At 73.2% G+C, this 55,873-nt stretch carries 52 protein-coding genes and 1 pseudogene (2 of these 53 only partly in view); 32 read left to right on the top strand and 21 right to left on the bottom strand.

What is annotated here, in order from left to right:
* Both ACIBK8_RS16870 and ACIBK8_RS16865 read left to right on the top strand, forming a co-directional pair.
* Positions 1-540, top strand: partial view of a lipase family protein gene (locus ACIBK8_RS16870; protein WP_399042582.1) — the 3' portion only. Its footprint begins 279 nt before the window's first position; the window shows 540 of its 819 coding nt (coding positions 280-819); its start codon lies beyond the left edge, outside the window; its stop codon occupies positions 538-540.
* Between the two features lie 330 nt (positions 541-870).
* On the top strand, positions 871-1,887 hold the full coding sequence (locus tag ACIBK8_RS16865) for a PP2C family protein-serine/threonine phosphatase (protein WP_399042606.1): 1,017 nt from the start codon (positions 871-873) through the stop codon (positions 1,885-1,887).
* Positions 1,888-1,963: 76 nt separating this feature from the next.
* Here the strand turns inward: ACIBK8_RS16865 and ACIBK8_RS16860 are convergent, their stop codons facing one another.
* Complete coding sequence (locus tag ACIBK8_RS16860; protein WP_399042581.1) at positions 1,964-3,133, bottom strand: YihY/virulence factor BrkB family protein; 1,170 nt, start codon at positions 3,131-3,133, stop codon at positions 1,964-1,966.
* An 18-nt stretch (positions 3,134-3,151) separates the two neighbouring features.
* Between ACIBK8_RS16860 and ACIBK8_RS16855 the strand changes: the two genes are divergently transcribed.
* Positions 3,152-4,795 (top strand): acyl-CoA dehydrogenase family protein, encoded by a 1,644-nt coding sequence (locus ACIBK8_RS16855; protein WP_399042580.1) that lies wholly within the window; start codon positions 3,152-3,154, stop codon positions 4,793-4,795.
* Positions 4,796-4,980: 185 nt separating this feature from the next.
* Here the strand turns inward: ACIBK8_RS16855 and ACIBK8_RS16850 are convergent, their stop codons facing one another.
* Positions 4,981-5,397 carry a hypothetical protein gene (locus ACIBK8_RS16850; protein ID WP_399042579.1) on the bottom strand — a complete coding sequence of 139 codons (417 nt, stop codon included), beginning with the start codon at positions 5,395-5,397 and terminating at the stop codon, positions 4,981-4,983.
* Positions 5,398-5,685: 288 nt separating this feature from the next.
* Here ACIBK8_RS16850 and ACIBK8_RS16845 point away from each other — a divergent pair, with 288 nt between their 5' ends.
* The 14 genes from ACIBK8_RS16845 to ACIBK8_RS16780 all read left to right on the top strand — a co-directional run bounded on the left by ACIBK8_RS16845 (position 5,686) and on the right by ACIBK8_RS16780 (position 18,551).
* Positions 5,686-6,960 carry a GAF domain-containing protein gene (locus ACIBK8_RS16845; RefSeq protein WP_399042578.1) on the top strand — a complete coding sequence of 425 codons (1,275 nt, stop codon included), beginning with the start codon at positions 5,686-5,688 and terminating at the stop codon, positions 6,958-6,960.
* 301 nt (positions 6,961-7,261) lie between these two features.
* A complete protein-coding gene (locus ACIBK8_RS16840; protein WP_399042576.1) occupies positions 7,262-7,993 on the top strand; it encodes a class F sortase in 732 nt (243 codons plus the stop codon).
* 12 nt (positions 7,994-8,005) lie between these two features.
* Positions 8,006-8,647 carry a GNAT family N-acetyltransferase gene (locus ACIBK8_RS16835; protein WP_399042575.1) on the top strand — a complete coding sequence of 214 codons (642 nt, stop codon included), beginning with the start codon at positions 8,006-8,008 and terminating at the stop codon, positions 8,645-8,647.
* A gap of 98 nt (positions 8,648-8,745) precedes the next feature.
* Positions 8,746-8,829: a putative leader peptide gene (locus tag ACIBK8_RS16830; RefSeq protein WP_393687393.1), complete on the top strand. Its 84-nt coding sequence runs from the start codon at positions 8,746-8,748 to the stop codon at positions 8,827-8,829.
* A gap of 215 nt (positions 8,830-9,044) precedes the next feature.
* Complete coding sequence (locus ACIBK8_RS16825) at positions 9,045-10,742, top strand: nitrite/sulfite reductase (protein WP_399042574.1); 1,698 nt, start codon at positions 9,045-9,047, stop codon at positions 10,740-10,742.
* Complete coding sequence (locus ACIBK8_RS16820) at positions 10,739-10,939, top strand: hypothetical protein (protein WP_399042572.1); 201 nt, start codon at positions 10,739-10,741, stop codon at positions 10,937-10,939. The genes ACIBK8_RS16825 and ACIBK8_RS16820 overlap by 4 nt, the downstream gene beginning before the upstream one ends.
* The gene (locus ACIBK8_RS16815) at positions 10,936-11,625 is read left to right on the top strand and encodes a phosphoadenylyl-sulfate reductase (protein WP_399042571.1); all 690 of its coding nucleotides are present in this window, start codon (positions 10,936-10,938) and stop codon (positions 11,623-11,625) included. The genes ACIBK8_RS16820 and ACIBK8_RS16815 overlap by 4 nt, the downstream gene beginning before the upstream one ends.
* Positions 11,626-11,675: 50 nt before the next feature.
* Positions 11,676-12,209 carry an adenylyl-sulfate kinase gene (cysC, locus tag ACIBK8_RS16810; protein ID WP_399042570.1) on the top strand — a complete coding sequence of 178 codons (534 nt, stop codon included), beginning with the start codon at positions 11,676-11,678 and terminating at the stop codon, positions 12,207-12,209.
* Positions 12,210-12,297: 88 nt separating this feature from the next.
* Positions 12,298-13,248, top strand: a complete 951-nt coding sequence (gene cysD / locus ACIBK8_RS16805) for a sulfate adenylyltransferase subunit CysD (protein WP_399042569.1) — start codon at positions 12,298-12,300, stop codon at positions 13,246-13,248.
* A 2-nt stretch (positions 13,249-13,250) separates the two neighbouring features.
* Positions 13,251-14,594 (top strand): sulfate adenylyltransferase subunit 1, encoded by a 1,344-nt coding sequence (locus ACIBK8_RS16800; RefSeq protein ID WP_399042568.1) that lies wholly within the window; start codon positions 13,251-13,253, stop codon positions 14,592-14,594.
* A gap of 211 nt (positions 14,595-14,805) precedes the next feature.
* The gene (locus tag ACIBK8_RS16795; RefSeq protein WP_399042567.1) at positions 14,806-15,915 is read left to right on the top strand and encodes an aliphatic sulfonate ABC transporter substrate-binding protein; all 1,110 of its coding nucleotides are present in this window, start codon (positions 14,806-14,808) and stop codon (positions 15,913-15,915) included.
* Between the two features lie 40 nt (positions 15,916-15,955).
* Entirely contained in the window at positions 15,956-16,786 is an 831-nt protein-coding gene (locus ACIBK8_RS16790) for an ABC transporter ATP-binding protein (protein WP_399042566.1), read from the top strand.
* Positions 16,773-17,774 (top strand): ABC transporter permease, encoded by a 1,002-nt coding sequence (locus ACIBK8_RS16785; RefSeq protein ID WP_399042565.1) that lies wholly within the window; start codon positions 16,773-16,775, stop codon positions 17,772-17,774. Before ACIBK8_RS16790 ends, ACIBK8_RS16785 begins: the two co-directional genes overlap by 14 nt.
* A gap of 3 nt (positions 17,775-17,777) precedes the next feature.
* The gene (locus ACIBK8_RS16780) at positions 17,778-18,551 is read left to right on the top strand and encodes a sirohydrochlorin chelatase (protein ID WP_399042564.1); all 774 of its coding nucleotides are present in this window, start codon (positions 17,778-17,780) and stop codon (positions 18,549-18,551) included.
* An 86-nt stretch (positions 18,552-18,637) separates the two neighbouring features.
* On the opposite strand, the gene ACIBK8_RS16775 is transcribed toward ACIBK8_RS16780, so the two are convergent.
* The 5 genes from ACIBK8_RS16775 to ACIBK8_RS16755 form a co-directional block, all read right to left on the bottom strand.
* Positions 18,638-19,747 (bottom strand): glycosyltransferase family 2 protein, encoded by a 1,110-nt coding sequence (locus ACIBK8_RS16775; protein WP_399042563.1) that lies wholly within the window; start codon positions 19,745-19,747, stop codon positions 18,638-18,640.
* Positions 19,748-20,018: 271 nt separating this feature from the next.
* Entirely contained in the window at positions 20,019-21,239 is a 1,221-nt protein-coding gene (locus ACIBK8_RS16770; RefSeq protein WP_399042562.1) for a S8 family peptidase, read from the bottom strand.
* A gap of 404 nt (positions 21,240-21,643) precedes the next feature.
* Complete coding sequence (locus ACIBK8_RS16765; protein WP_399042560.1) at positions 21,644-22,978, bottom strand: ABC transporter substrate-binding protein; 1,335 nt, start codon at positions 22,976-22,978, stop codon at positions 21,644-21,646.
* Positions 22,978-23,868, bottom strand: coding sequence for a carbohydrate ABC transporter permease (locus ACIBK8_RS16760; RefSeq protein WP_399042559.1), 891 nt, complete (start codon positions 23,866-23,868; stop codon positions 22,978-22,980). The genes ACIBK8_RS16765 and ACIBK8_RS16760 overlap by 1 nt, the downstream gene beginning before the upstream one ends.
* A complete protein-coding gene (locus ACIBK8_RS16755) occupies positions 23,865-24,806 on the bottom strand; it encodes a carbohydrate ABC transporter permease (RefSeq protein ID WP_399042558.1) in 942 nt (313 codons plus the stop codon). Before ACIBK8_RS16755 ends, ACIBK8_RS16760 begins: the two co-directional genes overlap by 4 nt.
* A 401-nt stretch (positions 24,807-25,207) precedes the next feature.
* On the opposite strand from ACIBK8_RS16755, the gene ACIBK8_RS16750 reads away from it, so the two are divergent.
* Positions 25,208-26,098 carry an aminoglycoside phosphotransferase family protein gene (locus ACIBK8_RS16750; protein WP_393687356.1) on the top strand — a complete coding sequence of 297 codons (891 nt, stop codon included), beginning with the start codon at positions 25,208-25,210 and terminating at the stop codon, positions 26,096-26,098.
* 75 nt (positions 26,099-26,173) lie between these two features.
* On the opposite strand, the gene ACIBK8_RS16745 is transcribed toward ACIBK8_RS16750, so the two are convergent.
* From ACIBK8_RS16745 to ACIBK8_RS16735, 3 genes are all read right to left on the bottom strand, one after another.
* Positions 26,174-26,632, bottom strand: coding sequence for an NUDIX domain-containing protein (locus tag ACIBK8_RS16745; RefSeq protein ID WP_399042557.1), 459 nt, complete (start codon positions 26,630-26,632; stop codon positions 26,174-26,176).
* A gap of 115 nt (positions 26,633-26,747) precedes the next feature.
* Positions 26,748-27,470 carry an exonuclease domain-containing protein gene (locus tag ACIBK8_RS16740; RefSeq protein WP_399042556.1) on the bottom strand — a complete coding sequence of 241 codons (723 nt, stop codon included), beginning with the start codon at positions 27,468-27,470 and terminating at the stop codon, positions 26,748-26,750.
* Positions 27,471-27,571: 101 nt separating this feature from the next.
* Positions 27,572-28,825, bottom strand: coding sequence for an SAV2148 family HEPN domain-containing protein (locus ACIBK8_RS16735; protein WP_399042555.1), 1,254 nt, complete (start codon positions 28,823-28,825; stop codon positions 27,572-27,574).
* Positions 28,826-29,449: 624 nt separating this feature from the next.
* On the opposite strand from ACIBK8_RS16735, the gene glgX reads away from it, so the two are divergent.
* Complete coding sequence (glgX, locus tag ACIBK8_RS16730) at positions 29,450-31,639, top strand: glycogen debranching protein GlgX (RefSeq protein WP_399042554.1); 2,190 nt, start codon at positions 29,450-29,452, stop codon at positions 31,637-31,639.
* Between the two features lie 265 nt (positions 31,640-31,904).
* The gene (gene otr(A), locus ACIBK8_RS16725; protein WP_399042553.1) at positions 31,905-33,899 is read left to right on the top strand and encodes a tetracycline resistance ribosomal protection protein Otr(A); all 1,995 of its coding nucleotides are present in this window, start codon (positions 31,905-31,907) and stop codon (positions 33,897-33,899) included.
* Positions 33,900-33,937: 38 nt separating this feature from the next.
* Here otr(A) and ACIBK8_RS16720 read toward each other — a convergent pair whose 3' ends face one another.
* Positions 33,938-34,483, bottom strand: a complete 546-nt coding sequence (locus ACIBK8_RS16720) for an FHA domain-containing protein (RefSeq protein WP_399042551.1) — start codon at positions 34,481-34,483, stop codon at positions 33,938-33,940.
* Between the two features lie 175 nt (positions 34,484-34,658).
* Here ACIBK8_RS16720 and ACIBK8_RS16715 point away from each other — a divergent pair, with 175 nt between their 5' ends.
* Positions 34,659-36,227: a PucR family transcriptional regulator gene (locus ACIBK8_RS16715; RefSeq protein ID WP_399042550.1), complete on the top strand. Its 1,569-nt coding sequence runs from the start codon at positions 34,659-34,661 to the stop codon at positions 36,225-36,227.
* A 55-nt stretch (positions 36,228-36,282) separates the two neighbouring features.
* Here ACIBK8_RS16715 and ACIBK8_RS16710 read toward each other — a convergent pair whose 3' ends face one another.
* Positions 36,283-36,690, bottom strand: coding sequence for a hypothetical protein (locus ACIBK8_RS16710; RefSeq protein WP_399042549.1), 408 nt, complete (start codon positions 36,688-36,690; stop codon positions 36,283-36,285).
* Between the two features lie 316 nt (positions 36,691-37,006).
* Between ACIBK8_RS16710 and ACIBK8_RS16705 the strand changes: the two genes are divergently transcribed.
* Together ACIBK8_RS16705 and ACIBK8_RS16700 are read left to right on the top strand one after the other, a co-directional pair.
* Positions 37,007-37,927: a metallophosphoesterase family protein gene (locus tag ACIBK8_RS16705; RefSeq protein ID WP_399042548.1), complete on the top strand. Its 921-nt coding sequence runs from the start codon at positions 37,007-37,009 to the stop codon at positions 37,925-37,927.
* Positions 37,924-38,583: a 4'-phosphopantetheinyl transferase gene (locus ACIBK8_RS16700; RefSeq protein ID WP_399042547.1), complete on the top strand. Its 660-nt coding sequence runs from the start codon at positions 37,924-37,926 to the stop codon at positions 38,581-38,583. Before ACIBK8_RS16705 ends, ACIBK8_RS16700 begins: the two co-directional genes overlap by 4 nt.
* A gap of 72 nt (positions 38,584-38,655) precedes the next feature.
* Here ACIBK8_RS16700 and msrB read toward each other — a convergent pair whose 3' ends face one another.
* The 4 genes from msrB to ACIBK8_RS16680 all read right to left on the bottom strand — a co-directional run bounded on the left by msrB (position 38,656) and on the right by ACIBK8_RS16680 (position 42,362).
* The gene (msrB, locus tag ACIBK8_RS16695) at positions 38,656-39,063 is read right to left on the bottom strand and encodes a peptide-methionine (R)-S-oxide reductase MsrB (protein ID WP_393687345.1); all 408 of its coding nucleotides are present in this window, start codon (positions 39,061-39,063) and stop codon (positions 38,656-38,658) included.
* Positions 39,064-39,079: 16 nt separating this feature from the next.
* Positions 39,080-40,477 carry a UDP-N-acetylmuramate--L-alanine ligase gene (murC, locus tag ACIBK8_RS16690; RefSeq protein WP_393687344.1) on the bottom strand — a complete coding sequence of 466 codons (1,398 nt, stop codon included), beginning with the start codon at positions 40,475-40,477 and terminating at the stop codon, positions 39,080-39,082.
* A 62-nt stretch (positions 40,478-40,539) separates the two neighbouring features.
* Entirely contained in the window at positions 40,540-41,178 is a 639-nt protein-coding gene (locus ACIBK8_RS16685; RefSeq protein WP_399042546.1) for a response regulator, read from the bottom strand.
* Positions 41,175-42,362, bottom strand: coding sequence for a sensor histidine kinase (locus ACIBK8_RS16680; protein WP_399042605.1), 1,188 nt, complete (start codon positions 42,360-42,362; stop codon positions 41,175-41,177). Before ACIBK8_RS16680 ends, ACIBK8_RS16685 begins: the two co-directional genes overlap by 4 nt.
* A gap of 240 nt (positions 42,363-42,602) precedes the next feature.
* On the opposite strand from ACIBK8_RS16680, the gene ACIBK8_RS16675 reads away from it, so the two are divergent.
* On the top strand, positions 42,603-43,673 hold the full coding sequence (locus tag ACIBK8_RS16675; protein ID WP_399042545.1) for an ABC transporter permease: 1,071 nt from the start codon (positions 42,603-42,605) through the stop codon (positions 43,671-43,673).
* Positions 43,670-44,347 carry an ABC transporter ATP-binding protein gene (locus ACIBK8_RS16670; protein ID WP_399042544.1) on the top strand — a complete coding sequence of 226 codons (678 nt, stop codon included), beginning with the start codon at positions 43,670-43,672 and terminating at the stop codon, positions 44,345-44,347. Before ACIBK8_RS16675 ends, ACIBK8_RS16670 begins: the two co-directional genes overlap by 4 nt.
* 20 nt (positions 44,348-44,367) lie before the next feature.
* Here the strand turns inward: ACIBK8_RS16670 and ACIBK8_RS16665 are convergent, their stop codons facing one another.
* Entirely contained in the window at positions 44,368-44,844 is a 477-nt protein-coding gene (locus tag ACIBK8_RS16665; protein ID WP_399042543.1) for an indole-3-glycerol phosphate synthase, read from the bottom strand.
* Positions 44,845-45,004: 160 nt separating this feature from the next.
* Positions 45,005-45,805 carry a dihydrofolate reductase family protein gene (locus tag ACIBK8_RS16660; RefSeq protein ID WP_399042542.1) on the bottom strand — a complete coding sequence of 267 codons (801 nt, stop codon included), beginning with the start codon at positions 45,803-45,805 and terminating at the stop codon, positions 45,005-45,007.
* Positions 45,806-45,924: 119 nt separating this feature from the next.
* Here ACIBK8_RS16660 and zapE point away from each other — a divergent pair, with 119 nt between their 5' ends.
* Together zapE and ACIBK8_RS16650 are read left to right on the top strand one after the other, a co-directional pair.
* On the top strand, positions 45,925-47,001 hold the full coding sequence (gene zapE / locus ACIBK8_RS16655) for a cell division protein ZapE (RefSeq protein WP_399042604.1): 1,077 nt from the start codon (positions 45,925-45,927) through the stop codon (positions 46,999-47,001).
* Positions 47,002-47,124: 123 nt separating this feature from the next.
* A complete protein-coding gene (locus ACIBK8_RS16650; protein ID WP_399042541.1) occupies positions 47,125-48,501 on the top strand; it encodes an alkaline phosphatase PhoX in 1,377 nt (458 codons plus the stop codon).
* 49 nt (positions 48,502-48,550) lie between these two features.
* Here ACIBK8_RS16650 and ACIBK8_RS16645 read toward each other — a convergent pair whose 3' ends face one another.
* The 3 genes from ACIBK8_RS16645 to ACIBK8_RS16635 form a co-directional block, all read right to left on the bottom strand.
* A complete protein-coding gene (locus ACIBK8_RS16645) occupies positions 48,551-48,766 on the bottom strand; it encodes a hypothetical protein (protein ID WP_399042603.1) in 216 nt (71 codons plus the stop codon).
* An 80-nt stretch (positions 48,767-48,846) separates the two neighbouring features.
* On the bottom strand, positions 48,847-49,515 hold the full coding sequence (locus ACIBK8_RS16640) for an ABC transporter (protein WP_399042540.1): 669 nt from the start codon (positions 49,513-49,515) through the stop codon (positions 48,847-48,849).
* Positions 49,512-50,492 carry an ATP-binding cassette domain-containing protein gene (locus tag ACIBK8_RS16635; RefSeq protein WP_399042539.1) on the bottom strand — a complete coding sequence of 327 codons (981 nt, stop codon included), beginning with the start codon at positions 50,490-50,492 and terminating at the stop codon, positions 49,512-49,514. The genes ACIBK8_RS16640 and ACIBK8_RS16635 overlap by 4 nt, the downstream gene beginning before the upstream one ends.
* 147 nt (positions 50,493-50,639) lie before the next feature.
* Between ACIBK8_RS16635 and ACIBK8_RS16630 the strand changes: the two genes are divergently transcribed.
* The 5 genes and pseudogenes from ACIBK8_RS16630 to ACIBK8_RS16610 all read left to right on the top strand — a co-directional run.
* Entirely contained in the window at positions 50,640-51,410 is a 771-nt protein-coding gene (locus ACIBK8_RS16630; protein ID WP_399042538.1) for an aminoacyl-tRNA hydrolase, read from the top strand.
* Positions 51,411-51,643: 233 nt separating this feature from the next.
* The gene (locus tag ACIBK8_RS16625; RefSeq protein ID WP_399042537.1) at positions 51,644-52,744 is read left to right on the top strand and encodes a serine hydrolase domain-containing protein; all 1,101 of its coding nucleotides are present in this window, start codon (positions 51,644-51,646) and stop codon (positions 52,742-52,744) included.
* A gap of 258 nt (positions 52,745-53,002) precedes the next feature.
* Positions 53,003-53,710, top strand: coding sequence for a LysE family translocator (locus ACIBK8_RS16620; RefSeq protein WP_399042536.1), 708 nt, complete (start codon positions 53,003-53,005; stop codon positions 53,708-53,710).
* Between the two features lie 156 nt (positions 53,711-53,866).
* Positions 53,867-55,211, top strand: a pseudogene (locus ACIBK8_RS16615) (DUF692 domain-containing protein).
* 5 nt (positions 55,212-55,216) lie between these two features.
* Positions 55,217-55,873, top strand: the 5' portion of a protein-coding gene (locus tag ACIBK8_RS16610; protein ID WP_399042535.1) for a TIGR04222 domain-containing membrane protein. Its footprint extends 402 nt past the window's final position; the window shows 657 of its 1,059 coding nt (coding positions 1-657); it begins with the start codon at positions 55,217-55,219; its stop codon lies off the right edge, out of view.

The following is a 55,873-nucleotide window of genomic DNA, read 5'->3' as shown; positions in this document are numbered from 1 at the left end:
ACCACCCCACCGTGGCCGGGCCCCGGCGGCACGGGGTTCCTGCACTACGGCTTCGCCGAGGCGCTGGACGCGGCGTGGTCCCACATCCTGGGCGCCGTGCAGGAGTTCCGTGACCACGCACAGACGGTGTGGTTCACGGGGCACAGCCTCGGCGGGGCGCTGGCGATGCTCGCGGGGGCACGGCTGCACTTCGAGGAGCCGCGCCTGACGGCCGACGGCGTCTACACCTTCGGCCAGCCGCGGACCTGCGACCGGCTGCTGGCCGGAGCGTTCGACAAGGCCTTCGACCGGCGCATGTACCGCTTCGTGAACAACAACGACATCGTCCCCCAACTGCCTCCCGAGCCGGTGTTCCACCACGTCAAGGCGCTGCGCTACATCGACTCCGACGGCGCGCTGCACGACACCGTGCCGGCGCTCGGCGGCCTCGTCGACCGCGCCCGCGGCCTCACAGCCGACGCGTTCGCACCGGCGTCCGACGGCGTGCGCGATCACCTGATGGACCGCTACATCGAGGCGCTGGAGAAGAACCGGAGCTGAACCGCGCGGGCGCCCGGCCGGTGCGCCCCCCACCACCGGCCGGGCGCGGACCGCGTCCCGCGCGCCCCGTCGGCCACCGGCGCCCCGGCCGGACCGGACCCGGGCCGTGGCCTGCTGCGATTCGGTAACGGGGGCGCATTCGAGGTAATTCCCCCACAGAAATGTTGCCTATGCTCAGGCTTCCGGGCCGCTTCCGGGCCGCTTCCGGGCAGCGCCGACGGCCCGCGCCCGCCCGCATCAGCCACCCGAACGACGGAGTACACCTTGGCCGTGGAGAACAGGAAGCAGCGCATCAGTTCCCGTGTGCTGTGCGCTCTCCCCTACGCGGTCATGGCCGTGGTCACCACGGTGGACGTGACCGCGGGTTCCGGTGTCGGCTTCCTGCCGCTGGTGTCGCTCGGGCCCGCCTTCGCCGGACTGGTCGGCGGCTGGCGGCGCACCGCCGTGGTGGGCCTGACCGCGCTCGTGCTCTGTCTCGGCCTGGGAATGTACGACGGCCTCTTCGACAACAGGCGCGGGCTGACCGCACTGCTCTCGGTCGCGGGGGTCACGGCCGCCGGGCTGGTCGCCGCGGTGATGCGGCAGCGCCGCGAGGCGGAGCTGGCCAGCGTCCGGTCGATCGCCGAGGTCGCCCAGCGGGTGCTGCTGCGGCCGGTGCCGCGCGGGGCCGGGCCGCTGCGGATCGCGGTGTCGTACACATCGGCGGTGGCGGAGGCGCGGATCGGCGGCGACCTGTACGAGGTGGTGAACGCGCCGGGCGGGGTGCGGGTCATCGTCGGGGACGTGCAGGGCAAGGGACTTGAGGCGGTGGAGAGCGCGGCGGTGGTGCTGGGCGCGTTCCGCGAGGCGGCGTACGACGAGGCGGATCTGATGGCCGTCGGCGAGCGGGTGGAGCGGGCGTTGAACCGGCACCTGAGCGGCGAACGGTTCGTGACCGCGGTGCTCGCCGAGATCGGCGAAGGGCCGCGCGCGACGCTGCTGAACTTCGGGCATCCGGCGCCGCTGGTGGTCCGCCCCACCGGCTCGGTCGGCTACGCCGAGCCGCCCGAGCGTGCCCTGCCGCTCGGCCTGTCCCTGCACGGCGCCGACGCGCCGCGGCCGTACGAGGTGCCGTTCGCCCCCGGCGACCAGCTGCTCTTCTACACCGACGGGGTCACCGAGGCGCGGGACGGCGCCGGCCGCTTCTATCCGCTCGACGAACGCGCCGATCTGCTCAAGGACCCCGATCCTGAGGCCGCGTTGCAGGCGGTGCGCGAGGACGTCGTCGAGCATGCCGAGGGGCCGCTGCACGACGACGCGGCGATGCTGCTGGTCCGCTTCCGGGAGCCGCACGGCGAGGAGCACTGAGGACCGCTTCCCGGGCGGCCGACGCGCCGCCGTGGGGTACCCGCTCGCGGGAACGGGCAGCGGGACGGGCCGTCGTTCAGCCGCGGTGTCCGCGTCGGCGGCGGAGCCTGGAGTGCAGGTCATCCGGCGGCAGGAAGCGGGCCCAGCGCTCGGGGTACTCCGCGGGCGGCGGCCCTTCGTCGTCATCGGCGCCGTCGTCCTCGTCGTCGTCCTCGTCGTCGTCACCGTCGTCATCGGCGGTGACGCCATCGGTGCCCGCGGCGCCGTCCGCAGCGGCCGGTGCCGTGGCCTGCGCCGCCAACCGCTCCTTCTCCGCCCGCGCCGCCGCCGTCGCCACCGAAGGCCACACCCGGTCCAGCGCGGCGTTCATCGCGGCGCCGACGAGCACCGCGAACGCGGACACCCCGATCCACAGGAGGACCGCGACCGGCGCGGCCAGCGACCCGTAGATGGTGGGCCCCTCCACCGTCGCGGTCAGGTAGATCCGCAGCAGCAGACTGCCGAGCACCCACATCGCGAGGGCGACCACCGCACCCGGAATGTCCTCGGGCCAGGGCGAACGCACCGGCACCGACGCGTGGTAGAGCGTGGTGAGGAAGGCGACCGACAGGATCAGCACCACCGGCCAGTACAGCGCCCTGATGACGTCCGCACCGGCCGGCAGCCAGCTCACCAGGGTGTCGGGCCCCACCACCATCAGCGGCAGCGCGACGGCGCCGACGACCAGCGCGGCCAGGTAGAGCACGAACGCCAGCAGCCTGGTCCTGACGATGCCGCGCCTGCCGTCGAGGCCGTACATGATCGTGATGGTGTCGACGAAGACGTTCAGCGCGCGGGAGCCCGACCACAGGGCGATGGCGAAGCCGAGCGAGATGACGTCGGGGCGGCGGCCGGTGAACACGTCGTCGAGGAGCGGGCGGGCGATCTCGTCCACGCCCTGCCCGGAGAGCACCGTGCCGGACGCGGTGAGGATGTTGTCCCGGATGCTGACGAGGGTGTCCTGGCCGATCCAGGGCTCCATGTAGCCGAGCAGCCCGATGAGTCCGAGCAGCAGCGGCGGCAGCGACAACAGGCAGAAGAACGCGGCCTCGGCGGCCAGACCTGTGACCCGGTACTCCATGCAGGAGTGCACGATGTCCTTGACGAGCAGCCAGCCGAGCCGGCGTTTGGAGACGTTGCGGTAGAGGACCCTGGCCCTGGTCAGACGGCCCGCGGGCCGCTCGGTCGGTTCGTTCTCCGGCTGCACCTCCTTACCGTATCCGGCATGGCAGCAACGACTCACACGGTCACCAACCAGCCCCCGCCGCTGACCGGGTACGACGTATTCGGCGCCGACCAGGCCCTCACCGAAGGCGTCGAGCGGTACGTCTCCCCCGCCCGTATCGACGAGGTGCGGCAGGAGCTGACCACCCTGGGAACGGCCGCGGGTTCCGCCCAGGCCCAGCGCTGGGGCGAGCAGGCCAACGCCTCGCCGCCCACCCTGCGCACCCACGACCGCTACGGCCACCGCATCGACGAGGTCGACTTCCACCCGGCCTGGCACCGGCTGCTCGGCCACGCCGTCACCGCTGGGCTCACCGACGCCTGGTCACGCCCCGACGGGCACGTCCGGCGCACCGCGGGCTTCCTCGTCTGGAGCCAGACCGACGCCGGCCACGGCTGCCCGCTGTCGATGACCCACGCCGCGGTGCCCGCCCTGCGCACCGACCCCGCCCTCGCGGCGGTCTGGGAACCGCTGCTGACCTCCCGGGTGTACGACCCGGAACTGCGGCCCGTCGCGGCGAAGCCGGGCGCGCTCGCCGGGATGGCGATGACGGAGAAGCAGGGCGGCAGCGACGTACGGTCGTGCACCACCCGCGCCGAACCGCTGGCCGCGCCGGGCGAGTACGTCCTGACCGGCCACAAGTGGTTCTGTTCGGCGCCGATGTCGGACGCGTTCCTGGTGCTGGCGCGGGCGCCGGGCGGGCTCACCTGCTTCCTGCTCCCGCGGGTGCTGCCGGACGGCAGCCGCAACACGTTCCGCATCCAGCGGCTCAAGGACAAGCTCGGCAACCGCTCCAACGCCTCGGCGGAGGTCGAGTTCGACGGGACGACCTGGGCGCAGCGGGTCGGCGACGAGGGCCGCGGCGTCGCGACGATCCTGGAAATGGTGACGGCGACCCGGCTGGACTGCGTCACCGGAGCGGCTTCCCTGATGCGTCAGGCGGTGGCGCAGGCGGTGCACCACACGACCCACCGGGCGGCGTTCGGCGGCCCGTTGGCCGATGCGCCGCTGATGCGCAATGTCCTGGCCGATCTGGCACTGGAGTCGGAGGCGGCGACGACGCTGGCGCTGCGGCTGGCCGCCGCGTACGACGGTGGCGGCGCTGCGGACCTCGACTTCCTGCGGCTCGCGGTGCCGGCCGCCAAGTACTGGGTGACCAAGCGGTGCACGCCGGTGGCGGTCGAGGCGCTGGAGTGCCTGGGCGGCAACGGCTACGTCGAGGATTCGGGCATGCCCAGGCTGCTGCGCGAGGCGCCGCTGCACTCGATCTGGGAGGGCTCGGGCAACATCCAGGCGCTGGACGTGCTGCGGGCGCTGCGCGCCGGGCCCGCGGCCCTGGACGCCTTCCTGACGGAGATCGGCACCACCCGCGGCGCCGACCACCGGCTCGACCGCGCGGTGCACGGCCTGCTCACCGAACTGGCCGACCTGGAGGCCATCGAGGCGCGGGCGCGGCGGCTGACGGAGCGGATGGCGCTGGTGTTGCAGGGCTCGCTGCTGGTGCGGTACGCGCCGCCCGAGGTCGCCGACGCGTTCTGCGCCACCCGGCTCGGCGGCGACGCGGGCGCGGCGTTCGGGACGCTGCCGCACACGCTCGGGACGGCCGCGATCGTGGACCGGGCCCGTCCGGTCACCGCGGACTGACGGCGGGCCGGGGCGGATCACCGGCGCGGCGACTCCCGTCCCTTCCGGCCGTCCGACGGCACGGACGGGACGGGGCCGCCGCCGCGCCGTTCAGGAGCGGTGCCGCGCCGACCCGGCACCGCTCCCGGTCTCAGGGTTCTGCGCCCGAACTCCGGCCAGGTGACCGGGAGTTCGGGCACGGGCTGTCAGGGAAGCCGCGGCGGCCCCTCGTCAGGACGTGCGCGCAGCGCCGCCTCGACCGCCACGACGACGTCGTCGTCCGGGGCGTCCGGCCGGAAGCCGACCAGCACCCCGCGCGCCTCGTAGTAGCGGATGACCCGGTAGGCGTCGTCCGTGCCGCAGCCGTCCCGCGCCCGCAGGTACACGACGAGATCCGCGCGGGCGAACACCGGGAGCAGCGGGCCGGCGCCTGCCACCCGGTCGAGCAACTCCGGTGCGCCGTCGAGTACATAGCCTTCGTCGGGCAGCCGCCGGTGATCGGCCAGGACGTCGGCCGCGGTGAGCCGCGGTAGTCCGTAGTGCGCCGCGAGCCGGGCGGCCCGCGCGGCGCGCTGCCCGTCGTCCGCTGCGATCACCACGACGCGCGGAGCCGTGGCCACCATGGTGAACTCTCCTCCCGCACCGTGCGGATGGGGCATCCGGCCGTTGTGATCACCGGGACGTCAGGGGGCGTGCCGCACCGCTCAGGACCGCCGGTGTTCCCGGCGGCGGCCGGCCCGGGTTCCCGGGGTGGCCGGGGCTTCGACGGCCGCCCGGAACACGTTCCCCGTGCACGTCATGGGCCACAACGGTTGCACTTCGTTGCAGTCGGGCGGTGCAATGGTGCATCCGTCCGGGCCGGGCGACGGCACCATGGCCGGACCCGGGGAGACGGCACAACGGAGAGCAGCGTGAACGACAGCCCGATCGGCAGCGCCATAAGGTCGGCCCAGGACATCCGCGCCACCGCACACCGCCTCGCCTCGGTCCGTGAGGCCGCGCTTTCGGGCGGCGCGGTGCCCGACGCGCCCCGGGCCGTCATCGGCGACTCCTGGCGCCGGGTGCTCGGCTCCGGCGTCGACCCGGATCACGACCGCCGCGAACGCCCGCTCTCGGTGGGCGAGTTGGAGCAGCGCAGGCAGAACTCGCGGCTGGCGGCGGTGCTTCCGGTGCTCAACGACGCGCTGCTGCCCGCCGCCGACGCGGCGCAGCAGATCATGGTGGTCACCGACGCCGAAGGACTGGTCCTGTGGCGGGAGGGCTGCGCGCCGATCCGCCGGATGGCCGACCGGCACGGCTTCGACAAGGGCGCCGCCTGGACGGAGGACGTCGTCGGCACCAACGCGATCGGCACCGCGCTGGTGGCCAGGCGCCCGATCCTGGTGCACAGCGCCGAACACTTCGTCCGCTCCCACCACCAGTGGACCTGCGCCGCCGCCCCGTTGCACGACCCGCGCGACGGGCGACTCCTTGGCACCGTCGACGTCAGCGGCCCCGCCCACACCTTCCACCCCACGACTCTGTCGCTGGTCTCCGCCGTGGCCGGGCTCGCCGAGGGTGAGCTGCGCTCCCGGCACCACGCGGCGGTCGAACGGCTGCGGTCGAGCGCGGCTCCCGTCCTCGCCCGGATCGGCGGCCCGGCCCTCGCCGTCGACCCGCACGGCTGGACCGCGGGTGCCGTCGGGATGCCGCCGCCCGACCGGGTGGCGCTGCCCAAGTCCCCGCAGGCCGGGCCGCTGTGGCTGCCCCGGTACGGCAGGTGCACGCTGGAGCCGCTGCCGGGCGGCTGGCTGATCCGCGTCGGCAAGGAGCAGGCCCCGGAGCCGAGCCGGGTGCTGCTCGACGTCAGTGGCCGCGACGGCGCCGCGATCACGGTCAGCGGACCGGCCGGCACCTGGACGCACGCACTGAGCCCGCGCCACGCCGAGCTGCTATTCCTGCTGGCCGCGCACCCCGAGGGGCGCAGCGCCGCCGAACTGGCCCAGGACCTGTTCGGCGACGGCGGCCGTACGGTCACCGTCCGCGCCGAGCTGTCCCGGCTGCGCCGCCACCTCCCCGGGGTGCTGGCGCACCGCCCGTACCGTTTCGCGGACGGCGTCGAACTGGAGCTGCGGACACCGCCGCTGTCCGTGCATCTGCTGCCCCATTCCTCGGCACCGGCGGTGGCGGCGGCCCGGCGGGGGTGAGGGGCGGGCGGTGTGCCGGGGGCGGGCGGCATGCCGTATCAGTACGTGGACAATCGTCCCGGGATGTGGTGGCCGGTGGAGGAGTGGTCCGTCCGGGATCCCGGGGTTCCGTCAACTCCCGCCCGCTGCCCGCCACTTGCCCGTGCGCGCCGGGGTGCTGATGCCGCTTCCCCCACGATGACGGTCGCCTCGCGGCCCGTGCGGCGGCGCGCCACCCGATCGGCCCGCAGGTCTCGCCGCGGCCGGCCGGCGTGCCTAGCGTGCCGACTGCGGGCCGTGCGCGCCCCGCGGGAGGAGAGCGATGAGCCCGCCAGGACACCCCCTGGGCCGCCCGGAGGCGCCGCGCCCCGACCCGCCGCCCGTGCGTCGTCCCCGGTGGGGCGTGATCGCGCTGATCGGGCTCACCGGCATCGCCATGCTGCGCGGCGGGCTGGCGGACGGCCCTCCGCAGCCGGGTTCCGCCGCCACGTCCCTGTCCCCCGCGGACCGTCCGCCCGGCGGCGCGGGGCCGCTGCCGCGCTCCGTCCCGTCGCGGGTGGTCATCCCCGGCCTGGGGGTGTCCGCGCCGGTCGTGCCGCTCGGGCTCGATGCGGACGGCTGGATCGAGGCGCCGCCGCCCGGCCACCCCGGTCTCACCGGCTGGTACCGGGGCGCGCCGACGCCGGGCGAGCGGGGCACCGCCGTCGTCGTCGGTCACGTCGACGACTTCAGCGGCCCCGCGGTCTTCTACCGCCTCGGCTCCCTGAAGAAGGGGAGCACCGTCCGGGTGGCCCGCAAGGACGGCAGGACCGCGGTCTTCGAGGTCTACGGCGTGCAGGTCTTCGGCAAGAAGGACTTCCCCGCGGCGCAGGTGTACGGGAGCCGGGGGCGGCCGGAGCTACGGGTGCTGACCTGCGGCGGCGGCTACTCCGCAGGCGCCGGGTACACGGGCAACGTCGTCGTCTTCGCGCGGCTGGCCAAGACCGTCCGGGGCGTACCGGGCGACGAGGGCGAGCGGGACCGGGCTGCCCTTCCGGCGCTCCGGGGCGCGTGATTGGCTGCCGCCATGAGCACCGTCACCGTCACCACCTGGCACCTCGAACAGACCGCGCCCACCGACCTGATACCCGCCGCGTGTCCACCGGCCGGACAGGGTGTCCGCATTGTGCGCGCCGCACGGCCGTCGCCCGAATTCAGCCGGTTCCTCTACTCGGCCGTGGGCGGCGACATCCTGTGGACCGACCGGCTGGGGTGGTCGTACGCGCAGTGGACGGAGTACCTGGCGCGGCCGGGTGTGGAGACGTGGGTGGCGTACGAGGACGGGACGCCGGCCGGTTTCATCGAGCTGGAGGGGCGGCCCGACGGTGTCACGGAGATCGCCTATTTCGGGTTGATCCCGGCCTTCCGGGGCCGCGGGATCGGCGGCCACCTCCTCTCGTACGGGACGGCGCGCGCGTGGGACCTGGCGGACCGGCGTACGGGCTGGGAGCCGGTGCGGCGGGTGTGGCTGCACACGTGCAGCAAGGACGGCCGGTACGCGATGAGCAACTACGAGCGGCGCGGCTTCCGGCTGTACGACACCGAGGTGACCGAGGAGCCGGTGGCGGCCACCCCCGGTCCGTGGCCGGGAGCCGGCGACACCGCGCCCGGCCAGGGGACGAAGGCCGTACCGGCCCCGCAGACCACGGGGGCGACGGCACGGGCGTAAACGTGACCGGCACCACACCGTCTCGTAATGCGGGACCGCGATGTCCACATAATGGATAATGGTGGACTGCCCCAAGAATGGCGTGACACGCTTCCGTCATGTCTCGAGCTGGAATTGCCTTGGTGAGCCGGCGGCACGTCGACCTCGGCCGCCTGTCCAGCGCCATCTGTTCGGCGCGCTGACGCTGCACCGACCTGGGGCCGAAGCCCCGGCAGCACCGTCGGCACCACCGCATCCCACGCCGTCCCCATCGCCGCGGACGCGCCGACACCCCTGACCTCGCACCTCACCCACGACGCGTCGCCACGCGTCGCCCTTCGGTGTGCCTGCACAGGTCGTCAGCGGGTGCATCCCGTCAAGCCCGCACACCCTGAGCCGCCCAGAAGGACGTACTCCCATGGCCGCCACACCGGATCGACCCGCAGCTGCCACGACCCGCCGCAAGGCCGGACGCCACCGCGGCGAGGGCCAGTGGGCCGTTGGTCACTTCACGCCGCTCAACGGCAACGAGCAGTTCAAGAAGGACGACGACGGTCTCAATGTGCGGACACGCATTGAGACGATCTACGCGAAGCGGGGATTCGACTCGATCGACCCCAACGACCTGCGTGGCCGGATGCGTTGGTGGGGTCTGTACACCCAGCGCAAGCCCGGGATCGACGGCGGCAAGACCGCCGTCCTGGAGCCGGAGGAGCTGGACGACGAGTTCTTCATGCTGCGGGTGCGCATCGACGGCGGCCGGCTGACCACCGATCAGCTGCGGGTGATCGGTGAGATCTCCCAGGAGTTCGCGCGCGGCACCGCCGACATCACCGACCGGCAGAACGTCCAGTTCCACTGGATCCGCATCGAGGACATGCCGGTGATCTGGCAGCGCCTGGAGGCGGTGGGCCTGTCCACCACCGAGGCGTGCGGCGACACCCCGCGCGCCATCCTCGGCTCGCCGGTCGCCGGCATCGCCGAAGACGAGATCATCGACGGCACCCCGGTCATCGAGGAGATCCACCGCCGGATCGTCGGCAACCCCGCCTTCTCCAACCTCCCGCGCAAGTTCAAGACCGCGGTCTCCGGTTCGCCGCTGCTGGACGTCGCGCACGAGATCAACGACATCTCGCTGGTCGGCGTGGTGCACCCGGAGCTGGGCCCCGGCTTCGACATCTGGGTCGGCGGCGGGCTCTCCACCAACCCGAAGCTCGGGGTGCGGCTGGGCGCCTGGGTCAGCGCCGAGGACGCCGCCGACGTCCACGAAGGCGTCATCTCGATCTTCCGCGACTACGGATACCGGCGGCTGCGCACCCGCGCCCGGCTGAAGTTCCTGGTCGCCGACTGGGGCCCGGAGAAGTTCCGGCAGGTGCTGGAGGACGAGTACCTCAAGCGCAAGCTGGCCGACGGGCCCGCCCCGGCGCAGCCCGAGCAGCAGTGGCGCGACCACGTCGGCGTGCACCGGCAGAACGACGGCCGCTACTACGTCGGCTTCGCCCCCCGCGTCGGCCGGGTGGACGGCGCGACCCTCACCAAGATCGCCGAACTGGCCGCAGGCCACGGCTCGGGCCGGGTGCGCACCACCACCGAGCAGAAGATGATCGTGCTGGACGTCGAGGAGGCGCAGGTCGAATCGCTGGTCTCCGGGCTCGAAGCGCTGGACCTGCGGGTCACCCCGTCCCCGTTCCGGCGCGGCACGATGGCCTGCACCGGCATCGAGTTCTGCAAGCTGGCGATCGTCGAGACCAAGGGCCGCGGCTCCTCGCTCATCGACGAACTGGAGCGCCGGCTGCCGGAGTTCGACGAGCCGCTCACCATCAACCTCAACGGCTGCCCCAACGCCTGCGCCCGTATCCAGGTCGCGGACATCGGTCTCAAGGGGCAGCTGGTGCTGGACAAGGACGGCAACCAGGTCGAGGGCTACCAGGTCCACCTGGGCGGCGCGCTGGGCCTGGAGGCCGGGTTCGGCCGCAAGGTGCGCGGCCTGAAGGTCACCGCCGACGAACTCCCCGACTACGTCGAGCGGCTGCTGACCGCCTTCCAGGAGCAGCGCGGCGACGGCGAGCGGTTCGCCCAGTGGGTGGCCCGCGCCGAAGAGGGTGCACTCAAGTGACCGAGCGCGCCGCCCCGTTCCACTGCCCGTACTGCGGCGACGAGGACCTGCGCCCCTCCGAGGTGGCCTCGGAGCGCGGTGCGGGCGCCGCGTGGGAGTGCCGCTCCTGCAACCGCGCCTTCCGGCTGAAGTTCCTCGGCCTGCTGTCCCAGGGCCTGTCCGCCGCGCCATCCCCGTCCGACGGAGGTACCTCGTGAGCGTCACGACCGATCTCCCGCAGCTCGCCGAGCGCGCGGGCCGCGAACTGGAAGAGGCTGCTCCGCTCGACATCCTGCGCTGGGCGGCCGAGACCTTCGGCCCGCGCTTCTGCGTCACCTCCTCCATGGAGGACGCGGTCGTCGCGCACCTCGCCTCGCGGGCCACTCCCGGCGTGGACGTGGTGTTCCTCGACACCGGCTACCACTTCCCCGAGACCATCGGGACGCGGGACGCGGTCGCCGCGGTGATGGACGTCCGCGTCCGCACCCTCACCCCGCGGCAGACGGTGGCCGAACAGGACGCCGAGTACGGGCCGAAGCTGCACGACCGCGACCCGGACCTGTGCTGCGCGCTGCGCAAGGTCAAGCCGCTCGAAGAGGGCCTGACCGGCTACGACGCCTGGGCGACCGGACTGCGCCGCGACGAGTCGCCGACCCGGGCCAACACCCCGGTCGTCGGCTGGGACGCCAGGCGGCAGAAGGTGAAGATCTCGCCGATCGCCCGCTGGACGCAGGCGGACGTGGACGCCTACGTCGCCGAGCACGGCGTGCTCACCAATCCCCTGCTGCTGGACGGCTACGCATCCGTCGGCTGCGCCCCCTGCACCCGCCGGGTCCTGGCGGGCGAGGACGCGCGGGCCGGGCGCTGGTCCGGCAGCAACAAGACCGAGTGCGGGCTGCACTGATGACCGACCGACCAACTGCGGGGAACGCAGCGGATGTTCAGGAGATACCGATGACCGGCGCCACCGTGTGGCTGACGGGACTGCCGAGCGCCGGCAAGACCACCATCGCCTACGCCCTGGCCGAGCGGCTGCGCGGCGAGGGCCGGCGGGTCGAGGTCCTGGACGGCGACGAGATCCGTACGTTCCTGTCGGCCGGCCTCGGTTTCAGCCGGGCCGACCGGCACACCAACGTCCAGCGCATCGGCTTCGTCTCCGAGCTGCTGGCCCGGCACGGCGTCACCGCCCTGGTGCCGGTGATCGCGCCGTACGCGGACTCGCGTGAGGCGGTCCGCAAGCGCCACCAGGCCGAGGGCAGCGCGTACCTGGAGGTGCACGTGGCCACGCCGGTCGAGGTGTGCTCCGAGCGGGACGTCAAGGGCCTCTACGCGAAGCAGGCGGCGGGCGAGATCTCCGGCCTGACCGGCGTCGACGACCCGTACGAGCAGCCCGAATCGCCGGACCTGCGCATCGAGTCGCACACCCAGACCGTGCAGGAGTCTGCCGCCGCGCTGTACGGGCTGCTCCGCGAGAGGGGACTGCTGTGAGCCAGTCACCTGCGACCGCCGTGCGGAGCGCGGCGCTGACCGCGGCCGTGCGCCACACCGGCACAGAAGCAAACGAAAGGGGCGCAGCGTGACCACCGCGACCGTTCTGAACGAGACCGGCGGCGGCTCCGGGGAGGGCAGCCCGTACGCGCTGTCGCACCTGGATGCCCTGGAGTCCGAGGCGGTGCACATCTTCCGCGAGGTGGCGGGCGAGTTCGAACGGCCGGTGATCCTCTTCTCCGGCGGCAAGGACTCCATCCTGATGCTGCACCTGGCGCTGAAGGCGTTCGCGCCCGCGCCGGTGCCCTTCGCCCTGCTGCACGTCGACACCGGCCACAACTTCCCCGAAGTCCTCGACTACCGCGACCGCGTCGTCGCCGAGCACGGACTGCGGCTGCACATCGCCGCCGTACAGGACTTCATCGACCGCGGCGAACTGCGCGAACGCCCCGACGGCCTGCGCAACCCGCTCCAGACCGTCCCGCTGCTCGACGGCATCGAACAGGGCCGCTTCGACGCGGTCTTCGGCGGTGGCCGCCGCGACGAGGAGAAGGCCCGCGCCAAGGAACGCGTCTTCTCCCTGCGCGACGAGTTCGGCGGCTGGGATCCCCGCCGCCAGCGCCCCGAACTCTGGCAGCTCTACAACGGCCGACACTCCCCCGGCGAACACGTCCGCGTCTTCCCTCTCTCCAACTGGACCGAACTCGACGTCTGGCAGTACATCGCCCGCGAGAAGATCGAACTGCCCGCCATCTACTACGCCCACGAGCGCGAGGTCTTCTCCCGCAACGGCATGTGGCTCACCCCCGGCGACTGGGGCGGCCTCAAGGACGGCGAAACCCTCCAGCGGCGCAAGGTCCGCTACCGCACCGTCGGCGACATGTCCTGCACCGGCGCCGTCGACTCCGACGCCGACACCATCGACGCCGTCATCACCGAGATCGCCGCCTCCCGCCTCACCGAACGCGGCGCCACCCGAGCCGACGACAAGATGTCCGAAGCCGCCATGGAAGACCGCAAGCGCGAGGGGTACTTCTAACCATGAGCAACACCACCACCGTGGACACCGGTGCCACCTCCCTGCTGCGTTTCGCCACCGCCGGATCCGTCGACGACGGCAAGTCGACGCTGGTCGGCCGCCTGCTGCACGACTCGAAGTCGGTCCTGACCGACCAGTTGGAGGCCGTGGAGCGCGCCTCGCTGGGCCGCGGCCAGGAAACGCCCGACCTGGCGCTGCTCACCGACGGCCTGCGCGCCGAACGCGAGCAGGGCATCACCATCGACGTCGCCTACCGCTACTTCGCCACCCCCCGCCGCCGCTTCATCCTCGCCGACACCCCCGGCCATGTGCAGTACACCCGCAACATGGTCACCGGCGCCTCCACCGCCGAACTCGCCGTGGTCCTCGTCGACGCCCGCAACGGCGTCGTCGAGCAGACCCGCCGCCACGCCGCCGTCGCCGCCCTCCTGCGCGTCCCGCACGTCGTCCTCGCCGTCAACAAAATGGACCTCGTCGACTACGCCGAACCCGCCTTCGCCGCCATCGCCGAGGAGTTCACCTCCTACGCGGCGTCCCTGGGCGTCCCGGAGATCACCGCGATCCCCATCTCGGCACTGGCCGGCGACAACGTCGTCACCCCCTCCGCCCACATGGACTGGTACGGCGGCCCGACCGTGCTGGAGCACCTGGAGACCGTGCCGGTCCACACCGACCCCTCGCACGACCCTGGCCGCTTCCCTGTCCAGTACGTCATCCGCCCGCAGACCGCGACCCACCCCGACTACCGCGGCTACGCGGGCCAGATCGCCTCCGGCGTCCTGCGCGTCGGCGACCGGGTCACCGTCCTCCCCTCCGGCCGCACCAGCACCATCGAGGCCCTCGACGTACTCGGCCGGGCCGTGGACACGGCCTGGGCACCGCAGTCGGTCACCGTCCAGCTCACCGACGACCTCGACATCTCACGCGGCGACCTGATCACCCCGACCGCCTCCGCACCGGCCACCTCACAGGACATCGAAGCGACGATCTGCCACGTCGCCGACCGCCCCCTGAAGGTGGGCCAGCGAGTGCTGCTCAAGCACACCACCCGCACCGTGAAGGCGCTCGTCAAGGACATCCCGTCGCGGCTGACCCTCGACGACCTGTCCCAGCACCCGGCCCCCGGCGAACTCACCGCCAACGACATCGGCCGCATCGTCGTCCGCACCGCCGAACCACTGGCCCTGGACGCCTACGCCCACTCCCGCCGCACCGGCTCCTTCCTGCTCATCGACCCCTCCGACGGCACGACACTGACCGCCGGCATGGCGGGCACCGCCTTCGCCGACGCGGCGGCGGAGACCGCGCCCGCCGCGGCGGCCGACGACGAGAGCTGGGACTTCTGACGATGACCCACCAGGACGTGTTCTCGACCTTCGCGAAGGAGGGGGGCCGCATCGGCAGCGGCGCCCTCGGCAGCGGGCAGGGCGGAGTCGGCCGATGTGTGCGCTGACGATGCATCACCTCATGTGCCCGAACCCGCCCTTCCGAAGATCTCCGCCGGGCGTGCCCTGAAGGGGCGCGTACTGACCCGGCCCTACGAGAGGAACACCTCCCGTGCCTGCCGTCCGACACCGCCTTCTGGCGACCGCCGCCACCGTCCCGCTGCTGCTCGGGGCGCTGAGCGCCTGCGGCTACGGCTCCGAGGCCAAGAAGGACTCCGCGGCCGATGTGACCGCCAAGGGCCCGAAGACCGACGGTCTCGACGACGTGAAGATCGGCTTCTTCGGTAACACCACCCACGCCACTCCGCTGGTCGGCCTGCAAAAGGGGATATTCCAGAAGGAGTTGGGCGGCACCAAGGTGCAGTCGTCCGTCTTCAACGCGGGCCCCGCCGAGATCGAGGCGCTCAACTCCGGCGCCATCGACATCGGCTGGATCGGCCCCTCCCCCGCGATCAACGGGTACACCAAGTCGCACGGCAAGAGCCTGAAGATCATCGGCGGTTCGGCCTCCGGCGGCGTCTCGCTGGTCGTCGACCCCAAGAAGATCAAGAGCCTGGACGACCTCAAGGGCAAGACGATCGCGACCCCGCAGCTGGGCAACACCCAGGACGTGGCGCTGCTCAACTACCTGGCCGAGAAGGGCTACCGGGTCGACCCCACCACCGGCAAGGGCGACGTCACCGTCCAGCGCACCGAGAACAAGGTGACGCCGACCGCCTTCCAGCAGGGCAGCATCGACGCCGCGTGGGTGCCGGAGCCGACCGCCGCCAAGCTCGTCAGCGTCGGGGGCAAGACCCTGCTGGATGAGAAGAAGCTGTGGAAGGACGGCAAGTTCGTCATCACGAACATGATCGTCTCGCAGAAGTTCCTCAAGGAGCACCCCAAGGCGGTGGAGGCCGTACTGCGGGCCTCCGTCAAGACCAACACCTGGATCCACGCGCACCCGGACGAGGCGCGGCAGGCGCTGAACGACAAGCTCTCCGACCCGCAGATCTCGGGCAAGGCACTGCCCGCCGACATCATCGCCCCGGCGTTCAAGAACACCGACGTCACCGATGACCCGCTGGCCGCCACGCTCCAGCAGGAGGCCGATCACGCCGTCAAGGCCGGCCTGCTGAAGAAGCCCGACCTCAAGGGCATCTACGACCTGCGGCTGCTGAACAAGGTCCTCAAGGCCGAGGGCAAGCCGGCCGTCGACGACGCCGGCCTCGGCAGCAAGTAGCCCCCGCTCCAGCACCGCAGACCCCCAGGAGGTGACACCGATGACGACCACCACCCTCACCAAGCAGCACCCGGCGGCCACGGATGCGGGCCCCATGGCTTCGTACGCCGCTCGCATCGACCATGTCTCGAAGTCGTTCGGCCGTCCCGGCGCGCAACAGCACGTACTGGACGACATCAGCATCGATGTCGCGCCCGGTGCCTTCGTCTGCCTCCTGGGGGCGTCCGGCTGCGGCAAGTCGACCCTGCTCAATCTCGTGGCAGGACTGGACGCGCCGTCGGCCGGTTCGATCGAGACGCCGGGCGGCCGGCCGGCGCTGATGTTCCAGGAACACGCCCTGTTCCCCTGGCTGACGGCAGGCCGCAACATCGAACTGGCGCTGCGGCTGCGCGGGGTGCCGCGCGCGGACCGCAGGGACGAGGCCGAGCGGCTGCTCGAACTCGTCCGGCTCAAGGGCGCGTACGGCAAGCGGATCCACGAACTGTCGGGCGGCATGCGCCAGCGGGTCGCGATGGCCCGCGCGCTCGCCCAGGACAGCCGGCTGCTGCTGATGGACGAGCCGTTCGCGGCGCTGGACGCCATCACCCGTGACGTGCTGCACGACGAACTGACCCGGATCTGGCGGGTGTCGAACGAGGGCGGCTCCACCACCGGCGGCCTGTCCGTCCTCTTCGTCACCCACAACGTCCGCGAAGCGGTACGGCTCGCCGAGCGGGTGGTGCTGCTGTCCTCGCGCCCCGGCCGGGTCGCCCGCGAATGGCAGGTCGACATCCCGCAGCCGCGCCGCATCGAGGACTCCGCCGTCGCGGACCTCTCCGTCGAGATCACCGAACAGCTGCGTGGGGAGATCCGCCGCCATGGCCAGCACTGAAACCAGGGCCCAGTCCGCCGACGGCACGCCCGCCGACGGCGCTCCCGGGGCCGCGGCATCCGGGCCCGCCACGGACGCCGGGACCGCGGCTGCCCCGGCCCCGCCCGCCGACGGGCAGGGCAAGGACACCTCGGCAGACCTCGCCGGTCTTGAGGCCGGGCTCGACGCCCTCGAATCCACGGTCGTCGACCGGCAGCCGTGGCTGCGTTCCCTCGCATCGAAAGCCTTCCCTCCGCTCATCGCGATCGTCATCGTGCTGGGGCTGTGGCAGCTCGCCTACCACTTCGAACTCAAGCCGCACTACCTGCTGCCGAGCCCGGTCGACGTCGGCAGGTCCCTCCAGGAGAAGTGGCTTGAGGGCACCCTGCTGAGCTTCGTGTGGACCAGCGTCTCGCGCGGCGCGCTCGGCTTCCTGGCATCGGTCGTCATCGGCACCGCACTCGGCCTGGTCGTCGCCCGGGTCAGGGCGGTACGCGCCGCCATCGGCCCGATCCTCAGCGGCCTGCAGTCGCTGCCATCGGTGGCCTGGGTGCCGGCCGCGATCATCTGGTTCGGGCTGAGCGACGCCACCATCTACGCGGTGGTGCTGCTCGGCGCCGTCCCGTCCATCGCCAACGGTCTGGTGGCCGGAGTCGACCAGATCTCTCCTCTCTACCTGCGGGCGGGCCGCACCCTCGGTGCGACGGGTCTCGCGGGGGTACGGCACGTCCTGCTGCCCGCCTCGCTGCCCGGCTACCTCGCCGGTCTGAAGCAGGGCTGGGCGTTCTCCTGGCGTTCCCTGATGGCCGCCGAACTCATCGTCAACGCACCCGATCTCGGCACCGGGCTCGGCCAACTCCTGGAGCAGGGCCGGGAGTTCCAGGACATGTCCTGGGTGCTGGCGGCGATCCTGCTGATCCTCATCGTCGGTATCGGCATCGAATTGCTGATCTTCGCCCCGATCGAGCGGCGGGTGCTGCGCAGCCGCGGGCTCCTCGTGAAGAGCTGACCCATGGACACACCGCCCACTCTCCTCGTCATCGCCCACGGCAGCCGCGACCCGCGGCACGCGGCGACCGTCTCCGCGCTCTGCGCGCGGGTACGGGCGCTGCGCCCCGGGCTGCGGGTCGAGGTCGGCTACCTCGACTTCAACGCGCCTGCCGTGCCCCGGGTGCTGGAGCGGCTGTCGGCCGAGGGTGTGCGGGACGTCGTGGCGTTGCCTCTCCTCCTCACCCGCGCCTTCCACGCGAAGTCCGATATCCCTGCGGTGTTGCGGGAGGCCACCTCACGGCTGCCGCAGCTGACCGTGCACCAGGCCGACGTGCTCGGCCCTTCCGCCCTCCTGACCGCCGCGCTGGAGCGGCGGTTGGAGGAAGCCGGGCTGCGGCCCGGCGACCGCCGCTCGACCGGGGTCGTCCTGGCCGCGGCGGGCTCCAGTGACCCGGAGGCGATCGCAGTGATCGCTGAAACCGCGCGGGAGTGGCGGCGCACCTCTGGTTGGTGTGCCGTGCGACCTGCGTTCGCCTCCGCATCTCTGCCCCGCACGGCGGACGCCGTGCGGGCCCTGCGGGCCGACGGCGCCGCCCGCGTCGCCGTCGCGCCGTACGTCATCGCCCCCGGCCGCCTCCCCGACCGCATCGCCCACGGTGCCCGGGAGGCAGGCGCCGACGTCCTGGCGCCGGTGCTCGGCCCGGCCCCCGAACTGGCCAGGCTCCTGCTCCGCCGTTACGACGAGGCGGCACCCGCCCCGGACGCCCTGCTGCGGCTGCCCGCGCTCATCGCCTGAACCGCACGGGGGCGTCCTCCCGGGCCGTACCGACGCGGCACGGCTGCCGTTGCCGTTCGGCGGCCGCCCGCTCCCCGGCATCCGCGTCACCCGGCCGCCCCCGCCAGGGCAGCGGCCCCGCCCCGTGCGGCGGCCCTGGGCGTGTCGGCCCTGCCCTTTTCGTAGACGGTCAGACCACGGGCCAGGTGGAGCGGCACCAGCAGCAGTTCCACGAGCAGGGCTTTCCAGGCGTAGACGAGGTTGACGGCCTTCGTCGCGTAGACGCAGGGGATGTTCACCAGCACGCCGGACAGCGGGAGTTTGCGGCGGCGGGCGGCGTAGACGAGCGGTGGCGCGGTCAGGAGGAGGTCCGCTCCTGCCCACCAGGCGAGGGTGACGGCGAGCGGCCGGTCCGTCGTCGCCGCGGCGACGAACGGCGCCGCCCACCACAGCGGCGCGGTGACGATCTCCAGCAGGGCGAGCAGCACCCAGACCGCCAGCAGTGGCTTGTGCCGGACGAGCCCGCCGAAGTGCAGCCGTACGTTCTGGCAGAACCCGGCCATCCAGCGCCAGACCTGCTTGCGCAGATAGGTCAGATCCTCGGGGTCGGCGGCCAGCGCCACCGCGTCGGCGACGTAGACCGCCCTGCGTCCCGCGATCTGCTGGGACCACGTGAAGTCCATGTCCTCGACGATGGTGCGTTCGGGGAAGCCACCGAACGCGGCGAGGTCGTCGCGGCGGAAGACGGAGCAGCAACCCGAGCACACCATGGGGCTGTTGGCGCGCGCCTGGATGGGGCGGTGCCAGTGAAAGCCGAAGAGATACTCGGTGGACCGGCCGCGTTCCCAGATCGTGCGGGTGTGGCGGGTGCGGACGGTGCCGGCGGCGACGGTGACGGCCGGGTCGTCGAAGGCGGGGACTACGGTCTCGATGTAGTCCGGTGCGAGGACGGTGTCCGCGTCGACGGCCAGGACGAGGTCCGTGGTGCAGTGCGGCAGCGCGAAGTTCTGTGCCTTGGCCTTGCTGCCGAGATTCCGCGGCGGGCGCAGGACGGTGACGCCGTGTGACGCGGCCACCTCTCCCGTGCGGTCCGTGGACGCGTCGTCCACCACGAGGACGCGGTCAGGCGGGACGGTTTGCCGCGCCAGCGATGCCAGCGTGGCGGGCAGTCCCTCCTCCTCGTTGTGAGCGGGAACGATGACGGTGATGGTGTGCATGCCGAACTCCCCCTGTGCTGCGGACCGAGCCGGCCACGAGCGTGGCCAGACCGATCAGGCCGTAGACGATGGTGCTGATGCCGATGAACGGCAGTCCTCCGTGCATGTCACCGACCGTAGCCGGATCGCGCGTTGACCGTTTCCGGAGGAACCCTCCTGTGGATAACTCCGGTGCGGCAGCGGATCGTCCTGGCACAGCACGGCGCCGGCCGCCGCGCCCCGTGGGGGCGAGCGCGGCGGCCGGCGTGTGGTGCTGAGGGGGTGGAGCCGATTACTCGACGACCTTCAGCAGCTTGTTGGGCGTGCCCTCACTCGGGTTCGAGATCTTGTCGGGCGTGGCGCCGTCGGTCAGGGCCTTGGCGACCTCGTCCGGCTTGGCGTCCTTGTGGGCACCCAGGTAGACCGCGGCGGCACCCACGACGTGCGGGGTGGCCATGGACGTACCGGAGATGGTGTTGGTCGCGTTGTCGTCGGTGTTCCAGTCCGACGTGATGTCGGAGCCGGGCGCGTAAAGGTCGACGATGCTGCCGAAGTTGGAGAAGTCCGACTGCTCGTCCTTGTTGGTGCTGGAGGCGACCGTGATGGCCTCCTTCACCCGCGCCGGGGAGCCCTGCGAGGCGTCGGCGGACTCGTTGCCCGCCGCGACGGCGAAGGTCACGCCGGAGGCGATGGCCTTCTGCACGGCCGCGTCGAGCGCCTCGTCGGCGCCGCCACCGAGCGACATGTTCGCCACCGAGGGGCCCTTGTGGTTCTTGGTCACCCAGTCGATACCGGCGACGACCTGCTCGGTGGTGCCGGAGCCCTGGTCGTCCAGCACGCGGACGGCCACGATCTTGGCCTTCTTGGCGACGCCGTGGGCCTTGCCGGCGATGGTCCCGGCGACGTGCGTGCCGTGGCCGTTGCCGTCGGTGGCGTCGTCGTCGTTGTCCACCGCGTCGAAGCCGGAGGAGGCGCGACCCTCGAAGTCCTTGTGGGTGGTGCGCACGCCGGTGTCGATGACGTAGGCGGTGGCGCCCTCACCCGCGCTGTCCGGGTAGGTGTACTTCTTGTCGCCCTCGGTGTCCGCCTGGTCGATGCGGTCCAGGCCCCACGACGGGGGGTTGTCCTGGGTGGCGTCGATGTGGAACTTCTTGTTCTGCACGACCTTGTCGACGGCCGGGTCGGCGGCGAGGCGCTTGGCCTCGTCGGCGCTCAGGCCGGTCGCCGAGAAGCCGTCGAGGGCCGCGGTGTAGTTCCGCTTGACCTTGCCGCCGTACTTGGAGGCGAGGTCCTTGTGCTCAGCGGCGCCGACCGAGGCGCTGCTGACCGACTTCTTGAGCATGACGATGTAGCTGCCGTTCACGGCACCCTTGGCCTCGGCGCCGTAGATCTTGCCTTCGGCGGCGGGCGAGGCACCGGCGGTGACCGCGGTGACGGCGGCGATACCAGTGGCGGCGACCGCGGCGGTTATTGCCGTGACGAGCCGCTTCTTGCTGGAACGCTTGTGAGCCATTGCGAGGGTTCTCCTCGTTCGTGGTGTGGGGGGAAAGCGTTGCGCAACAGCCCGGTTCGGCAGGAACATCCGCACCGGGCTGGTTCGAAACCATGTCGGATTGACGAGTTCAATTCAAGGCCAGCCGGGCCGTGTGAGATAAGCAACAACCCTGCATAAAGGCGAAAACGGACTGAAGTGGTCAATAAGGCGCGGGTAGTTGAATGTTCAGTGCCCAACTCCGTTTACGTTGCGGCAATACAAGGCAACGGAACGGGAATCCCCTCCCTCTGGCCCTTGTTGGTGTGACAAGCTCGCGCACCGCAAGATGTGTGCCGTTCGTATGGAAAGCATTCCCCGGGCCGTCGCCCCGTCACACCTGCACGGACCGGGCGCCGTTCATCCACCGCCAGCCGGCCCCCCGTTCACCGCTGATAGCGCGCCAGCACCCGGTTCCCGTCGTCGACCAGCCGCCCCCACAGGGTGTCCTCGTCGATCCCGCCGCTGAAGTACTCCTGGAGACCCGGCGTCGCGAGCTTGTCCTTCCACTCCGGGTAGCCGCGGACGGACTGCGCGGGGGCGGGGCGCAGCGAGCCGGCGAGCGCGGTGCCGGCCGCCCAGTCGTGACGGGAGACCCGCAGCGCCGGGTCCGCGAGGGCCTTCCGACCCGTCGGCAGCAGCCAGTCCCCCAGGGCCAGCCGCACCGTGTTCGACGGCCTGAGGAGGAAGTCGATGAAGGCCATCGCCTCCTTCTTGTGCGGACAGCGCTCGGCCACCGACAGGGTCTGCGGGCTGACGCCCTGGTCCGTCGTGCTGCCCCTGGGCGCGGGCAGCACCGTCCACGCGAAGCCGTCCGGCGCCTGCTGGGCGATCTGCTGACGGAACGAGAAGCCGAGCGGCACCATCGCGTAACGGCCGGCGAAGAAGCCGGGGAGGGTGTCCGCGCCGCCCATCCCGAGGGTGGAACGGGACGCGCTGCGGTCGACGTTCAGCTGGTCGTGGATGAGCCGGGGCACCACCCGGTCGGCGGCGTCGAACCGGATCTCCACCGTGCCGCCGGGGCGGCGGTGGAAGACCCGGCCCCCGGTGGACAGCGCGAGATTGAGGGTCACGGAGACCGGTTCCTTCAGCGGCCAGGCCACGCCGTAGGTGCCGCCGCGGGTCAGCCGCCTGGCCGCCGCCGCGAACTCGTCCCAGCTCCAGGGGTGCCGGGCGTCGGGAAGGCGCACCCCGGAGTGCCGCAGCAGGGCGCGGTTGGCGAGCAGCACCCGCGGCTCCTGGAGGAACGGGACGCCGTACACCCGCCCGTCGAAGGTGCCGGCGGCCCAGCTGTGCCGTGGGATGTCACGCCGGAGACGGTCGGGCAGCAGCGGCGTGAGGTCGGCGAGGTCGCCGCCGTAGGCGAAGTCCGCGAGGTCGTCGGACGCGTCGTGGATGATGTCGGGCGCCTCGCCGCCCTCGAAGGAGGTCAGCAACTGGTCGTGGACGGTCGGCCAGGCGCCCTGGACGTACTCCACACGGACGTCGGGGTGCCGGGCGTTCCAGTCCGCGACCAGCTGCTTGTTCGTCCTGACCGAGTCCTGCTGCCAGGCGAGCGACTGGAAGCGCAGGGTGATCCGGCCACCTCGCGCGGGCGGCGCCCCACCGGAACAGCCGGCCGCCAGAGCCCCGGCGGGCAGCGCGGCGGCGGCCGTGAGGAGCCCTCTGCGGCCGATGCCGGGCCGGGGTGCGGCGGCCACGGCGGGAAGCCGGCCGCGCATCAGCTCTTCACCGCCCCGGCGAGCATCCCGCCGGTGATCCGCCGCTGGATGGCGGCGAAGAGGACCAGACCGGGGAGGGTGGCGAGGAGCGCGGCGGCGGCGAGCGGGCCGAGGTCGGCGACGCCCTCGGCCCCGATGAAGTGGGTGAGCACCACGGGGAGGGTCTGTTTCCCGGGGGATTTGAGCAGGACCAGCGCGAAGAAGAACTCGTTCCACGCGGTGACGAAGGCGAACAGCGCCGTGGCGACGATGCCGGGGACGAGCAGCGGCGCGGTGACCGACACCAGCGTCCGGAGCCGCCCCGCGCCGTCCACGGCCGCCGCCTCCTCCAGTTCGGGTGGCACCGCCCGGACGTATCCGGTGAGCATCCACAGGGCGAACGGCAGCGACCACACGACGTAGACCAGGATCAGGCCGCCCAGGGAGTCCACCAGTTGGAGGTACTTGAGGATCAGGAACAACGGGATGATCACCAGCACCAGCGGGAACGTCTGGCTGATCACCACCCACCCCGTGGCCGCCCGGTAGAAACGGTTGCGGTAGCGCGCGAGCACGTACGCCATCGGAGTCGCGAGAACGATCGCGACCACCGCCGAAACCGCGGCGGCCAACAGGCTGTTGGCGGCTGCGGGCAGCAGCGGCTGCTCGTCGAAGGCCCGCCGGAAGTTCTCCAGCGTGGGCGCGTCCGGGATCCACGCCGGATGGGCGCGGGCCAGCTCGCGCGGCGGCTTGAAGGCGGTGGACACCAGCCACAGGAACGGGAAGGCCAGGAAGAGGAGATAGCCGAGGAGCGCTGTGTACTGGGCGGCCCGAGCGCCCCGGACGGCCCCGCCCGTCGCGCCCCGAGGGCGGCCCCGGGCCGCGTCACGCGCTCCCGCCGTCCGGCTCATGCCGCGTCCTCCCCCTTGAGCCGGCCCGCCAGATAGACGGCCAGCAGGACCGAGATCACCGCGACCATCGCGAGTCCCATCGCCGCGGCGTACCCGAACTGGCCGTAGCGGAACGCCTCTTCGTAGGCGAAGAGCATCGGCAGCCGGGTCCGGCCGCCGGGGCCGCCGTCGGTCAGGACGTAGACCAGCGCGAAGGAGTTGAAGTTCCAGATGAAGTTGAGGGCGGTGACCGCGAGCGCGACGGGGCGCAGGGCGGGCCAGGTGACCGTGCAAAACCGGCGCCAGGCGCCCGCGCCGTCCATCGCGGCGGCCTCGTGCAGCTCCTGGGGGACGTTCTGCAGCCCGGCCAGCAGGGAGACCGTGGTCTGCGGCATCCCGGCCCAGACGCCGACGACGATGACCGCGGGCAGCGCGGTGGCCAGCCCGCTCAGCCAGTCCCGGCCGCCGGTGGCGCCCAAGAGCCCGAGGCCGCGCAGCGTTTCGTTGAGGATCCCGGCGTCCGGGTGGTACACCAGCCGCCACATGATGCCCACGACCACCTCGGGCATCGCCCACGGGATGATCGCCAGCGCGCGGGCCAGCCAGCGCATCCGCAGGTCGAGGTTGAGCAGCAGCGCGAGGCCGAGCGCCAGGAAGAACTGCGGGACGGTGACGCCGACGGCCCACAGCAGCCCGATGCGGAACGACTCCCAGAACAGCGTGTCGTGGAGGAGGTCGGAGAAATTGAGCAGCCCGGTCCACCGGGCGGAGCGGGTACGGCCCGACTGCGCGTCGGTGAACGCCAGCCCGATGCCGTAGAGCAGCGGGCCGACGCTCAGTACCAGGATGGGGAGCAGCGCGGGCAGCACGAGGAACCACGCGCCGTGGTCCGCGCGCCGCGCGCCGGTGCGGTCTGCGCCCCTTCCGGTGGACCGCCGTGGCGCGGTCGCGAGGGTCACGGCGGGGGCTCCTCGGTGCGCGTCGCGGCCGGGTGCCACGGGAACGCCGGGCGCCGCCCCGGGCCCGCCGCGCGGTTCGTTCGGGCCGTCAGCGCTGCTGCCGTCACGGTTCCCCCTCCCGTTCCCCCGGTGGCCGCCGCCTGCCCGTTCGTACGGCGGCGCTCCTGCCCGTGTGCTGCTCGCTCGCGTACCGGGAGTCCCGGTGCGGTCCTGCGTACCGCGTCTCCCTTCGGCGGCGCGGCCGTCCGGAAGGGTTTCGGGGGCAGGCAGCCGCCGTCATCGTCGTGAGGGGCACACCCGCAGTCAAGCGTCCGGCCGGATTCCGTGAGGGATCTCCCCGCCTGGGTGGATTCCCGGACCTGCGAGACTGGTCACGATCACGCACCGCAGGAGGCAGCACGATGACCGAACCGAGCCCCGGCGCCTTCACCGAGGCGCGCGCCCGTGCCGTCCTGGCCGCCGCCGGGCGGCCGGAAGCCGCGGCGGACGCCCGGCTGCTCTCGCTCGGCGAGAACGCCGTCTTCGCGCTCGGCGACAGCGGCCCCGTCATCCGGGTGGGCCGCAGCGCCGAACTCCTGGAGCGCGCCGAGCGTGAACTCGCCGTGGCCCACTGGCTGGAGGACGCCGGGGTGCCGGCCGTCCGGGCCGCCGAGCCGGTGGCGCAGCTGTCCGACGGGCATCCCGTGACGTACTGGCGGCGGCTGCCCGATGCCGTCAGGCCCGCGGCCACCGGCGACCTGGCCGCCCTGCTGCGGGCGGTGCACGCCCTGCCGGAGCCGCCGTTCCCGCTGCCGCGCCGCGAACTCCTGGGCGGCGTCGAGCGCTGGCTCCGGCTGGCGGGCGACGCGGTCTCCCCGCAGGACGCGGAATATCTGCGGGGCCGCAGGGACGCGTTCGCCACGGCCGCCAGTGCGCTGGAGCCGCACCTGCCCCGCGGCCCCATCCACGGTGACGCGCTGACCCGCAACGTCCACGTCGGCCCCGACGGACCGGTCCTGGTCGACCTGGAAACCTTCTCCTCCGATCTGCGGGAGCACGACCTCGTCGTGATGGCGCTGAGCCGCGACCGCTACGGCCTGGCGGCCGACGCGTACGACACCTTCGTCTCGGTCTACGGCTGGGACGTGCGGGACTGGGAGGGCTGCGCGGTGCTGCGCGGCTCCCGGGAGACGGCGAGTTGTGCCTGGGTCTCCCAGCACGCGCCGGGCAACCCGGCCGCCCGTAAGGAGTTCACCCGCCGCATCGCCTCCCTGCGGGAGAAGGACGCGACCGTGCGGTGGTACCCCTTCTGATCCGGCGCGCGGCGGCGACGGGACGGCGGGCGGCGGCGACGGGACGGCGGGCGGTGGTGAACGCCCGGCGCCCGGCTACCGGTTGCCGCCGGTCGCGGTGGTCCAGAGCGGGTCGATGCGGCCCAGCCAGGTGTCCTGGGCGTCGGCCAGCGGCTGTTCCAGGGGGAGCGGCCTGAAGCGGCAGGCGAACGTCATCCCGGCGTCGTCTCCTTCGCCGCCGACCCGGTGTTCCCAGGCATCGGGGGCGTCAACCGGCGCTTGCAGGAAGAAGAACGTGGTCCTGCGCGGCTGTCCTGTGTCGGGGTGCGGTTTGTCCTCCACGGCGAGCTGCCGGATCACCGTGGCGGTCAGCAGCCCCGTCTCCTCGGCGACCTCCCGCAGGACGGCCTGCGCCAACTCCTCGCCCGGTGCGACGCCCCCCGCGGGGACCTGGGTACCGGCCTCCACCATGCCGACGTGGTCGAACACGAGAAGGGCGGGGACGGCGCGCTGCCGGATCACGTAGGCGGCGACGCGGATTCTGGGACGGGTCATCCCGGCATTTTCCGTCACCGGCGCCCTGCGGGGAGGGGCGGGACGGCGACCGGGAGGGATCCGGGATCCCGCCGCGCGGCGCCCACGGCCGTACCGCCGCTCCCCCGGGGCCGGTTCAGCCGTGCGTCCTCTGGTAGGGAATCAGCGGCCAGGCCGCCTCGACTATCGCCCGGGGATTGCCGGAGCGGCGCAGATACGCCTGGAAGTCGGCGGCCTGTTCGGCGGCTGCGGTCTCCTGGAGGGAGTGCAGCGCGCGGGGCGAGGGGCCCGCGACGGCGGGGTACTTCTCGCCGATCCGGCGGGCGACTCCGGCCGCCGCCGCGGCGTCCGCGCCCGCTTCGTGTGCGGCGTTCAGCGGGACGCCGTAGTGGCCGCAGAGTGCCTGGAGGGCGCGCTTGCCCTTGCGGAAGCGGTCGACGTGCTTGTCGAGGATCAGCGGGTCGATCACCGGCGCGGGGGTGTGCCCGAGGCGTTCGGTCAGGGTGCGCAGGCCGTGCCGGCGGCATTCGCGGTCCAGCAGCGAGAGGTCGTACCTGGCGTTCATCACCACCAGCGGGATGCCGGCGCGCAGCGCGTCCGCGAGGGATTCGGTGATCTCCTCTATGGCCGTCGCCGGAGGTGCGCCGTGCTCCTGGACGTACGCGGTCGACATGCCGTGAATGGCCGCCGCCTCGTCCGGTACCGGCACACCAGGGTCGAGCAGCCAGGTCTGCTGGGCCGCCGCCCGTCCGTCGCCCTCCAGCCGGATGAGCGCCGCCGTGACGATGCGGTCCCGCTCGACGTCGGTGCCTGTGGTCTCCAGATCGAAACTGACCAATACGTCCTGATGCCAGCTCATGGCGGCCTCCTTCGGTGGTGCGTCCCCCGTTGCTCGCACACTCTCGCATGCGGCACTGACAACCGGCCCGGCGCCCGCCGCCCGCGGACTGCCGCCGCCGGTCAGGAGACCGGCCGGGAGTCCGCCCACTCGCTCTCGAATTCCTCGCGGTAGGTCTCGAACAGCCCGGCCTCGCCGTCGCCGCCCTCCCGGGCCGCGGCCTGCCTGACCACCTCGCGTCCGCCGCCACGCAGCACGAGGACCGGGGACTCCATGCCGCGGCTCCTGCGGAGGTAGGTCTGGACGACGGCCAGGCCGTCGGGCCCGTCGCCGTCGACCAGGTAGGCGGTGAAGCGCGGGGTCTCGTCGAAGACCTGGATCTCGAAGGCGCCCGGGTCGCGCAGGCGGGCCCGTACCCGCCGCATGTGCAGGATGTTCATCTCGATGGAGCGGCTCATCTCGCCCTTCTTCAGCCCTATTTCGCGCTCGCGGCGGCGGACGGCGCTGCTGGCGGGGTTGAGGAAGAGCAGCCGGATGCGGCAGCCCGACTCGGCGAGCCTGACCAGGCGCCGGCCCGAGTAGTTCTGGACGAGGAGGTTCAGACCTATGCCCACCGCGTCGAGCCGGCGGGCGCCCCCGAAGAGGTCCTCGGCGGGCAGCTGGCGCTGGAGCCGCACCCGGTCGGCGTGCACCCCGACGACGTCGGCGTAGCGGTCGCCCACCAGGTCCTCGACGGCGTCGATGGGCAGCCGGCCCGAACTGCGGGTGCCGATTCCGGAGCCGAGTATGTCCAGCAGCCGGGCGGACGCACGCTCCGCCTGGGCGAGGACGGTCTCGGAGAGCGCGCGGTTGCGGGAGACGATGTTGCGGGCGACCTCCAGCTCGTCCAGCGCCAGCTCGACCTCGCGGCGGTCGTCGAAGTACGGCTCGAAGCAGGGCCAGTGCTGCACCATCAGCTCGCGCAGCTGCGGGAGGGTCAGGAAGCTGACGATGTTGTCGTCGGCCGGGTCGAGGAGGTAGCCCTTGCGGCGGCTGACCTCACGGACCGCCACCGCGCGCTGGACCCATTCCTGGCCTGCGGGCCCGGCCGCGGCGATCACCCACTCGTCGCCGTGCACCGGCTCGTAGATGGGGCGCAGCACCGCGGCGACGACGGCCCGCAGCCGCTGCTCGACGAGATTCAGCCAGATGTAGGCGCGACCGGCCCGCCGGGCGCGGGTGCGCACCTCGGTCCAGGCGTCGGCGCCCCAGTCCAGTTCCGCGCCGATCTCCAGGGGCCGCGCCAGGGACACCGCGCCGGGCGGTACGTCGACGGAGCCGCCCTCATGGCCCTCGTGACCCTCGTCACCAGGGGGCAACTCCAGCCCGCCGCTCACCTGCCACCGCCTTCCGAACCTCCGTGCCAACGATCAAGGCAGACTACTGCGGCACGGGGGGCGGTGCAGCAGGATGGGTCGAGTCGTCCACCAACTCCCCTTATTCTGACTGCCTCTTGTACCCGGCGAGCACGGCGGGCGTGAGCGGATTCATATCGGTTTCGCCCCGATGACGCCGTGGCACCGCCCCGGCAGCGCCGTGTGACGCCAGGCCGGGAGCCGCGCCGCCGGCCGGTACCGCCGCTGGTCGGCGCCGTGCGCGAGGTACCGGGAGCGCGTGTCCGGCCCACGCGATGGAGTGGTTTCGCGGCCTGCTGTTGACCCGGCCGGGGGGCGACGCCGGCCGTGCGCCGGTCTGTGATTGGCCGGAGGGGTACTGGCGGAATGTCCTCGTACGCGGTATGCGGTTCCACATCCGTCACAGGAGACGCACGCATCCTCCACGGGGCGGCCGGTACGCCGCGGGCGACGGCCCCATATGACGCCGCGTTTGCCCACCTTTCGGCGAAGATTGCGCGACATACCGCCTTCGAGCAGCACGGTGGGGAAGGATTCCGATGCGTTCCGCGGACGCGTGTCGCGGAGTGGCCGAAGTCCCCGACGAGAAGGTGGAAGAGACTACGCATGCAGGTCTGGCCGGGACAGACGTATCCGCTGGGTGCCACCTATGACGGCGCCGGCACCAACTTCGCGGTGTTCTCCGAGGCCGCGCAGCGCATCGAACTGTGCCTGCTGCACGACGACGGTTCGGAGACCGCCGTCGAACTGCGGGAGACCGACGCCTTCGTGCGGCACGCCTACCTCCCCGGGGTGATGCCGGGAGCGCGCTACGGCTTCCGGGTGCACGGCCCGTACGAGCCGTCCCGCGGGAACCGCTGCAACCCCGCGAAGCTGCTCCTGGACCCGTACGCGCGGGCGATGAGCGGCCGGACCGACTGGGACGAAGCGGTCTACGGCTACCACTTCGGGCAACCCGACACCCGCAACGACCTGGACTCGGCGCCGCACACCATGGCATCCGTGGTCGTCAACCCGTACTTCGACTGGGGCGACGACCGGCCGCCGCGCACCGCGTACCACGAGACGGTGCTGTACGAGGCGCACGTCAAGGGCCTGACGATGCGCCACCCCGATCTCCCGGACGAGCTGCGCGGCACCTACGCGGCGCTGGCGCACCCCGCGGTCATCGGCCACCTGACGGAGTTGGGGATCACGGCCCTGGAGCTGATGCCGGTGCACCAGTTCGTCCAGGACCACCGGTTGGTGGACGCCGGGCTCACCAATTACTGGGGCTACAACACCATCGGGTTCTTCGCCCCGCACAACACCTACGCCTCATCGGGGGACCGCGGGCAGCAGGTGCTGGAGTTCAAGACGGCGGTGCGGGCGCTGCACCGCGCCGGGATCGAGGTGATCCTCGACGTCGTCTACAACCACACGGCGGAGGGCAACCACCTGGGCCCGACGCTGTGCTTCCGGGGTCTGGACAACGCCTCGTACTACCGCCTCGCGGATGACCGGCGCCACTACACGGACACCACGGGCACCGGGAACTCCCTGCTGATGCGCAGCCCGCACGTCCTCCAGCTGGTGATGGACTCGCTGCGCTACTGGGTGCAGGAGATGCACGTCGACGGCTTCCGGTTCGACCTGGCGGCGACGCTGGCCCGGCAGTTCCACGAGGTGGACCGGCTGTCGTCCTTCTTCGACCTGGTGCAACAGGATCCGGTCGTCAGCCAGGTGAAGCTGATCGCGGAGCCGTGGGACGTCGGCGAGGGCGGCTACCAGGTCGGCAACTTCCCTCCGTTGTGGACGGAGTGGAACGGCAAGTACCGGGACACCGTGCGGGACCTGTGGCGGGGCGAGCCGCGCACACTGGCCGAGTTCGCCTCCCGGCTGACCGGCTCCTCCGACCTCTACCAGGGCGACGGCCGGCGGCCCATCGCCTCGGTGAACTTCGTGACCTGCCACGACGGGTTCACACTGCACGACCTGGTGGCGTACAACGACAAGCACAACGAGGACAACGGCGAGGACGGCCGGGACGGCGAGCGCTTCAACAGGTCCTGGAACTGCGGCGCCGAGGGCCCAACCGACGATCCCGGCATCCGCGCGCTGCGGGCCCGCCAGACGCGGAACTTCATCGCCACCCTGATGCTGTCGCAGGGCGTGCCGATGCTCAGCCACGGCGACGAGTTCGGGCGTACCCAGCGCGGCAACAACAACGCGTACTGCCAGGACAACGACGTGTCGTGGGTGCACTGGCCCGGTGGTGACGGCGGGGCGCGGGAGGACGGGGAGGCGTCGGATGCCGACGGTTCCTGCGATGCGGCGGAGGGCGGAGAGGACGACGGGAAGCGGGAGTTGGCGGCGTTCGTCCGGCAATTGGTGCGGCTGCGCCGCGACCACCCCGTCTTCCGGCGCCGGCGGTTCTTCCAGGGGCGCCCGGTGGAGGGCACCCGTGACGCGCTGTCCGACATCGCCTGGTTCACCGCGAGCGGCGCGGAGATGGGGCCGTGCGACTGGCAGTCGGCGCACGCCAAGTCCCTGACGGTGTTCCTCAACGGCAGCTCGGTCTCGGAGCCAGGACCCCGGGGCGAGCAGATCGTGGACGACTCGTTCCTGCTGATGTTCAACGCCCACGCGCACGAGAAGGAGTTCACGGTCCCCGTGCACCACGGGCGGCAGTGGCGGGTCGTGGTCGACACCGCCAGGCCCAGGACGGTCGCCGACGGGTCGGGCGCCCGGGTCAAGGCGGGCGACCGTCTGGCGCTCAGCGGCCGGAGCCTGCTGGTGTTGCAGCGCCCCACCTGACACGCGGCCGGCCGCCGCTCACGGGCGGGGCCGGTCCGCGCCGGCCGGCCTCCGGTACGGGACGGCTGTGGTGGCGCCGAGGGCGAGGACCAGGATCACGGCAGCCGCGCCGGGCGGCGGAAATCCGGTTGCGCCGTTCGCTGCCGACCGGCGAACATCGCGGTACCTGTCGTCTCGTCACACCTCGGGAGCATCGTCATGCGCGGATTCCTCGGAGCTTCTCAGCGCCCTGACCTGACGACAGTTTTCGAGGACCCGACCACTCATGCACCTCAGGAAGACCACCCCGTGCTCCGGTGACACCACACCCGCAGGCCCCTCCGGCCCCGTCCGCCACACCCTGAACATCGGGATTCTGGCGCACGTCGACGCGGGCAAGACCAGCCTCACCGAGCGGCTGCTCTTCGACACCGGCGTCCTGACGCGCCTCGGCAGCGTCGACGCGGGCGACACCCGTACCGACACCGGCGAGCTGGAGCGGCGGCGCGGCATCACCATCCGTGCGGCCGTCGCCTCCTTCACCGTCGGCGACGTCCGGATCAACCTCATCGACACCCCGGGGCACTCCGACTTCATCGCCGAGGTCGAACGCGCCCTCGGCGTACTCGACGGCGCCGTCCTGGTGCTGTCCGCCGTCGAGGGCGTACAGGCCGGCACCCGCGTCCTGATGCGGACCCTGCGGCGGCTGCGGCTGCCGACCCTGCTCTTCGTCAACAAGATCGACCGGGCGGGCGCGCGCGACACGGAGCTGCTCGCCGACATCCGCCGTGCCCTCGTCCCGGTCCCGGTCCCGATGGCCGCCGTCGAGGGCGCGGGGACGCCGCAGGCCCGGGTGACGGCCTGCGCCCCGGACGATCCGGCGGCCCGCGAACGCCTCGCCGAGACGGTCGCGGAGGCCGACGACGGGCTGCTGGCACGGGTCGTCGACGGCCCGCCGCCCGGCGTCCGGGAGGTACGGGCGGCGCTGGCCGCCAGGACCGCCGACGGCACGGTGCACCCGGTGTACTTCGGTTCGGCGCTCGGCGGCCAGGGCGTCGGCGCGCTCATCGACGGCATGGCCCGGCTGATCCCGCCGGCTCCGGTGGGCGGCACGGGCCTGCCGCACGGCACGGTGTTCGCCGTCACGCAGCCGCCGCACGGCGAACGGACCGCCCATGTGCGGCTCTACGACGGCGAGTTGCGGCCCCGCCAGCGGATCGCCCTGCACCGCACCGGCCCGGACGGCACCCGCACCACCCTGACCGGCCGGATCACCGCCCTCGACGTCGTCGGCGCACCGCCCGGCGCACGCGGCCCGCTCACCCCGGGCAACATCGCGGTGCTGCGCGGCCTGCCCGGGATCCGTACCGGCGATGTGCTGTGCCCCGCGGACACACCCGCTACCGGAGGCCAACGGGCCGACGTGGGACGGCTGTTCCCCGCCCCGACGCTGGAAACCCTGGTCAGGGCCCGCCGCCCGGCCGACGCCGCGGCGCTGCGCGGCGCGCTGCTGGCGCTGGCCGACCAGAACCCGCTGCTCCAGGTCCGCGCCGCCGACGGCGGGGCGACCTCGCTGCTGCTGCACGGCGAGGTGCAGAAGGAGATCATCGCCGCCACGCTCCACGACGAGCACGGCATCGCCGCCGACTTCACGCCGAGCCGGGTGGTGTGCACCGAACGTCCCACCGGGACCGGCGAGTCCTGCCACGAGATCGCCCGGCGCGACCACGACGGCCCCTGGGCCACCGTCGGCCTGCGGGTCGAGCCCGGCGCCCCCGGCTCCGGCCCCGTCTTCGCGTACGAGACCGAACTGGGCGCCCTGCCGCACGCCTTCCACCAGGCCGTCGAGGACAGCGTGCGGGACGGCCTGCGCCGCGGGCCGCACGGCTGGGCGGTGACCGACTGCCGGGTGGTGCTGACACGTTCGGGATTCGTCGGCCCGCTGAGCTGCGCCGGAGACTTCCGTACGGCCACCGCGCAGGTGCTGCGCAGCGCGCTGCGGCGGGCCGGCACCCGCGTCCACGAGCCGTATCACGCGTTCGACGCGGAGGTGCCGCCCGATGCGCTCGCGGCGGTCTGCGCGCGGCTGGCGGCGCAGGGCGCGGACATCCGCGAGACGTCCGGCGGCCGGGACCGCTGGCTGGTGTCCGGGGTCCTTCCGGCCCGCCGGGTCCGCGCCTGCGAGGAGTTGCTGCCGGGACTGACCCGGGGTGAGGGGCGGTGGACCTCGCACGCGTCGGGGGACCGGCCGCTGCCGGCCGGGGTGTCCCTGGACGGCTGAGCGGGGGCCCGCCCCGGAGGTGCCGTGGACGGCCCCGCTCAGCGCTCCGTCAGGACGTAATCCACATGTCCGAACGTGATGTGGTCGCCGGGCCCCACGGGCACCTCGCCCACCACCCGGCGGCCGTTGACGCAGGTGCCGTTGGTCGAGGCGAGGTCGCGGAGCATCCAGCCCTTGCCCTCGCTGCGCAGCTCGGCGTGGGACCGCGACACCGTCTCGTGGTTGAGCCGCAGGCCGACGCCCGGCGCCCGGCCGATCGTCAGCGGGATGGGCCCTGGCGGCGGGAGCATCAGCTTGGGCAGCCGCTCCGTGCGCCACGCCCGGCGGACCCTGATGTGGAAGGCCGACACCCGGCCCACCATCCGCAGCACCGCACCCTGGACCTTGCCGCGGCTCTCCAAGTCGGCCGTCGCCAGGGAGAGTTCGGAACACTCCTGGGCGGTGAGGACCAGTTCGAGCCGCCGCAGAAAGGTGTCCTGGGAGAGCCGCCCCTCCGCCGCGCCCTCCCGCAACAGGTGCAGCGCACGTTCCCGGTCCGCGTCCGACGGGCGCGCCGGCCGCGCGGGGAACTCGAGCGAAGTCATGCCGGTGATTCTCCGGGGCGCGCGAGCCGCTGTCCAGGCGATGTACCCCTCCCCGCACGGGTGCGCTGCCGTCCAGGCGCCGCGCCCGCGCCCGCCGGCCGCAGCCGCTTCGGCACCGCCGCTCCCCCGCTCGCCCGGCCGTCCACCCGGCGCCCCCGTGGTGGACACTACGTCCATGCCCCTGCGTATCTCCGACCTGCTGGCCAGGCCCGATCTCGCCCTGTCGGTCGCCTACGACGTCCCGGAGCCGCTGCGCGCGCGGCCGGTCGAGGCGGCGACCGTCTCGGATCTTCTGCAACCCGGCAAGTGGCTGCAGGGCGGCGAACTGCTGATGTTCGTCGGCCTGTTGCTGCCGATGGAGCCCGCCGCCTGCCGGGCGTACGTCCAGGACGTCGCCGACGGCGGCGCGGCCTGCCTGGCGCTGGGGCTCGGGCAGGGACTGCCGTACCAGGAGGCGCCAGGACCGCTGGTGGACGCCGCGCGCGCGGCCGGGCTGCCGCTGCTGACCGTGCCGGACGAGGTGCCGTTCATCGCGGTCACCAAAGCGGTCTTCGACGCACGGGCCCACGAGCAGCGCGAGATGCTGGCGCGGGCGTTCGCCACCCAGCGCCGGCTGACCGCGGCGGCGGCGGGCGACGGCCTGCGGCCGATGCTCCAGGAGTGGACGGAGGCGACCGGCGTGGGGGCCGCGGTGCTCGACCCGCTGGGCCGGCTGCTCGCCGCGGGCGGCGGCCCCGGCACGGGGACGGACGGGGCGCCGCCGGACGAGGCCCGCGACCTGATCGAGCGGGTCGCCGCCCGCGGGCTCCGCGGCAGCGCCGCCAGCACCGTCGCCGGGCGGCAGTTGGAGGTCCAGCCGCTCGGCGCCCGCACGCTGCGCGGACTGCTGCTGCTCACCGGCCGCCCGGACGCCGCGGCCCGTTCGGTGGTACCCGGCCTGGTCTCGCTGCTCTCGCTGGAGCTGGAGCGCCGTCATCTGCACGACGAGCCGGAACGGCGCCGCAGGTCGGCGCTGCTGTCCGAACTCCTGGCCGGCGAAGGTCCCGGCGCCGAGCGGGCCCGTGACCTGCTGGCGTCGGCGGGGCTCGCCGCCGACCGGGTACGGGGTGTCGTGGTCGAGGCGCCTGGCGGTCCCGACGACGGGGCGCGGGAGGCGGCGGCGCAGGAGATGGCCGCGGCGCTGGCGCTGGCGCTGCCCGGCGGCCTGGTCCGGGTGGCGGACGGGACGATCGAGGCGGTGGCGGGCGAGGAGTCGGGCATCCGTGAGGTGCTCGGCAGGTTCGCGCCGCACCGCCCGGCCGGTATCGGCCCCGCCACGGCGCCCGAGTCGGTCCGGGTGTCGCTGCGGCAGGCCGCGGGGCTGCTCGGTGTGAGCCGGGCGGCGGGCGAGCCGGCCGAGGCCCGGCAGAGCGAGACCAGCCGGCTGCTGCTCGATCTGGGCGACCGGCACACCCTGCTCGGCTACGCGGACAGCGTGCTGGGGCCGCTCGATCTGGCGGACAACGGCGGGGAGTTGCTGGCCACCCTGGCGGCCTGGCTGGAGACCGGCGGCGCCTGGGACGCCACCAGCCGGCGGCTCGGCGTCCACCGGCACACCGTCCGCAACCGTCTGGACAAGGCGATGGCCCTCACCGGGCGGCGGCTCGACGACGCCGACGACCGCTTCGACCTGTGGCTCGCCACCCGCATCCGCCGCGGCGGCACCCCACCCGCGGGCGGCGCCGTCTCCGACGCCTCGCAATGACGCCGCACCTGTACCGCCAGGACCGGGCCCGTACAGGTGCGGAGGGGGCGCTGTGCTACGGAGTGGTGCAGATCGCGAAGGCTCTCAGGAATTGAGTGGTGGTGTCGGTGTTCGTGCCCCGGACACTCCACTGCCCCGTGCTGGCGACGAACGAGTCGGTGAAGAACACCCTTTGGCCCTGCGTCACGCCGCCTCCTCCGGTGGGCACCGTGCCGGCCGGACAGGCCACGGAGGCCAGGAGGTTGCCCCCTGGCGGGATGTTTACCGCGGGTCCGAAGACCTGGGGGTGGGCGGCCTTCGGCGCCGCGTCGTGCTTCGGGGTCTGCTTGTCCGCGCCGCTGTCGTGTGCCACGTGCTTCGGGGTCTGCTTGTCCGGGCCGCTGTCGTGTGCCACGGCCGCCGTGGCCACGCCTGCGGCCAGAACCGCGACGGACAGCAGGACCGGGATACGAAGACGTCTCATCTCGACCTTCCAAGTGCCGTGATGGTGCTGGGAGTTGTGCATGCCCCCGGGGTCCGCACCGACCCGGCGTGTCACCCGTTCAGCGCAAGCGGAATCGATCCACCGCCACCCGAAAGGATTACCCCCTGTCCCGTAACCCCGCGTCCCGCCTCCGGCATCGGCGCGATGGGAGTTCCCTCGGCGAACGGGGGGTCGACTCCTGGTCCGGAAGAATTACCTGCCGGGGCACCCCGGCAGGCGAACCCGGCGACCCGCATGACACCATCACCCCGCCCGCCCCTTTCGTCGCCCCTCCCCCACCGTCTTTACTGCGAATGTGACTTACGAGACCCGAGCGACCGGCCCGCTGCCCACCGCCACCGACCGGCCCCGGCCCTCCCCTGCCGCCCGGGGCGGCAAACTGGTCGCCGTCAGCGACCTGCACGTCAGGTACACCGACAACCGCGACATCGTCGAACGGCTGGCCCCGGAGTCGGACGAGGACTGGCTGCTGGTCGCCGGGGACGTCGGCGAACACGTCGACGACATCCGCTGGGCGCTCACCCGGCTCAGCGAACGCTTCGCCAAGGTCGTCTGGGTGCCCGGCAACCACGAACTGTGGACGCCGAACAACGATCCGGTGCAGCTGCGTGGCGTGGCCCGCTACGAGCACCTGGTGGAGATCTGCCGCGAACTGGGTGTGGTAACCCCCGAAGACCCGTACCCGGTGTGGGAGGGCGAGGGCGGGCCCGCGGTCATCGCGCCGCTCTTCGTCCTCTACGACTACTCGTTCCGGCCCCCGGGCACGCACACCAAGGAAGCGGCGCTCGCCGTGGCCCACGAGGCCGGAGTGGTCTGCACCGACGAGTACTTCCTGCACCCGGACCCGTACCCCACCCGCGACGCCTGGTGCCGGGCGCGGCTGGCGGCCACCGAGGCCCGGCTCGCCGAGATCCCCGATGAGCTGCCGACCATCCTCGTCAACCACTTCCCGCTGGTACGCGAGCCGCTGCGACCGCTGCGGTACCCGGAGTTCTCCCTGTGGTGCGGCAGCGAGGCGACCGCCGACTGGCCGCGCCGCTTCCGTGCCGCGACCGTCGTCTACGGGCATCTGCACATCCCGCGGCTGCTGACCTGCGACGGCGTCCCGCACCAGGAGGTGTCGCTGGGCTACCCGCGGGAATGGCGCGGGCGGGCGAAGGAGCCGGGCCGCCCGGTGCAGATCCTGCCGCCGGTGACCGTGGGAGCGACGGCGTGATCGACAAGCTGCTGCCCCGGCCGATCGTGGTGTCCGAGGCGTTCGACGACCGTCCGCTGTCCGACATGTTCCCGGAGGAACGTGCGGCGGTGGCCCGCGCGGTCCCCGCCCGTCAGCGGGAGTTCGGCACCGTACGCGCCTGCGCCCGCGCCGCCCTCGCCGAGTTCGGCATCGCGCCCGCGCCCCTGCTGCCCGGCCCCGACCGGGCGCCGCGCTGGCCGGATGGGCTGGTCGGCGCGATGACCCACTGCACCGGCTACCGTGCCGCCGCGGTCGCCCGCACCTCGGACTTCGCCTCCGTCGGCCTGGACGCGGAGCCCCATCAGCCGGTCAGGGACGCCGGGGTGGTCGACCTCGTCACGCTCCCCGAGGAACGCGAGCAGCTGTCCCGGCTGCGTGCCGCGCAGCCCGACGTCCACTGGGACCGGCTGATCTTCAGCGCCAAGGAGAGCGTCTACAAGGCGTGGTACCCGCTGACCGGCCGCTGGCTGGACTTCGAGGAGGCCCATCTCACCCTCGACCCGACGGACGCCACCTTCACCGCCCGCCTTCTGGTGGAGGGGCCCGTGGTCGACGGCGTCCGGGTCAGCGCCTTCCAGGGCCGCTGGCTGGTGGCGTCGGGCCTGGTGGTCACGGCGATCACGGTGCCGCGCTGACGGTCCTTGCGGGTGTGCGTACGGGCGCCGGCGGAGTGGTCCACCGGCGCCCGTACACGCGGGCCGTGGGTCTCAGCCCTCGTCGGCCGCCAGCCGCAGCGAGATGGAGTTGATGCAGTACCGCTGGTCGGTGGGGGTGGCGTAGCCCTCGCCCGCGAAGACGTGGCCGAGGTGGGAGCCGCAGCGGGCGCAGCGGACCTCGGTGCGCAGCATGCCGTGCGAGCGGTCCTCGATGAGCTCCACGGCGTCGGTGTCCTTCGGGTCGTAGAAGGACGGCCAGCCGCAGTGGCTGGCGAACTTGGTGTCGGAGCGGAACAGTTCGGCGCCGCAGGCGCGGCAGGAGTAGACACCGGCGGTCTCGGTGTCGGTGTACTCACCGACGAAGGCGGGCTCGGTGCCGGCCTGGCGGAGCACCTGGTACTCCGCGGGGCTCAGCTCCGCGCGCCACTGCTCGTCGGGCTTGTCGATCTCGTACGGCATCTGGGGTCTCCTCAGCTCAGCTGCCCAGGCGGGACAGGATGGCGGGGCCGAGGTCGGTCACATCGCCCGCGCCCATGGTGAGAACAAGGTCACCGGGCTTGGCCATTCCTGCGATCACGTCCGGGACGGCGGCACGGTCGCTCTCGGCGGTGACGTCGGCGCCCGCCGCGCGGGCCGCTTCGATGATCAGGGCGCTGGTGATCCCGGGGATCGGGTCCTCGCGCGCCGGGTAGATGTCCAGGACCACGCAGGCGTCGGCGAGGGCCAGGGCCTGGCCCATTTCCGTGCCCAGCTCCTGGGTGCGGGAGAAGAGGTGGGGCTGGAAGACGACCAGGACGCGGCTGTCGTCGGTGGCGCCGCGGATGGCCTCCAGGTCGGCGGTCATCTCCGTGGGGTGGTGCGCGTAGGAGTCGATGACCTGGACGCCGGCCGCCTCGCCCTTGAGCTGGAGGCGGCGCTTGACGCCCGTGTAGGTGCCGAGCGCGGAGGCGAGGTTGTGCGGCGGCAGGCCCAGGGCGATGCCGGCGGCCAGCGCGGCGACGGCGTTGAGCGCGTAGTGCCTGCCGGGGACGGAGACGGTGAAGGTGAGGATCCGGCCGGTGGCGAGGGAGACGCTGACGTCGCTGGTCAGACCGCGTGGGTTGATCTTGAGGATGCGGACGTCGGCGTCCGGCGACTCGCCGTAGGTGACGACCTCGATGTCGTACCTGCCGGCGATCTTCTCGGTCAGCTCGCGGGCGCCGGGCTGGTCGGCGCAGACGACGAGGGTGCCGCCGGGCCGCACCCGGCCGATGAAGGTCTCGAACGACTCGTAGATCTCGTCCATCGAGGCGTAGTTGGCGTGGTGGTCGAGCTCGACGTTGAGGACGATGGCGACCTCGGGGGCGTACTTGTGGAAGCTGCGGTCGCTCTCGTCGGCCTCGGCCACGAAGATCTCGCCGCTGCCGTGCTCGGCGTTGGAGCCGGGTGCGTCGAGGTCGCCGCCGATGGCGTACGACGGCTTGAGGCCGAGCGAGGTCAGCGAGACGGCGAGCATGGACGTGGTCGTCGTCTTGCCGTGGGTGCCGGCGACGGCGATCGGGCGGCGGCCGTCCATCAGGGAGGCGAGCGCGTCGGAACGGTGCACCACCGGGATGCCGCGTTCACGGGCGGCGGCCAGCTCGGGGTTGTCGTCGCGGATCGCGGAGGAGACGACGACGCTGGTGGCGTCATCGGCCAGATGCCCTGCGGCGTGGCCGATGTGCACCGTGGCGCCCAGCTCGCGCAGGGCCTGGGCGGTCGCGGACTCCTTGGCGTCGCTGCCCGCCACCGCGGCGCCGCGCTGCGCGAGGATCTTGGCGATGCCCGACATGCCGGCTCCGCCGATGCCGATGAAGTGCGGCCGGTCCATCGAGGCTGGGATGGCGGATGCCATGGCTGGGTCTCCCTGATCGTCGCGAGCGGTCGTGCTGACGTTGATTCTCGCACCCCCCGCTGTCAGCGCCGGATCAGACCTTGCGCGGTGCCCGCCGCGACCGCCGAGGTACGGGAGTCGACGCCGAGCTTGGCGTAGATGTGCACGAGGTGGGACTTGACGGTCGCCTGGCTGAGGAAGAGCTTCTTGCTGAGCTGCGCGTTGGACAGGCCGTCGGCGACGAGTTGCAGGACCTCGGTCTCGCGGCGGGTCAGCGCGGTGGCGGGCGCCCGCATCCGGTCCATCAGCCGCAGCGCGATGGTCGGTGCCAGCGCCGATTTGCCCGCCGCCGCGGTGCGGACGGCAGCCGCCAGTTCCTCGGGCGGCGCGTCCTTGAGGAGGTAGCCGGTCGCTCCTGCCTCGATCGCCGCGAGGATGTCCGCGTCGGTGTCGTACGTGGTCAGGACCAGGACGCGGGGCGCGCCCTCGCGGGCGGTGATGGCGGCGGTGGCCTGGGAGCCGCGCATCTCGCCGCCGAACTGGAGGTCCATCAGGACCACGTCGACGCCGGGCCGCTCCGCGAGGGTGACGGCCTGTTCGGCGGTGGGGACGTCGGCGACGACCTCGAATCCCGGCTCGGTCTCCAGCACCGCGCGCAGCCCGGCCCGTACGACGGGGTGGTCGTCGGCGAGCAGCAGCCGGATCGGGGTGTCGTCCTTCACGGGGTGGCCTCGCTCTCCCTCGTCCCGGGGTGCGCCGGTGCGCCGGTCCGCTCCGGTACCGGCAGGGTGACGGCGACGGCGGTGCCCTCGCCGGGGGCGGACTCGACGGCGAGGGTGCCGTGCAGCGCGCGGGCGCGGGCGCGCATCGCGGCGAGGCCGAAACCGGCACCGGTGGCCGCGGCGGAGCCGGCCGGCGGGACGTCGCCCGGGGCGAAACCGGCGCCGTCGTCGACGACGTCCAGGGCCACCTCGGTCTCCATGTAGCTCAGTGTCAGCTCGGCGCGGCGGGCTCCGGCGTGCCGGACGGTGTTGGCGAGCGCCGACTGCGCGATGCGCAGCAGGGCGACCTCGTGCGGGGTCGGCAGCTCGGTGGGCACGCCGGAGACCTGGCAGTGCACGGCGAGCCCCGAGGCGCGCGCGGTGGTGGCGCACAGCCGCTCCAGCGCCGCGGGCAGCGACCCCGCCTCCAGGTCGGGCGGGCTCAGCTCGCGGACGAACCTGCGCGCCTCGGCGAGGTTGTCGACGGCGGTCGTACGGGCGTGCCTGACGTGTCCCAGGGCGGTGTCGGCCCGCTGGGGCAGGGCGCGTTCGGCGGCCCGCAGCAGCAGCTGAATGCTGGACAGGCCCTGCGCGAGGGTGTCGTGGATCTCCCTGGCCAGCCGCTCGCGCTCGGCGAGCACCCCGGCGGCGTGTTCGGCGGCGGCCAGGTCGCTGCGGGCCGCGGTCAGCTCCTCGATGAGCCGGCGACGCTGCTCGCTCTCCCGGTAGAGGGCCTGGTAGCCGAGGACGACGGCGACCGCGACGGCCGCGCCGAGCACCGGGCCGATGACCGTGCCGACGTTGAGGGTGTGGGTGTGCCGGGCGAATCCGGCGATGGCGACCGCGGTCGTCCCGGCGACGGCGGGCAGCGCCCAGCGCGGCGGCAGCAGGTGCAGCTGCACGAAGAAGAACGGGAAGGCCAGCCAGATGCCGTCCTGGGTGAGCGCGAGCAGCACCATCCACACGACGGCCACGGCACCCAGCCACAGCGCGGCGGCGCCGGATGACGGACGGACGCGGAGCAGCGCGGGCCCGGCGGCGTAGCAGGTGAACAGCACGACGGCCGTGGCGGTGACGGCGGCGGCGTGCGGGGCGTGCTCCGCCACCGCGCGGGCCGCGGCGAGCGCCAGCAGTGCGGCCACCATCAGGTGGAGGCAGCCGCGCAGCACGCGCAGGACGGGGGTGAGGGAAAGGTCGGTCACGGCCCCTCCAGATTAAGGGCCGCCTCCGGGGGCGGCATCAATCGAAAGGTGGAGCGACCGGGCCGCCTTTCGACTCCGGTGAAGCACTCCCCGGCGCGATGCCCGCGCCCCCTGCCCGGCGCGACGGTGGAGCCAGTCGCCGGGCACCGGGTCCGGACGCCGCGAGGAAGGAAGGCCGGACCTGTGTTCGTCGCCTGGAAAGACCTGAGATTCGCCAGGGGCCGGTTCGCCCTGATGGGGACCGTCATCGTGCTGATCACGGTGCTGGTCGGCCTGCTGTCGGGGCTGACCGCGGGCCTGGGCCGGGAGAACACCTCGGCGATCACCTCGCTGCCCGCCGACCACCTGGTGTTCTCCGCCCCGGCCGACGGCGGCACGGTGTCCTTCGCCGATTCCCGGCTGCCCGACAAGAGCGTGCGGGGCTGGTCGCAGGAGCCGGGTGTGGAGAGCGCCGAACCGCTGGGCATCGCCACCGCCAAGGCGGAGGCGGGCAGCAGGACGGCCGCGCTGTCGGCGTTCGCCGTCCGGCCCGGCTCGCGGCTCGCGCCGGAGGCGGGCAAGATCGCCGACGGCCGGGCGGTGCTGTCCCGGCAGGCCGCCGACGACCTGGGGGCGCGGGCCGGTGATGCGATCACCCTGGGCGGCCGGACGGTGCGGGTGGCGGCGGTGTCCGGCGCGGCGATGTACAGCCACACGCCGGTGATCTGGACGTCGCCCGGTGACCTGCGCGCGCTGCCCGGCGGCTCCGGCGGCGCGACCGTGCTGGCCCTGACCACCTCCGGGTCTCCCGATCTGGCCGCCGCCGACGAGAAGTTCGGCACCCGTACCGTCACCGCAGCCGCCGCGCTGGACGGCATCGGTTCCTACGCCGCGGAGAACGGCTCGCTCCAGCTGATGCGCGGCTTCCTGTTCGCGATATCGGCGCTGGTCATCGGGGCGTTCTTCACCGTCTGGACGATTCAGCGCAGCGGCGACGTGGCGGTGCTCAAGGCGCTGGGCGCCTCGACCGGCTATCTCCTGAAGGACGCGCTCGGCCAGGCCGTGGTCCTGCTGGTGCTCGGCACCGGCGTCGGCACCGCGCTCGCGGCCGGACTCGGCGCCGCGGTCGGCGGGACCGTGCCGTTCGTCCTGGATCCGTCGACCGTGCTGGTCCCCGCGCTGATCATGATCGCGCTCGGTGCCGTGGGCGCCGCGCTGTCCATCCGCCGCATCACGTCCGTTGACCCGCTGACCGCCCTGGGAAGTGTCCGATGAGCCTCGAACTGACCGACGTCACCCTCACCTACCCCGACGGCGGTGCCCGGCTGACCGCCCTGGACAAGGTGTCGCTCACGGTGCCGGCCGGCACGCTGACGGCCGTGATCGGCCCGTCGGGTTCCGGCAAGTCCAGCCTGCTGGCGGTGGCGGCGACGCTGATCACGCCGGACAGCGGCCGGGTGGTGATCGCGGGCCGGGACACCGCGGGGCTCGACCGCGGCGGCCTGACGGCGCTGCGCCGCACCACCATCGGGACCGTCTTCCAGCAGCCGAACCTGCTGCCGTCGCTGACCGCGGCCGAGCAGCTCCAGGTGATGGCACATCTGGACGGCCGCTCACCCCGTAAGGCCAGGGCGCGGGCGCTGGAGCTGCTGGCGTCCGTCGGCCTGGCCGATCAGGCGGGCAAGCGTCCGCACCAGCTGTCCGGCGGCCAGCGGCAGCGGATCAACATCGCGCGAGCGCTGATGAACGACCCCGCGGTGCTGCTGGTGGACGAGCCGACCAGCGCCCTGGACCACGAGCGCGGCGCCGCGGTCCTCGACCTGCTGACCACGCTCACCCACCGGCGCGCCACGGCGACGGTGCTGGTCACCCACGACCGCTCGCACCTGGACGCGGTGGACGCGGTCGCGGAGGTGACCGACGGGCGGCTCAGCGGGGCGCAGGGCTGAGCCACCCGGTAGGCCCCGGCTCAGCCCTCCGTGGCCTGGGCCGGGTCGTCGGGTGCGTGGGAGAACAGCTTGAGCACCGGTACGCCCACCTTGTGCCGGGCCCGCGAGGCCCAGTCGCGGTGGAAGAACTCCTCCACGAAGTGCGGGGTGGTCAGCACGATCACCTCGTCCGCGCCCGTCTCCTCGACCATGGACCGCAGCAGATCCAGCGGGTGGCGCTCGACGAGCTTGCCGGTGGCCTCGGCCCCGGCGTCCCGCAGCGCGGCGAGGGTGTGGGCCAGCGCCTGCTCGGCCGACGCCTCCGCCCGGCTGCCTTCCGGTTCCTCCCCCTCGCGTACGGCGTCGTCGAACTCGCCGAGTGCGACGTCGTCGATCGCCCGCAGCAGGATGTCCTGCGCTCCGCGCGGCTGCATGAGGACGACGAAGGAGACCTGATCGTCGCCGTGCAGGGTGGTCACGAAGTCCACATCGGCGGGCGTCAGAGGCTTCTCGATCATCAATACGCTCGTGATCACGACGGGCGCCCTTCTTCTCTTCTTCCGGGTCGCCGCATGGCACGGCACCCCACAGAAACCATCCTGCCCCGTCGCCACCGGGGCCTGTTGACATTCAGTTTGCCCAAAGGAAGCGAAGCGGAACGGGTAATTCCGCTGATTGTCAGCTTCGACGGTAGTGGGTGAACAAGAACCCGGCCTCTTCCAGTACGGACACCAGACCGAATCGCTCGGGCACCGGGACGGCGGGACCGCGCATGATCCGCGGCGCGTCTCCCACCGCCACGACCGGCGCCAGCGAGAGGCACATCTCGTCCAGCGCCCCGGCCGCCGCGAACTGCCCCAGCAGGGCCGGGCCACCCTCGGTGAGCAGCCGACGGTACCCCCTCCCGCCCAGCACACCTGCCACCCGGGCGGGATCGACGCCGAGCCCCTCGCCTGCGAACAGCACATCGGCCCCGGCCTCCTGTGCCGCCGCCACCTTGTCGGCGGGCGCCCCTGCCCCGGTCAGCACGACCGTCGGCACCAGCGGCGCGGTGAACAGCGGCAGGGTGAAGTCCAGGCCGAGCCCGGCGCTCACGATCACGATGGCGGGGGCCTGGGCCTGCCCCGCAGCCGCCCGCCGCGCGGCGAAAGCCTCCCGGGCGCGGGCCGGCCTGTACCCCTCCTGACGAACCGTTTCCGCGCCGACCACGACGGCATCGGCCAGCCCCCGCAGCACACCGAAGATCCGCATGTCGGCGGCCCCGGACAGCGGCTGCGAACGGCCGTCGTGATGAGCCGCGCCGTCCAGCGACGCCACCATGTTGGCGCGCAGCCACCCGGCACGTCCGGCCCGCACCGGATCGTCGGCCGCCGGATACGCGTAGGAGTCCGCCAGTTCGTCGAGCGTCCACTCGCGGTCGGCGGTCACGGCGTCCCCGGGCGGGACGGCCGGGTCGGGAAGCGGGTACAGGCGTCGCATAGGCGGCAGTGTGACATGCCTCGCCCTGCGCACCTGGCCACACCGCTCAGCGACTAAGCTGGAGCGTTGTGTCGTCTTCCCAGCACTCGTCGTCGTCCTCCTCCGCACCGTCCGCTCCGATAGCCGGGCCGCCGGGCAGCGGGAGCGCGGACGCCCCCGTCGCGCTGAGTTCCCGCGCCCCGCACGTCCCCGCGGACCGGCTCGTCGCCGAGATGGTGCCGCCGCCGCGCTTCCAGGGCGCCCGCTTCGACACGTACATCCCCGACACCAAGCAGCCGAGCCAGGCCGAGGCCGTCCAGGTGCTCGGCGCGTTCGCGGCGGGCATCGGCGGCTCAGCGGACGCCGGCGCCGCCAAGCGCCGCTGGTTCGCCAAGAAGCCGGCCGCGCCGAAGAGCCCCCGCGGCGTCTACCTCGACGGCGGCTACGGCGTCGGCAAGACACACCTGCTCGCCTCCCTGTGGCACGCCACCGACGCGCCGCCCGAGCGCAAGGCGTTCGGCACCTTCGTCGAGCTGACCAACCTCGTCGGCGCGCTCGGCTTCCAGCAGACCGTCCGCACCCTCGGCGAGCACCGCCTGCTGTGCATCGACGAGTTCGAGCTGGACGACCCGGGCGACACGGTGCTGGTCTCCAGCCTGCTGTCCCGGCTGGTGGAAGCCGGTGTGGCGCTCGCCGCCACCTCCAACACGCTGCCGGGCAAGCTCGGCGAGGGCCGGTTCGCCGCCGCCGACTTCCTGCGGGAGATCCAGGGCCTGAGCGCGCACTTCCGGCCGCTGCGCATCGACGGCGACGACTACCGCCACCGCGGTCTGCCCCAGGCCCCCGCCCCGTACGACGACGAGACCGTCACGCGCACCGCCCACCGCACCCCGGGCGCCTCGCTCGACGACTTCCCCTCCCTGCTCGACCACCTGTCCCAGGTGCACCCCAGCCGCTACGGCGCAATGTGCGACGGCATCCGGGCGGTCTGCCTCACCGACGTCCAGGCCGTGCCCGACCAGTCCACCGCGCTGCGCCTGGTGGTACTCGCCGACCGGCTCTACGACCGTGAGGTACCGGTCCTGACCTCGGGCAAGGCGTTCGACGAGCTGTTCAGCGACGAGATGCTGCGCGGCGGCTACCGCAAGAAGTACTTCCGCGCGATCTCCCGGCTGACGGCGCTGGCGCGCGACGCGGGCCCGCTGGTCACCCCGTAGCGGACGGCCGGCCGCCGCTTCGGGCACCCGGAGGCGGCGTCCGGCCCGGCTTGTTCCCGGCGGCCGGAGCGCGTGGTACACACATGCGCATCACGTCACCTGTCCGCCAGCAGGGAGTTGCCCATGTCCGCGACACGACGTCAGATCCTCGCCGGAACCGGTGCGCTGGGCGCCGGCATCGCCTTCACCGGGAGCTTCTCGGAGCTCTTCGCCGGAACCGCGACCGCCCACGGCATGGGCCGGCGCGGCTACGGGCCGCTGGTTCCCGACCCCGACGGCCTGCTCGACCTGCCCGAAGGCTTCCGCTACCGGGTGCTCTCGCGCGAGGGCGACCCGCTGGTCTCCGGTGAGGGCAAGGTGCCGAGCAACTGCGACGGCATGGCGGCGTTCCCCGGCCTCCCCGGCGCCCGCGGGCGCACCCACCTGGTGCGCAACCACGAGAACCGCACCGACTCCCGCTCCCCGGTGCCGACCGTCCCCGGCCTGACGTACGACCCGGGAGCCGAGGGCGGCTGTACCGCGCTGGAACTGGGCGCGGACAACTCCGTACGCTCCGAACGGGTCGCCATCGCCGGTACGTCCACCAACTGCGCGGGCGGCCACACCCCGTGGAACACCTGGCTGACCTGCGAAGAGACCGAGCACCTGGCCGGCGAGGAGAACTACACCAAGGACCACGGCTTCATCTTCGAGGTCGATCCCTACGATCCGCGCCGCACCGGCGCCGTGCCGCTGACCGCGATGGGCCGCTTCCAGCACGAGGCGATCGCGGTGGACCCGGGCACCGGCACGGTCTACGAGACCGAGGACGCCTTCGAGAAGCCGTTCGGGCTCTTCTACCGCTTCCTGCCCCGGAAGCCACGCGGCGGACGCGGTTCGCTGCGGGCCGGCGGCAGGCTCCAGGCGCTGCGGGTGCCCGGCGTCCCCGACCTGTCCACCGTCCAGCAGCCCGGCACCGTCCTCGACCACCTGACCTGGGTGGACGTCCCCGACCCGCTGGCCCGCCACACCCCCGTCCGCTTCCAGGACTTCGGGCCCGGCGGCATCACCCACGCCCAGAAGCTGGAGGGCTGCTACTGGGGCGGCAGCTGCGTCTACTTCGTCTCCAGCTTCGCGCACAGCGCGGAGGGCTCGGCCGCCGACCACTACGGCCAGGTGTGGAAGTACGAGCCGAAGCGGCGCCGGCTCACGCTGGTCGTCGTCTTCGGTCCCGACAGCGACCTCCAGCTCCCCGGTGAGTCCCCCGACAACATCTGCCTCGCGCCGAGCGGCGGCCTGATGGTGTGTGAGGACGGCGGCGGCGCCCAGCACGTCTTCGGGCTGACCCGGCGCGGCCGGGTGTACGCCATGGCCCGTGGCCGGCAGAACATCGGCACCCCGCAGAAGCCGGAGTGGGGCGAGTTCGCCGGCATCACCTTCTCCCCCGACTTCCGCAGCATGTACGTGAATTGCTACACACCAGGCACCACCTTCGCGGTCACCGGGCCCTGGTCGCACTGACCCGGCGGACGGCTGCCGGGCCGGACGGGCGCCGGACGGAGCGGGCGAGCTAGCCGGAGCAGGCCGAGCGCTCCGCCTCCTGCCATGCGCAGACCGGGCAGAGCACGATGCCGGGGCAGGTCTCGGGGTACTCGGTGGGCTCGCCGCACAGGACGCAGGCGGCGGGCGGCACCGGGGCGTGCGTCTCCTGCGCGGGGCCCGGGGCGCCGTCCGTCCCGGGCCCGCCGGTGCGTTCCGTACCGGCGGCGCCCGCTTCCGTGCTCATCGGTGCCGCACCGTCCGTCCGCCGCTCCCGCTCGTCCATACGGCCGAGCCTACGCTCCCGGTGCGGGCCGTGGTCCGGCGTCAGCCGCGGCGTGCGCTGAGGGCGCAGGTGGCCGTGACGGCGGCGGCAGCTATCAGGAAGGTGGCGGCCAGCGGCAGCCACGGGACGGTGATCGTGCCGTGCGCGGAGCCGGTGACCAGGCCGCTCACGGCGGCGTTGGCCGGGGACGCGCCCAGCACGAGCAGCAGCAGCGCGGCGGTCAGTCCGGCGGGTATCGCTGATGCGGTGCCGCGCAGCACCGGCCGGTTGCTCAGCACGCCGACGGCCGTGCCCAGCAGCACGCAGGCCAGGGCCGTCAGCAACCCGGCGAGGGTCGCGGGCAGGACGGGCACGGCCACCCGGTGGTCGGATGAGTGCGGGTCGGAGAGCAGGGCGACGAACGCCGTGCCGGCCAGGGCGAACAGCCAGGACGCGAAGGTGGCGGTCAGTACGGCGGCGAGGTGCACCCGGCCCGGCCCGGCCGCCGCGGCGGCGCAGTGCCGGGCGGCGGGCGGTTCGCCGGTGAGGCAGATCCGGGTCAGCCAGACCGTGAGGGGCAGCAGCGGGGCCGCGGCCCAGCCGTAGGCGTCGAGGATCGGGCCGCCGGTCTGCACGCCGATGGCCAGGAACGCGGCGTAGCAGATGGCCGGCGGCAGCCAGCGGTGCGAGCCGGTCAGCAGGGCCGCGTGATAGCGCAGGAGTGCGGTCATGGCAGGGGTGCTTCCTCGGGGTGGACGCTCCCGGCGCTGCCCGGCGGACCGCTTCGGATGCCGTCGGGAGGCGGCGGGGAGCTCGCGGGGTGGTCGGCAGGCGGAGCGCCTGCGGGGTGGTCGGCGGCCGTGACCGAGCGGATGTGCCAGGGCGGGCGCGCGGTGAGCAGCGCCCGCAGCAGGGCGTCGGAGTGGGCGGCGGCGACGGTCAGCCGGACCGTGCCGTCCGGGCCCGCCGCGGTGCGGGGTCTGCCGGGCAGCTCCGCACCGGGGATGCCGGGCGGTCCCGCGGGCCGCGCCGGACCGCCGTCGGCCTCGATGGTCACCTGTGGTCCCGTCGCGGGCCCGCCGTCCGGCGCGGGCCCTTCCGCCTCGGCCCGCAGTTCTCCGTCCACCACGCGGTAGCGGGCGTCGGCCGCGCCCGCCAGGCGGCGCGGGTCGTGGTCGACGAAGAGGACCGTGCCGCCGTCGGCCACGCGCTCGGCGACGGCGCGGTCGAGTACCTCGCGGGCGGCGGCGTCCAGGCCCGTCCACGCCTCGTCGAGCACCAGCAGTCCGGGGGCAGCGAGCAGCGCCTGGGCGACCGCGACCTTCTGGCTGGTGCCTTTCGACAGGTCGGCGAGCGGCGTCTTCGCATGCCCGGCGGCGCCGAACCGCTCCAGCCACTCGGCGGCGCCGCGGGCGGCTGCCGGACCGCTCAGCCCGTGTATCCGGCCGAGGTGGGTGAGGTAGCCGGCGGCGGTGAACGGCATCGCGACCGGGAAGCGTTCGGGCACGTACGCGGTGCGCGGGCGGCCGGTGATCCGCCCGGTGGTGGGCCGGTCGATGCCCGCGCACAGACGCAACAGGGTGGACTTCCCGCTGCCGTTGGTGCCCTCGACCCGCAGCAGCGCCTGCCCGGGAAGGTCGAGCCGTACGTCCCGCAGCACCCATGGGCCGCGTACGCCGTACCGCCTGCCGACTCCGTCCAGTCTCATGAGATCCCCCCGACATCCCGTCTCCCGCACCTGTCAACGCGGGCCGCCGCGGCGGGGTTCCCGCCGGCCGCGCCCCGTTTCCGTTCCCGTGCCGGCCCGTCGCACCGGCCCGCGGGCCCCGGTTCGGGCGGCTGGCAGACTGGGCGGGTGACCAGCACCGAGACCACAGGACCCGACCCCGCCGAGCCCACCGGATCCGCCGCGCCCGGCGGCGCCCCCGGCAGCAGCCCGTTCCGCCACGAGGAGACCGACCGGGACGCCGCGCCGCAGTTCGTCCTGCCGCTCGTCGTCCGTATCGAGCGGGCCGAACCCCCGGCGCGTACGGACGCGTTGGAGACGGCCGCGCGGGCGGTACTGGTGCTGCTGACCGACGAGCGGGCCACCGGCGAGGGCGACTGGGCCGCGGCGGTGCGGGACTGGCAGGACGCCAGGATCCGCAAGGTGGTGCGGCGGGCACGCGGCGCGGAGTGGCGTCGCGCGCAGGCGCTGCCCGGCATCACCGTCACCGGGGATCGCGCCGAGGTGCGGGTCCACCCTCCGGTGCCGCTGGACGGCTGGCCGAAGGACCTGGCCCGCCTCCAGGTCTCGGGCACCGATCTGGACGACCCGGAGCCGCCTGCCGCGCCGGCCGACGGGGTGCCGGTGCTGTGGTGCAATCCGGAGCTGGAGATGTCGGCGGGCAAGACCATGGCCCAGACCGGGCACGGCGCGCAGCTGGCCTGGTGGGAGCTGTCCGAGCCGGAGCGCGCCGCCTGGCGCGCGGCCGGTTTCCCCCTGGCCGTGCGGACCGCGTCGCCCGACGCCTGGGAAGAGCTGACCCGCAGCGGGCTGCCGACGGTCCGGGACGCCGGATTCACCGAGATCCGTCCGGGCTCGGCCACGGTCATCGCGGACCACCCCGCCCTGCGCGCACGGTGAGCCCCACCGTTTGTCGTGGAGGGCCCGTTGCTGCGCTGCTCTCCCGGCGGGGGCTAGCCCTACCTGGAGCGGGAGGGTAGCGGGATCGCTCCGGCGGCCACATCCGGAAAAGCTGGGTCCGGCACATACCGCTGGTTACCCAACGATTCCACAGGAGTTGGCACGTGCGTGAGCAGGCATGGCAGAGGCTTCGTTCTTCCAGGCGGCGGCAGCGGAACGGCCGGCGCGCAGCCGTGCCGGCCGTGGCTGCGGTGGCCGTCGGCGTCCTGACGGCGGTTGCCCTGGCGCCGCCCACGGCGTTCGCCGCCGCCGGGCCCGACACCGTCCAGCAGGGCCTGAACGCGCTGGTGCGCACCGACGGCCTGCCCGCCGCGCTGGCGAGCGTCAAGGACCGCGAAGGCCACACCCGCACCTACACCGCGGGGGTCGGTGACCTGGCCACCGGAGCGAAGGTGCCCGACGACGGGCAGGTGCGGATCGGCAGCAACACCAAGACGTTCACCGCGGTGGTCGTGCTCCAACTGGTCGCCGAGGGGAAGATCCGCCTCGACGCCCCGGTCGACACCTACCTGCCGGGCCTCGTCCGCGGGAAGGGCATCGACGGACGCCGCATCACCGTCCGCCATCTCCTCCAGCACACCAGCGGACTCCCCAACTACACCGACTACGACCTCCAGCCACGGCACTACGAACCCCGTGAGCTCCTCGACATCGCCCTCCGGCACAAGGCCCACTTCGCCCCCGGGAAGAAGTGGGAGTACAGCAACACGAATTACGTGCTGGCCGGGCTGATCGTCCAGAAGGTCACCCGCCGCCCCGTCGCCGAGGAGATGGACCGGCGCATCATCCAGCGCATCGGGCTGCGCCACACCTACTTCCCCGCCCCCGGTGACGCGACCGTCCGAGAGCCCCACCCCAAGGGCTACACCCGGGATTCGGCAACCGCGCCGCTGCGCGACGTCACGGAGATGGACCCCTCCTGGGGCTGGACGGCAGGCCAGCTGATCTCCACCAACTCCGACCTCAACAGGTTCTTCACCGCGCTGCTGGCCGGCCGTCTCCTCCCGGCGGCCCAGCTCGCCCAGATGCGCACCACCGTCCCCGCCGAAGGGACCTTCGGCCCCGGCGCCCGCTACGGACTGGGCCTCGTGAGCATGCCACTGTCGTGCGGCGGTGTCTCCTGGGGGCACGGCGGCAGCATCCCGGGATACGAGACCCGGGGCGGCGTCACCGACGACGGTCGCGCCGCCAACGTCGCGGTGACCCTCCAGCCGCTCGGCGAGGCCGCCATGGAGCACGTCGGGAAGGTCGTGGACACGGCTCTGTGCCGCTGAACCACGCCCGGCCGTCTTCACACCGGCAATGGCCGGATTGACCCATGTGGGAACCAGACCGGTGAAAAGCGGGACGGAGCACAGGCGCGTCCACCACAAAGGGCGTCGCCATGCTCCGTTTCGCAGGCCGGTGGCGAGGGCCGAGGCTTCTTTCCTGCCGTTCGTTCTCTCCGTTGTCACCGGACGGAGCGGACGCGGGTGTGGGCGGACACGGGGCCCGTGGAAAGGCCGCGGCGCCCGGCCCGTACCGTACGGCTCATGCTGACCTCTCTCCTCGGCTTCACGGTGGTGGCCGGACTGCTGACGATCTCGCCCGGCCCCGACTTCGCCGTGGTGCTGCGGACGGCGCTCGGTTCCGGGCGGCGCGCCGCGCTGTGCAGTGCGCTGGGCATCGCCGCCGGCTGCTTCGTCTGGGGTCTTGCCGGTGCGGTCGGCCTGACGGCGATGCTGTCCGCGTCCCAGCTGGCGTACGACGTCCTGCGGGCGGCCGGTGCGCTGTACCTGATGTGGCTGGGCTTCCGGGCGCTGCGCGGCGCCCGGCGGATGCGGCGGGCCCCGGGGACGGCGCGGCGGACCGCCGGTACCGGGCGGCCCGGTACGGCGGCGGCCCATGGGGACGACGGCCAGGGAGCGGAGCGGGACGGCGCGGCCGGGCCCCCGGAGACACCGCGGCGCGCGTTCCGTACCGGGCTGCTCACGAATGTGCTCAACCCCAAGGTCGGGGTGGTCTACATGTCGCTGCTGCCGCAGTTCATCCCGCACGGCGCCCCGGTCGTGACGACGACCCTGCTGCTGGTGGCCGTGCACGCGGCGCTGGGTGTCCTGTGGCTGGGCGCCGTCGCGCTGGCCGTCCACCGGGCGCGCGCCGTGCTCCAGCGTCCCCGGGTGCGGCAGCGGCTGGATCAGGCCACCGGCGGTGTGCTGCTCGCACTGGGGGCGGCCGTCGGGTGGGAAGCCGCACGCTGAGCCTGCGGCCACGGGGCGCCGGTGACCAGGCCCCTCGCCGCGCGGCATCGCCGCACGTAGAAGCTCAAATTCAGCTCTGAAACCCGCGCCCACAGGATTCGGCGCGGCGTACCGGGGCGAGGAATACCGCACAGCACGGAGCGGGGAGGGGGACGTATGGAGCGCCTCGGTACGGGGATCGGATGGCGGCCGGAAATCGCCGCGGACATCGCGGGGCTGCCCGGGGTGGACTGGGTGGAGGTGGTGGCCGAGAACCTCTGTCCCGGTCATCTGCCGCCCGCCCTTGAGGAGTTGCGCGGCCGGGGCATGACGGTCGTGCCGCACGGTGTCTCGCTGGGGCTCGGCGGCGCCGAACGCCCCGACCCCGGCCGGCTGTCGGCGCTCGCCGAGCGCGCGGTGGCCCTGGACGCGCCGCTGGTCACCGAGCACATCGCGTTCGTCCGCGCGGGCGGGCCGCCCACCGGCTCGCCGCCGCTGGAGGCGGGGCACCTGCTGCCGGTGCCCCGCACCCGGGACGCCCTCGACGTGCTGTGCGAGAACGTCCGGATCGCCCAGGACGCGCTGCCGGTGCCGCTGGCCCTGGAGAACATCGCGGCGCTGGTCAACTGGCCGGGCGAGGAGATGACGGAGGGCCAGTTCCTCACCGGGCTCGTCGAACGCACCGGCGTGCGCCTGCTGATCGACGTCGCCAACCTGCACACCAACCACGTCAACCGGGGCGAGGACCCGGCGGTGGCGCTGGACGGGATGCCGCTGGACGCCCTCGCGTATGTGCACGTCGCGGGCGGGGTGGAGCGCGACGGCGTGTGGCACGACAGTCACGCGCACCCGGTGACCCGGCCGGTGCTCGACGTACTGGCCGCGCTCTGCGCCAGGACCACGCCGCCCGGTGTGCTGCTGGAGCGCGACGAGGACTTCCCCGAGGCCGGGGAGCTGGCCGGCGAACTCGGGGCGATACGCGCCGTCGTGGAGGAGGCCCGTGGTGCCGAAGCGGCCTGAGACGGCGAACGGGCCCGGCGCGGGGCAGGGCGGGACGGCGCCGGAGCCCCCCGCGACGACGGGCATCACGGAGATGTCCGGCACCGACGCCGCCCGGCAGCGGCTCGCGCTGGCGCAGACGGCGCTGCTGTCGGCCCTGGTGGCCGGGGCGCCGGTCCCGGATGGCTTCGACCACGAGCGGCTGCGGGTGCAGAGCCGGGCGCTGTCGGCCAAGCGGGCTTCTGTGGTCGCGAAGGTCGCACCGGAGCTGCCCGGCATCCTCGGTGCCGGCTACCGGCCCGCGTTCCTCGCGTACGCGCAGGGCCGCCCGCTGACCGGCGGCCACCGGCAGGACGCGCTCGACTTCGCCGCCCATCTGCTGGCCCAGGAGCGGCCGTCCGACGCCGCGGCACGGCAGCGGCTGACCCGGTGGTGGCAGGACCGCGCGGGGCCGAGGCCGCCCCGCTCCGGCCCGATGTCCCGATTCGTGCGGGCCGTACGGCTCGCCTTCCAGCGGAGGTGACCGCGGTGTCCTACACCGCCTGGGTGTATCTGGCGACGGGCCTTTCCTCGCTGATACTCGTCGTCGGCACGCTCGTCGCGCGCCGGCCGAAGCAGAAGATCCGGCTCGTCGACGCGCCGACCCACGACGTGGCGGAGATCGCGTTCCTCAACGGCGGTCCTGCACGGGTGGTGGACACCGCCGTCGCCGCCCTGCACGAGGACGGCAGGCTGGCGGTCGGCGGGCCCGGCGTGGTGACCGTACGCGAGGCGACGGCCAGGAACGCCGTCGAGGCGGCCGTGCTGGACGCGATCGCCACCACCCCCGGCGGCTCGCTGGTCGCGGTACGGGCACGGGCGATGGCGAGCCCCGCCGTCCAGGAGATCGGCGACCGGCTGGCGGACCGCGGGCTGCTGCGGCACCCGAAACGCGGCCGGGGCTGGCGGCTGTGGGCCCGGCTCCAGGCGTCCGCGTGCGTGGTGCTGCTCCTGGTCACCGTGGTGCTGACGCTGGCCGGCGACTTCGGGGACAACGATCACGGGATCCCCACCGTCGTCGTCATCATCCCCGCGGCGATCGTCGGGATTCTCATCGGCGCGCTCTGCGGGTCCTCGCCCCGGCGGCTCACCGCGCCCGGCGCCCTCGCCCTGCGCGCCGCGCGGGCCACCTACACCGCTCGGGCC

Source organism: Streptomyces sp. NPDC050161 (assembly GCF_044460025.1).
In the GTDB taxonomy this organism is placed as follows: Bacteria; Actinomycetota; Actinomycetes; order Streptomycetales; family Streptomycetaceae; genus Streptomyces.
Note: the sequence above shows the minus strand (reverse complement) of the source record. Positions and strands in the feature narration are given on the sequence as shown.

What these genes read in the sequence shown, in the direction of transcription:
- ACIBK8_RS16830 (WP_393687393.1), top strand. Translation starts at nt 8,746, where the DNA reads ATGTCTCGAGCTGGAATTGCCTTGGTGAGCCGGCGGCACGTCGACCTC.
- cysC (WP_399042570.1), top strand. Translation starts at nt 11,676, where the DNA reads ATGACCGGCGCCACCGTGTGGCTGACGGGACTGCCGAGCGCCGGCAAG.
- ACIBK8_RS16740 (WP_399042556.1), bottom strand. Translation starts at nt 27,470, where the DNA reads ATGAGCTGGCATCAGGACGTATTGGTCAGTTTCGATCTGGAGACCACA.
- ACIBK8_RS16640 (WP_399042540.1), bottom strand. Translation starts at nt 49,515, where the DNA reads ATGACCGCACTCCTGCGCTATCACGCGGCCCTGCTGACCGGCTCGCAC.
- ACIBK8_RS16710 (WP_399042549.1), bottom strand. Translation starts at nt 36,690, where the DNA reads ATGAGACGTCTTCGTATCCCGGTCCTGCTGTCCGTCGCGGTTCTGGCC.
- ACIBK8_RS16680 (WP_399042605.1), bottom strand. Translation starts at nt 42,362, where the DNA reads ATGGTGGCCGCACTGCTGGCGCTCGCCGCGGCCCGCGCGGTGGCGGAG.
- ACIBK8_RS16765 (WP_399042560.1), bottom strand. Translation starts at nt 22,978, where the DNA reads ATGCGCGGCCGGCTTCCCGCCGTGGCCGCCGCACCCCGGCCCGGCATC.
- ACIBK8_RS16720 (WP_399042551.1), bottom strand. Translation starts at nt 34,483, where the DNA reads ATGACTTCGCTCGAGTTCCCCGCGCGGCCGGCGCGCCCGTCGGACGCG.
- ACIBK8_RS16620 (WP_399042536.1), top strand. Translation starts at nt 53,003, where the DNA reads ATGCTGACCTCTCTCCTCGGCTTCACGGTGGTGGCCGGACTGCTGACG.
- ACIBK8_RS16835 (WP_399042575.1), top strand. Translation starts at nt 8,006, where the DNA reads ATGAGCACCGTCACCGTCACCACCTGGCACCTCGAACAGACCGCGCCC.
- ACIBK8_RS16660 (WP_399042542.1), bottom strand. Translation starts at nt 45,805, where the DNA reads ATGCGACGCCTGTACCCGCTTCCCGACCCGGCCGTCCCGCCCGGGGAC.
- ACIBK8_RS16800 (WP_399042568.1), top strand. Translation starts at nt 13,251, where the DNA reads ATGAGCAACACCACCACCGTGGACACCGGTGCCACCTCCCTGCTGCGT.
- ACIBK8_RS16635 (WP_399042539.1), bottom strand. Translation starts at nt 50,492, where the DNA reads ATGAGACTGGACGGAGTCGGCAGGCGGTACGGCGTACGCGGCCCATGG.
- msrB (WP_393687345.1), bottom strand. Translation starts at nt 39,063, where the DNA reads ATGCCGTACGAGATCGACAAGCCCGACGAGCAGTGGCGCGCGGAGCTG.
- murC (WP_393687344.1), bottom strand. Translation starts at nt 40,477, where the DNA reads ATGGCATCCGCCATCCCAGCCTCGATGGACCGGCCGCACTTCATCGGC.
- ACIBK8_RS16745 (WP_399042557.1), bottom strand. Translation starts at nt 26,632, where the DNA reads ATGACCCGTCCCAGAATCCGCGTCGCCGCCTACGTGATCCGGCAGCGC.
- ACIBK8_RS16825 (WP_399042574.1), top strand. Translation starts at nt 9,045, where the DNA reads ATGGCCGCCACACCGGATCGACCCGCAGCTGCCACGACCCGCCGCAAG.
- ACIBK8_RS16780 (WP_399042564.1), top strand. Translation starts at nt 17,778, where the DNA reads ATGGACACACCGCCCACTCTCCTCGTCATCGCCCACGGCAGCCGCGAC.
- ACIBK8_RS16855 (WP_399042580.1), top strand. Translation starts at nt 3,152, where the DNA reads ATGGCAGCAACGACTCACACGGTCACCAACCAGCCCCCGCCGCTGACC.
- ACIBK8_RS16785 (WP_399042565.1), top strand. Translation starts at nt 16,773, where the DNA reads ATGGCCAGCACTGAAACCAGGGCCCAGTCCGCCGACGGCACGCCCGCC.
- ACIBK8_RS16840 (WP_399042576.1), top strand. Translation starts at nt 7,262, where the DNA reads ATGAGCCCGCCAGGACACCCCCTGGGCCGCCCGGAGGCGCCGCGCCCC.
- ACIBK8_RS16665 (WP_399042543.1), bottom strand. Translation starts at nt 44,844, where the DNA reads ATGATCGAGAAGCCTCTGACGCCCGCCGATGTGGACTTCGTGACCACC.
- ACIBK8_RS16750 (WP_393687356.1), top strand. Translation starts at nt 25,208, where the DNA reads ATGACCGAACCGAGCCCCGGCGCCTTCACCGAGGCGCGCGCCCGTGCC.
- ACIBK8_RS16760 (WP_399042559.1), bottom strand. Translation starts at nt 23,868, where the DNA reads ATGAGCCGGACGGCGGGAGCGCGTGACGCGGCCCGGGGCCGCCCTCGG.
- ACIBK8_RS16715 (WP_399042550.1), top strand. Translation starts at nt 34,659, where the DNA reads ATGCCCCTGCGTATCTCCGACCTGCTGGCCAGGCCCGATCTCGCCCTG.
- ACIBK8_RS16865 (WP_399042606.1), top strand. Translation starts at nt 871, where the DNA reads ATGGCCGTGGTCACCACGGTGGACGTGACCGCGGGTTCCGGTGTCGGC.
- ACIBK8_RS16670 (WP_399042544.1), top strand. Translation starts at nt 43,670, where the DNA reads ATGAGCCTCGAACTGACCGACGTCACCCTCACCTACCCCGACGGCGGT.
- ACIBK8_RS16645 (WP_399042603.1), bottom strand. Translation starts at nt 48,766, where the DNA reads ATGAGCACGGAAGCGGGCGCCGCCGGTACGGAACGCACCGGCGGGCCC.
- glgX (WP_399042554.1), top strand. Translation starts at nt 29,450, where the DNA reads ATGCAGGTCTGGCCGGGACAGACGTATCCGCTGGGTGCCACCTATGAC.
- ACIBK8_RS16790 (WP_399042566.1), top strand. Translation starts at nt 15,956, where the DNA reads ATGACGACCACCACCCTCACCAAGCAGCACCCGGCGGCCACGGATGCG.
- ACIBK8_RS16775 (WP_399042563.1), bottom strand. Translation starts at nt 19,747, where the DNA reads ATGCACACCATCACCGTCATCGTTCCCGCTCACAACGAGGAGGAGGGA.
- ACIBK8_RS16770 (WP_399042562.1), bottom strand. Translation starts at nt 21,239, where the DNA reads ATGGCTCACAAGCGTTCCAGCAAGAAGCGGCTCGTCACGGCAATAACC.
- ACIBK8_RS16650 (WP_399042541.1), top strand. Translation starts at nt 47,125, where the DNA reads ATGTCCGCGACACGACGTCAGATCCTCGCCGGAACCGGTGCGCTGGGC.
- ACIBK8_RS16850 (WP_399042579.1), bottom strand. Translation starts at nt 5,397, where the DNA reads ATGGTGGCCACGGCTCCGCGCGTCGTGGTGATCGCAGCGGACGACGGG.